General features: G+C 71.8%; 46 protein-coding genes and 5 pseudogenes (2 of these 51 only partly in view). 32 read left to right on the top strand and 19 right to left on the bottom strand.

The genetic code is table 11. The features are described from left to right. The 5 genes and pseudogenes from oleC to E4F25_RS07625 form a co-directional block, all read left to right on the top strand. Positions 1–312: the end of an olefin beta-lactone synthetase gene (oleC, locus tag E4F25_RS07645; RefSeq protein WP_140909566.1), read on the top strand. Its footprint begins 1,338 nt before the window's first position; the window shows 312 of its 1,650 coding nt (coding positions 1,339–1,650); its start codon lies beyond the left edge, outside the window; it ends in the stop codon at positions 310–312. Then, complete coding sequence (oleD, locus tag E4F25_RS07640; protein ID WP_140909565.1) at positions 309–1,328, top strand: 2-alkyl-3-oxoalkanoate reductase; 1,020 nt, start codon at positions 309–311, stop codon at positions 1,326–1,328. Before oleC ends, oleD begins: the two co-directional genes overlap by 4 nt. Continuing rightward, positions 1,325–1,975 carry a ubiquinone biosynthesis accessory factor UbiJ gene (locus tag E4F25_RS07635; protein ID WP_140909564.1) on the top strand — a complete coding sequence of 217 codons (651 nt, stop codon included), beginning with the start codon at positions 1,325–1,327 and terminating at the stop codon, positions 1,973–1,975. Before oleD ends, E4F25_RS07635 begins: the two co-directional genes overlap by 4 nt. Beyond that, positions 1,972–3,546: pseudogene (gene ubiB / locus E4F25_RS07630) on the top strand (ubiquinone biosynthesis regulatory protein kinase UbiB); the annotation flags it as partial. The gene E4F25_RS07635 and the pseudogene ubiB, both read left to right, overlap by 4 nt. Before the next feature lie 2 nt (positions 3,547–3,548). Continuing rightward, entirely contained in the window at positions 3,549–4,244 is a 696-nt protein-coding gene (locus E4F25_RS07625; protein ID WP_246069818.1) for a pseudouridine synthase, read from the top strand. Here E4F25_RS07625 and E4F25_RS07620 read toward each other — a convergent pair. Continuing rightward, a complete protein-coding gene (locus E4F25_RS07620; protein WP_140909562.1) occupies positions 4,241–6,970 on the bottom strand; it encodes a M16 family metallopeptidase in 2,730 nt (909 codons plus the stop codon). The genes E4F25_RS07625 and E4F25_RS07620 overlap by 4 nt on opposite strands. A gap of 95 nt (positions 6,971–7,065) precedes the next feature. On the opposite strand from E4F25_RS07620, the gene arfB reads away from it, so the two are divergent. Genes arfB through E4F25_RS07600 form a run of 4 tightly spaced genes read left to right on the top strand, consistent with a single transcriptional unit; the run spans position 7,066 to position 11,739 of the window. Next, positions 7,066–7,482 carry an alternative ribosome rescue aminoacyl-tRNA hydrolase ArfB gene (gene arfB, locus E4F25_RS07615; RefSeq protein WP_140909561.1) on the top strand — a complete coding sequence of 139 codons (417 nt, stop codon included), beginning with the start codon at positions 7,066–7,068 and terminating at the stop codon, positions 7,480–7,482. Positions 7,483–7,503: 21 nt separating this feature from the next. Continuing rightward, positions 7,504–8,157 carry a lysophospholipid acyltransferase family protein gene (locus E4F25_RS07610; RefSeq protein WP_140909560.1) on the top strand — a complete coding sequence of 218 codons (654 nt, stop codon included), beginning with the start codon at positions 7,504–7,506 and terminating at the stop codon, positions 8,155–8,157. Between the two features lie 39 nt (positions 8,158–8,196). Then, entirely contained in the window at positions 8,197–9,210 is a 1,014-nt protein-coding gene (locus E4F25_RS07605) for a GGDEF domain-containing protein (protein ID WP_140909559.1), read from the top strand. A 6-nt stretch (positions 9,211–9,216) separates the two neighbouring features. Then, entirely contained in the window at positions 9,217–11,739 is a 2,523-nt protein-coding gene (locus E4F25_RS07600; protein WP_140909558.1) for a putative peptide modification system cyclase, read from the top strand. Here the strand turns inward: E4F25_RS07600 and E4F25_RS07595 are convergent. Both E4F25_RS07595 and ubiK read right to left on the bottom strand, forming a co-directional pair. Next, positions 11,709–13,211, bottom strand: a complete 1,503-nt coding sequence (locus tag E4F25_RS07595) for a YifB family Mg chelatase-like AAA ATPase (protein ID WP_140909557.1) — start codon at positions 13,209–13,211, stop codon at positions 11,709–11,711. The genes E4F25_RS07600 and E4F25_RS07595 overlap by 31 nt on opposite strands. Before the next feature lie 9 nt (positions 13,212–13,220). Continuing rightward, complete coding sequence (gene ubiK / locus E4F25_RS07590) at positions 13,221–13,496, bottom strand: ubiquinone biosynthesis accessory factor UbiK (protein ID WP_140910379.1); 276 nt, start codon at positions 13,494–13,496, stop codon at positions 13,221–13,223. A 184-nt stretch (positions 13,497–13,680) separates the two neighbouring features. Here ubiK and E4F25_RS07585 point away from each other — a divergent pair, with 184 nt between their 5' ends. Beyond that, a complete protein-coding gene (locus tag E4F25_RS07585; protein WP_140909556.1) occupies positions 13,681–14,019 on the top strand; it encodes a P-II family nitrogen regulator in 339 nt (112 codons plus the stop codon). A 9-nt stretch (positions 14,020–14,028) separates the two neighbouring features. Here E4F25_RS07585 and E4F25_RS07580 read toward each other — a convergent pair whose 3' ends face one another. After that, complete coding sequence (locus E4F25_RS07580; RefSeq protein ID WP_140909555.1) at positions 14,029–15,999, bottom strand: tetratricopeptide repeat-containing diguanylate cyclase; 1,971 nt, start codon at positions 15,997–15,999, stop codon at positions 14,029–14,031. A 105-nt stretch (positions 16,000–16,104) separates the two neighbouring features. Continuing rightward, positions 16,105–16,968, bottom strand: coding sequence for a polyamine aminopropyltransferase (gene speE, locus E4F25_RS07575; protein ID WP_140909554.1), 864 nt, complete (start codon positions 16,966–16,968; stop codon positions 16,105–16,107). Between the two features lie 103 nt (positions 16,969–17,071). Here speE and speA point away from each other — a divergent pair, with 103 nt between their 5' ends. Beyond that, complete coding sequence (gene speA, locus E4F25_RS07570; RefSeq protein ID WP_140909553.1) at positions 17,072–18,967, top strand: arginine decarboxylase; 1,896 nt, start codon at positions 17,072–17,074, stop codon at positions 18,965–18,967. A 129-nt stretch (positions 18,968–19,096) separates the two neighbouring features. Here the strand turns inward: speA and E4F25_RS07565 are convergent, their stop codons facing one another. The 4 genes from E4F25_RS07565 to radC are packed head-to-tail and all read right to left on the bottom strand — an operon-like array spanning position 19,097 to position 22,977. After that, positions 19,097–19,846 (bottom strand): SDR family NAD(P)-dependent oxidoreductase, encoded by a 750-nt coding sequence (locus E4F25_RS07565; protein ID WP_140909552.1) that lies wholly within the window; start codon positions 19,844–19,846, stop codon positions 19,097–19,099. Further along, entirely contained in the window at positions 19,843–20,535 is a 693-nt protein-coding gene (locus E4F25_RS07560) for an SPOR domain-containing protein (RefSeq protein WP_140909551.1), read from the bottom strand. Before E4F25_RS07560 ends, E4F25_RS07565 begins: the two co-directional genes overlap by 4 nt. A gap of 19 nt (positions 20,536–20,554) precedes the next feature. After that, entirely contained in the window at positions 20,555–22,255 is a 1,701-nt protein-coding gene (gene argS / locus E4F25_RS07555; protein WP_140909550.1) for an arginine--tRNA ligase, read from the bottom strand. A 47-nt stretch (positions 22,256–22,302) separates the two neighbouring features. Then, on the bottom strand, positions 22,303–22,977 hold the full coding sequence (gene radC / locus E4F25_RS07550) for a RadC family protein (protein ID WP_140909549.1): 675 nt from the start codon (positions 22,975–22,977) through the stop codon (positions 22,303–22,305). Positions 22,978–23,077: 100 nt separating this feature from the next. Here radC and coaBC point away from each other — a divergent pair. The 3 genes and pseudogenes from coaBC (at position 23,078) to E4F25_RS07535 (ending at position 27,166) form a co-directional block, all read left to right on the top strand. Continuing rightward, positions 23,078–24,324, top strand: a pseudogene (gene coaBC / locus E4F25_RS07545) (bifunctional phosphopantothenoylcysteine decarboxylase/phosphopantothenate--cysteine ligase CoaBC). Then, complete coding sequence (dut, locus tag E4F25_RS07540; protein WP_140909548.1) at positions 24,324–24,782, top strand: dUTP diphosphatase; 459 nt, start codon at positions 24,324–24,326, stop codon at positions 24,780–24,782. Before coaBC ends, dut begins: the two are co-directional and overlap by 1 nt. 17 nt (positions 24,783–24,799) lie before the next feature. Then, positions 24,800–27,166, top strand: coding sequence for a phosphomannomutase/phosphoglucomutase (locus E4F25_RS07535; protein WP_140909547.1), 2,367 nt, complete (start codon positions 24,800–24,802; stop codon positions 27,164–27,166). Here E4F25_RS07535 and E4F25_RS07530 read toward each other — a convergent pair. Next, on the bottom strand, positions 27,163–27,801 hold the full coding sequence (locus E4F25_RS07530; RefSeq protein ID WP_140909546.1) for a hypothetical protein: 639 nt from the start codon (positions 27,799–27,801) through the stop codon (positions 27,163–27,165). The genes E4F25_RS07535 and E4F25_RS07530 overlap by 4 nt on opposite strands. Next, entirely contained in the window at positions 27,798–28,478 is a 681-nt protein-coding gene (gene pyrE / locus E4F25_RS07525; protein ID WP_140909545.1) for an orotate phosphoribosyltransferase, read from the bottom strand. Before pyrE ends, E4F25_RS07530 begins: the two co-directional genes overlap by 4 nt. A gap of 56 nt (positions 28,479–28,534) precedes the next feature. Here pyrE and E4F25_RS07520 point away from each other — a divergent pair, with 56 nt between their 5' ends. Genes E4F25_RS07520 through E4F25_RS07510 form a run of 3 tightly spaced genes read left to right on the top strand, consistent with a single transcriptional unit; the run spans position 28,535 to position 30,887 of the window. Next, the gene (locus tag E4F25_RS07520) at positions 28,535–29,308 is read left to right on the top strand and encodes an exodeoxyribonuclease III (protein WP_140909544.1); all 774 of its coding nucleotides are present in this window, start codon (positions 28,535–28,537) and stop codon (positions 29,306–29,308) included. Continuing rightward, entirely contained in the window at positions 29,305–30,618 is a 1,314-nt protein-coding gene (locus E4F25_RS07515; RefSeq protein WP_140909543.1) for an AmpG family muropeptide MFS transporter, read from the top strand. Before E4F25_RS07520 ends, E4F25_RS07515 begins: the two co-directional genes overlap by 4 nt. Further along, entirely contained in the window at positions 30,615–30,887 is a 273-nt protein-coding gene (locus tag E4F25_RS07510; RefSeq protein ID WP_140909542.1) for a hypothetical protein, read from the top strand. Before E4F25_RS07515 ends, E4F25_RS07510 begins: the two co-directional genes overlap by 4 nt. A gap of 119 nt (positions 30,888–31,006) precedes the next feature. Here E4F25_RS07510 and E4F25_RS07505 read toward each other — a convergent pair whose 3' ends face one another. Together E4F25_RS07505 and E4F25_RS07500 are read right to left on the bottom strand one after the other, a co-directional pair. Next, positions 31,007–32,119: an anhydro-N-acetylmuramic acid kinase gene (locus tag E4F25_RS07505; RefSeq protein WP_140909541.1), complete on the bottom strand. Its 1,113-nt coding sequence runs from the start codon at positions 32,117–32,119 to the stop codon at positions 31,007–31,009. 78 nt (positions 32,120–32,197) lie between these two features. Next, positions 32,198–33,622 (bottom strand): M23 family metallopeptidase, encoded by a 1,425-nt coding sequence (locus E4F25_RS07500; RefSeq protein ID WP_140909540.1) that lies wholly within the window; start codon positions 33,620–33,622, stop codon positions 32,198–32,200. 217 nt (positions 33,623–33,839) lie between these two features. Here E4F25_RS07500 and tyrS point away from each other — a divergent pair, with 217 nt between their 5' ends. Both tyrS and E4F25_RS07490 read left to right on the top strand, forming a co-directional pair. After that, the gene (tyrS, locus tag E4F25_RS07495; protein WP_246069813.1) at positions 33,840–35,072 is read left to right on the top strand and encodes a tyrosine--tRNA ligase; all 1,233 of its coding nucleotides are present in this window, start codon (positions 33,840–33,842) and stop codon (positions 35,070–35,072) included. Between the two features lie 44 nt (positions 35,073–35,116). Continuing rightward, positions 35,117–35,623, top strand: a complete 507-nt coding sequence (locus E4F25_RS07490; RefSeq protein ID WP_140909539.1) for an MgtC/SapB family protein — start codon at positions 35,117–35,119, stop codon at positions 35,621–35,623. Between the two features lie 16 nt (positions 35,624–35,639). Here the strand turns inward: E4F25_RS07490 and E4F25_RS07485 are convergent, their stop codons facing one another. The 3 genes and pseudogenes from E4F25_RS07485 to E4F25_RS07475 all read right to left on the bottom strand — a co-directional run bounded on the left by E4F25_RS07485 (position 35,640) and on the right by E4F25_RS07475 (position 38,506). Beyond that, entirely contained in the window at positions 35,640–36,038 is a 399-nt protein-coding gene (locus E4F25_RS07485) for an MAPEG family protein (RefSeq protein ID WP_140909538.1), read from the bottom strand. A gap of 2 nt (positions 36,039–36,040) precedes the next feature. Next, positions 36,041–37,729: pseudogene (locus E4F25_RS07480) on the bottom strand (M28 family metallopeptidase); the annotation flags it as partial. Positions 37,730–37,831: 102 nt separating this feature from the next. Further along, on the bottom strand, positions 37,832–38,506 hold the full coding sequence (locus E4F25_RS07475; protein ID WP_220433196.1) for a DUF4097 family beta strand repeat-containing protein: 675 nt from the start codon (positions 38,504–38,506) through the stop codon (positions 37,832–37,834). Positions 38,507–38,603: 97 nt separating this feature from the next. Between E4F25_RS07475 and gpmI the strand changes: the two genes are divergently transcribed. The 3 genes and pseudogenes from gpmI to E4F25_RS07460 all read left to right on the top strand — a co-directional run. After that, the gene (gene gpmI / locus E4F25_RS07470; protein ID WP_140909536.1) at positions 38,604–40,217 is read left to right on the top strand and encodes a 2,3-bisphosphoglycerate-independent phosphoglycerate mutase; all 1,614 of its coding nucleotides are present in this window, start codon (positions 38,604–38,606) and stop codon (positions 40,215–40,217) included. 2 nt (positions 40,218–40,219) lie between these two features. Next, the gene (locus E4F25_RS07465) at positions 40,220–41,476 is read left to right on the top strand and encodes a murein hydrolase activator EnvC family protein (protein WP_140909535.1); all 1,257 of its coding nucleotides are present in this window, start codon (positions 40,220–40,222) and stop codon (positions 41,474–41,476) included. 9 nt (positions 41,477–41,485) lie between these two features. After that, a pseudogene (locus tag E4F25_RS07460) lies at positions 41,486–42,888 on the top strand (S41 family peptidase); the annotation flags it as partial. A gap of 133 nt (positions 42,889–43,021) precedes the next feature. Here the strand turns inward: E4F25_RS07460 and E4F25_RS11685 are convergent. Continuing rightward, positions 43,022–43,210, bottom strand: a pseudogene (locus E4F25_RS11685) (helix-turn-helix transcriptional regulator); the annotation flags it as partial. Positions 43,211–43,351: 141 nt separating this feature from the next. On the opposite strand from E4F25_RS11685, the gene E4F25_RS07450 reads away from it, so the two are divergent. Both E4F25_RS07450 and E4F25_RS07445 read left to right on the top strand, forming a co-directional pair. Further along, the gene (locus tag E4F25_RS07450; RefSeq protein WP_140909533.1) at positions 43,352–44,044 is read left to right on the top strand and encodes a rhomboid family intramembrane serine protease; all 693 of its coding nucleotides are present in this window, start codon (positions 43,352–43,354) and stop codon (positions 44,042–44,044) included. A 137-nt stretch (positions 44,045–44,181) separates the two neighbouring features. Then, positions 44,182–45,540 carry an OmpP1/FadL family transporter gene (locus E4F25_RS07445; protein WP_140909532.1) on the top strand — a complete coding sequence of 453 codons (1,359 nt, stop codon included), beginning with the start codon at positions 44,182–44,184 and terminating at the stop codon, positions 45,538–45,540. Between the two features lie 454 nt (positions 45,541–45,994). Here the strand turns inward: E4F25_RS07445 and putA are convergent, their stop codons facing one another. Continuing rightward, complete coding sequence (gene putA / locus E4F25_RS07440) at positions 45,995–49,147, bottom strand: bifunctional proline dehydrogenase/L-glutamate gamma-semialdehyde dehydrogenase PutA (RefSeq protein WP_140909531.1); 3,153 nt, start codon at positions 49,145–49,147, stop codon at positions 45,995–45,997. Between the two features lie 267 nt (positions 49,148–49,414). Here putA and coxB point away from each other — a divergent pair, with 267 nt between their 5' ends. The 5 genes from coxB to E4F25_RS07420 are packed head-to-tail and all read left to right on the top strand — an operon-like array spanning position 49,415 to position 53,587. Then, entirely contained in the window at positions 49,415–50,260 is an 846-nt protein-coding gene (gene coxB / locus E4F25_RS07435) for a cytochrome c oxidase subunit II (protein WP_140909530.1), read from the top strand. A 21-nt stretch (positions 50,261–50,281) separates the two neighbouring features. After that, on the top strand, positions 50,282–51,922 hold the full coding sequence (ctaD, locus tag E4F25_RS07430; RefSeq protein ID WP_140909529.1) for a cytochrome c oxidase subunit I: 1,641 nt from the start codon (positions 50,282–50,284) through the stop codon (positions 51,920–51,922). 11 nt (positions 51,923–51,933) lie between these two features. After that, entirely contained in the window at positions 51,934–52,083 is a 150-nt protein-coding gene (locus E4F25_RS11475) for a hypothetical protein (RefSeq protein WP_181168238.1), read from the top strand. Beyond that, positions 52,080–52,655: a cytochrome c oxidase assembly protein gene (locus E4F25_RS07425; protein ID WP_140909528.1), complete on the top strand. Its 576-nt coding sequence runs from the start codon at positions 52,080–52,082 to the stop codon at positions 52,653–52,655. The genes E4F25_RS11475 and E4F25_RS07425 overlap by 4 nt, the downstream gene beginning before the upstream one ends. A 38-nt stretch (positions 52,656–52,693) precedes the next feature. Then, positions 52,694–53,587, top strand: coding sequence for a cytochrome c oxidase subunit 3 (locus E4F25_RS07420; protein ID WP_140909527.1), 894 nt, complete (start codon positions 52,694–52,696; stop codon positions 53,585–53,587). Positions 53,588–53,641: 54 nt separating this feature from the next. On the opposite strand, the gene E4F25_RS07415 is transcribed toward E4F25_RS07420, so the two are convergent. Beyond that, complete coding sequence (locus tag E4F25_RS07415; protein ID WP_140909526.1) at positions 53,642–53,860, bottom strand: twin transmembrane helix small protein; 219 nt, start codon at positions 53,858–53,860, stop codon at positions 53,642–53,644. A gap of 33 nt (positions 53,861–53,893) precedes the next feature. Here E4F25_RS07415 and E4F25_RS07410 point away from each other — a divergent pair, with 33 nt between their 5' ends. The 3 genes in view from E4F25_RS07410 to E4F25_RS07400 are tightly spaced (at most 1 nt apart) and all read left to right on the top strand, a layout consistent with a single transcriptional unit that may run on beyond the window. Then, positions 53,894–54,664, top strand: a complete 771-nt coding sequence (locus tag E4F25_RS07410) for an SURF1 family protein (protein ID WP_140909525.1) — start codon at positions 53,894–53,896, stop codon at positions 54,662–54,664. Then, the gene (locus E4F25_RS07405) at positions 54,661–55,248 is read left to right on the top strand and encodes a hypothetical protein (protein ID WP_140909524.1); all 588 of its coding nucleotides are present in this window, start codon (positions 54,661–54,663) and stop codon (positions 55,246–55,248) included. The genes E4F25_RS07410 and E4F25_RS07405 overlap by 4 nt, the downstream gene beginning before the upstream one ends. A 1-nt stretch (position 55,249) precedes the next feature. Continuing rightward, a protein-coding gene (locus E4F25_RS07400; protein WP_140909523.1) for a COX15/CtaA family protein crosses the window boundary here: on the top strand, positions 55,250–56,282 show its 5' portion. 131 nt of this gene lie beyond the right edge of the window; only the first 1,033 of its 1,164 coding nucleotides appear in the window; its start codon is at positions 55,250–55,252; its stop codon lies beyond the right edge, outside the window.

Genomic DNA, 56,282 nt, shown 5'->3' with positions numbered 1-56,282 from the left:
TACACCGAGCAGGTCGAGCCGGTATTCGCCGCGCACCCGGCGGTGCGCCGCGCGGCACTGGTGGGCATCGGCGACAAGGGCAGCCAGCGCCCGGTGCTAATCCTCGAACTGCGGGAGCGACGGAAGCCACGAACCCGACTACTCGAGGAGTTGAAGGCCATCGCCGCAAGCCACCCCCACACCGCCGCGATCGACACCTTCCTGTTCCATCCGCGCTTTCCCGTGGACATCCGCCACAACGCCAAGGTCGGGCGCGAGCAGCTCGCGCGCTGGGCGGCGAAGCGGCTCGCCGCCCGGGGCGGGCGGGCATGAAGGTCCTGGTCACCGGCGGCGGCGGCTTCCTCGGCCAGGCGCTGTGCCGCGGGCTGGTCGAACGCGGGCACGAGGTCGCCAGCTTCAGCCGCGGCCACTACCCGGAGCTCGACGCCATCGGCGTGCGCCAGTTTCGGGGCGACCTCGCAGACGCCGCGGCGGTGTCGGCGGCGGTGCGCGGCCACGACGCGGTGTTCCACAACGCGGCGAAGGCGGGCTCCTGGGGCAGCCGCGAAAGCTACCGCCTCGCCAACGTCGTCGGCACCGACAACGTGATCGCGGCCTGCCGCGCGCACGGCGTCGGGCGCCTGGTGCATACCTCGACCCCGAGCGTGACCCACCGTGCGACGCATCCGGTCGCCGGCGGCACCGCCGAAGACGTCCCCTACGGCGAGCACCTCAAGGCGCCCTACGCCGCCACCAAGCTGCAGGCCGAGCAGGCCGTGCTGGCGGCGAACGATGCCGCGCTGGCGACGGTCGCGCTGCGCCCGCGCCTGATCTGGGGACCGGGCGACCGCCTGCTGCTGCCCCGGATCGCGGAACGCGCGCGCGGGGGGCGCCTGCGCCTGGTGGGCGACGGCGACAACCTGGTGGACACCACCTACATCGACAACGCGGCGCAGGCGCACTTCGACGCCTTCGAGCACCTCGGACCCGGCGCCGCATGCGCCGGCCGCGCCTACTTCATCAGCAACGGCGAGCCGATGCCGATGCGCGCGATCCTCAACGCCTTGCTGGCCGCGGTCGGCGCGCCGCCGGTGGAGAGATCGTTGCCGTTCCCCGTGGCCTACGCGATCGGCGCCGCCTGCGAAGCGGCGTGGACGCTGCTGCCGCTGCGCGGCGAGCCGCCGCTCACCCGCTTCCTGGCCGAGCAGCTCGCGACCACGCACTGGTACGACATGGAGCCGGCGCGGCGTGATTTCGGCTACGTGCCGGGGGTCACCATCGCCGAAGGGTTGGAGCGGCTGGCAGCGAGCGTCGCTCCCACATCCGGGCCTCTACAATGCCGACGATGAACCAGTCCCCGTTCAACTGGAAGGTGCCCGCGGGTCGCGCGCTGGAAGCGGCGCTCAACCGCGCGCTCGCGCTGGACCCGGAGACCCGCGAGGGACTGGCCGCGCTCGACGGGCGCAGCATCGAGCTCGCGGTGGAGGCACCGCCGCTGGCGTTGCGCGTCACTGTCGCCGGCGATCGGCTCGAAGTCGGGCCGGTGGATGCCGCGCGCGAACCCGATCTCGGCGTGCGCGCCACGCTCGGAGGGCTGCTGTCGCAGCTGCCGATGCTGCGTCGCGACGACGCGCCGCCGGTCGGGCGCATGCGCGTGTCCGGCGATGCGGAGCTGGCGCGCCGGATCCAGCGTCTGGCCGAACGCTTCGATCCCGACTGGCAGCAGCCGTTCGCCGCGGTGTTCGGCGACGTGGTCGGGGTGCAGGTGGCCAACGCCGTCGCCGCCGGCCTGCGCCACGCGCGCGATGCCGCCCGCGACTTCGCCGAAGTCGCCACCGAGAACGTGACCGAGGAGTCGCGCGACGTGGTGCCGCGCGCGGAGCTCGACGCCTTCCTCGACGACGTGGACACGCTGCGCGACGACGCCGCGCGCCTGGCCGCGCGCGTAGCGCGCCTGCGCGAGGCGGCCGCGGCGCGCAGCGGGAAGGCGCCGTGAGGTCGGGCCTGCGTGCGCTGCGCATCGGCCGGGTGCTGCTGCGCTACCGGCTCGACGACCTGCTCTCCGGCACGCCCGCGGAGCGCTGGCTGCGGTTGGCGCGGCCGTTCGTGCCGCGCGCCTCGCGCGAGGTCGCGGCGATGCCGCGCGGCCAGCGCCTGCGGCTGGCGCTGCAGGAGCTGGGCCCGATCTTCGTCAAGTTCGGGCAGATCCTCTCCACGCGTCGCGACCTGCTGCCCGCGGACGTCGCCGACGAACTGACCCTGCTGCAGGACCGGGTCGCGCCGTTCCCCGGCGACGTCGCGCGCGAGATCGTCGAGCGCGAGCTCGAGCAACCGGTGGCCGAGGCGTTCGCCAGCTTCGACACCACGCCGCTGGCCTCGGCCTCGATCGCGCAGGTGCACGCGGCGACGCTGCCGGCGCGCGGCGGCGGCGCGCCGCGCGAGGTGGTGGTCAAGGTGTTGCGGCCCGGCATCGAGGCGCAGGTGGACCAGGACATCGCGCTGCTGCGCCGCGTCGCCGCGCTGGTGGACCGGACCCACCCCAGGGCCGACAGGATCCGCCCGCGTGACGTGGTGGCCGAGATCGAATCCACCCTGGCCGCCGAGCTCGACCTGCAGCGCGAGGGCGCCAACGCCAGCGTGCTGCGTCGCAACTGGCTGGGGTCGAACGACCTGTACGTGCCCGAACCGATCTGGACCCACACCACCGACCGCGTGCTCACGCTCGAGCGCGTGCGCGGCATCCCGAGCGACGACATCGCCGCGCTCGACGCCGCCGGCATCGACCGCAGGGCGCTCGCCGCCAAGGGCGTGCGCGTGTTCTACACCCAGGTGTTCCGCGACAACTTCTTCCACGCCGACGCCCACGCTGGCAACATCTGGGTGGACACCGACCCGGCGCGCAAGGCCGACCCGCGCTTCATCGCGCTCGACTTCGGGATCATGGGCCAGCTCTCCAGCGAGGACCAGTACTACCTCGCCGAGAACTTCATGGCGATCTTCAACAAGGACTACCGCCGCATCGCCGAGCTGCACGTGCAGGCGGGCTGGATGCCCTCGCACATCCGCATCGACGAGCTGGAAGCGGCCGCGCGCGCGGTGTGCGAGCCGTACTTCACGCGGCCGCTGAGCGAGATCTCGCTGGGCGAGGTGCTGCTGAAGCTGTTCCGCACCGCGCAGCGCTACGAACTGACCATCCAGCCGCAGCTGATCCTGTTGCAGAAGACCCTGCTCAGCATCGAGGGCGTGGGCCGACAGCTCGATCCGGGCATCGACATCTGGGCGGTGGCGCGCCCGGTGCTCGAGCGCATCCTGGCCGAGCGCTACAGTCCGCGCCGGCTGGCGCGCGAGTTCCGCAAGCGGCTGCCGGAGCTCGTCACCCGCGCGCCGGAAATGCCGGCGTTGCTGCACGCCTGGCTCGAGCAGCAGGTCGAGGGCCGGCACGAACTGGCGATGCGCTCGGCCGAACTCGCCGAGCTTGCCCGCGCCGTGCGCGAGGCGCAGCGGCGGCTGACGGCGGCGATCCTCGGCGTCGGTGCGCTGGTCGCCCTGGCCGTGCTCTACGCCTTGCGGTGAGCGCGCTCGACGTCCTGTACCGGGACGACTGCCTTGCCGTGGTCGACAAGCCCGCCGGGCTGATGGTGCACGACAGCGCGCTGGCGCGCGGCGAGACCGACTTCGCCGCCGACCGCCTGCGCGCCCAGTTCGGGCGGCCGGTGTTCCTGGTGCATCGGCTCGACCGCGCCACCAGCGGCTGCCTGCTGCTCGCCTTCGATCGCGAGACCGCCTCCGCACTCGGCAAGGCGTTGATGGCCGAAAGTCTTGAGAAGGATTACTGGGCGATCTGCCGCGGCTGGCCGTCCGGGCCACGCTTCACCATCGACCACCCGCTCGACGGCGGTCCCGGCAAGCCGCTGAAGAAGCCCGCGGTCACCGACTTCGAAGTGCTCGCCACCTGCGAGCTGCCGATCCCGTCGCAGGGCTTCGACACCTCGCGCTATGCGTGGCTGCGCGCCTCGCCGCGCACCGGCCGCTTCCGCCAGATCCGCCGCCACCTCAAGCACGCCTTCCACCACCTCGTCGGCGACACCAGCCACGGCGACGGCCGCCACAACCGCGCCTTCCGCGCCATGGGCATCCACCGCATGCTGCTGCACGCGCGGCGGCTCGCGTTCGAGCACCCGCGGGATGGCCGGCGCATCGAGGCCCTGGCGCCTCCGGACGCGGAGTTCACCAGGGCCCTCGCGTTGTTCCAGGCCGGGGCCTAGCCGGCGCCGTCGGGGAAGTCCCCGGCGACCACGGTGGAGATCCGCTCCGGATCGAGGTGCCGGCGGATTGCCGCGTTCACCTGCTCCACCGTGAGGTCCCGCAGCGCCTGCTCGTACTTCGCCGCGCGTTCGGTGGTGAAGCCGTAGTAGAGCTGGAACTCGAGCGAGCCGACCAGGTTGGCGTCCTCGTTGCGCGACTTGGCGCGTGCCTTCAGCAGGCCGGCCACGGCGTCGTCGAGCTCCTCCGCGGTGATGCCGTCGGCCAGCAGCCGCTCGAGTTCCTCGCGGAAAGCGGCGCCCACCCTGGGCACGTTCCCGGCCGCGGTGATGGCGTAGCCGCTGAAGTGCGCGTTGTCGTCGAGGATGCCGGCAGCGTGGCTTGCACCGGCGCCGTAGCTCAAACCCTCCTGTTGGCGCAGGCGGTCGCCCAGCCGCGACTTCAGCGCGCCGCCGCCGAAGATCCAGGTGGCGACTTCCATCGCCGGATAGTCGGGATCGTCCTGGGTCATCGGGTAGTCGGTACGGAACAGGAACACCGCGTTGGGCTTGTCCGGCGTCACCCGGCGCAGGTCCACGACCTCGCTCGGGCGGTACGGGTCCGGGATGCGCTCGTAGCCGTCGGGGGACTTCCAGTCGCCGAACAGCGACACCAGCTGCGCCTCCAGCGCCGCGGGGTCGAAGTCGCCAACGAAGCTGAATTCCGCGTGGTCGGCGCCGTAGAAGTCGCGGTGGAACTGCCGGACCTGGTCGAGCGTGACTGCCCGGTAGGCCGCGACCTGCTCGTCGAAGGTGAGGACGTGCCGCGGATGGCCCTCGGGATAATGGTCCAGGTGCAGCGCCAGCGCGCGACCCGCGACCGGGCCCGGCTCGGTCACCTGCGACTGCACGCCGGTGATCGCCTGCAGGCGGATCTGCTCGAACTCGTCCGGGTCGAACGCCGGGCGGCGCAGCATGTCGGCGACCAGTTGCATCACCTCGGGCAGGTGCTCGCGGGTGGTGTACAGGCTGACGCTCGCGCCGGTGGCGCTGCTGGAGATGCCGACCGTCGCCTTGAGCTGGTCGAGGCGGTCGGCGAGCGCCTCGCGATCGAGTTCCGTGGTCCCGCGGCGCATCAGTGCACCGACGAAGCCCGGCGCCGCGCCAGTGTGCATCAGCGTGTCCTCGTGGCCGAAGTGCAGGCTGATCCGGCCGCGCACGGTGTCGCCGCGGGTGTCCTTGGGCAGCACCGCCAGCTTCGCCCCGAACGGCAGCGTGCTGCGCGTGGTGCGCGCCTCGATGTTCCCGAGGCTGGCGTCGAAGACCTCGCCGGCGGCGACCGGCGGGCGACCCTTGTAGCCGTCGAGCAGCGTCGCAAGGTCCGGAGCCTCCGGGATCACCGCGCGCCGCGGCTCGGCGGTTGGATGGAACACGCCCGCGGTGCGGTTGCTCGCTTGCAGGTAGGCGCCGGCGACGCGGTTGACGTCGGCCGCGGAGACCGCCTCGATGCGGTCGCGGCGCAGGAAGTACAGGCGCCAGTCGCCGGCGGCGACCAGGTTCGAGATCGCCAGCCCGACCTGGTTGGCGTCGTTGAGCTGGCGCTCGATGCCCTTGAGCAGGGCGGTCTTTGCCCGCTCCACTTCGGCCTCGGTCACGGGCGTGCCGTCGAGGCCCTCGACCTGGTCCACCAGCAGCGCGGCGACCTCGTCCACGTCGCCTTCCAGCGGCAGCTGCGCGTACAGCAGCAGCAGGCCGGGATCGTGCAGTTCGAACTTCGCGGCGCCGGCACCGGTGGCCTTGCCGCCCTCCACCAGCGCCTTGTGCAGGCGCCCGGCGGGGGTGTCGCCGAGGACCTGGGCCAGCACGGCCAGCGCGGCGGTGTCCGCGTGCGCCGCGGCCGGGATGTGGTACGCCAGCGCGGCGACCTTGACGTCGCCGGTGCGGCGTACGGTGACGCGGCGCTCGCCGTCCTGCACCGGCTCGCGGGTCGGCAACGCGGGCATCGCCGCCGCGGGTCGTGGGATGCGCCCGAAGCTGTCGGCGACCAGCGCCAGCGTGGCGTCCGCGTCGAAGCGCCCGGCCACCATCAGCACGGCGTTGTCCGGGCGGTACCAGGTCCGGTAGAAGTCGCGCAGCCGCGCGATTTCGACGCCCTCGACGTCCGAGCGCGCGCCGATCGTGCTGTTGCCGTAGTTGTGCCAGAGGTAGGCAGTGCTCATCAGCCGCTGCACCAGCACCCGGACCGGGTTGTTCTCGCCCGCCTCCAACTCGTTTCGGACCACGGTCATCTCGCTGGCCAGGTCCTCGGCGAGGACTTTGGAGTTGACCATGCGGTCGGCCTCCATGCGCAGCGCCCATTCGAGCTGCGCGGGATCGGCCTGGAAGGTTTCGAAGTAGTTGGTGCGGTCGAGCGAGGTGGTCGCGTTCTTCGACATGCCCCGCTTCTTCATCTCGCCGGGGATGTCCGGATGGTCCGGCGTGCCCTTGAACAGCATGTGCTCCAGCAGGTGCGCCATCCCGGTCTCGCCGTAGCCTTCGTGGCGGGAGCCGACCCTGTAGGTGACGTTGACGGTGACCGTGGCCTTGCTCGGGTCCGGGAACAGCAGCACCTTGAGGCCGTTGTCGAGGCGGTATTCGTGGATGCCCTCGACCGAGGGGCCGGCGGTGACGCCGTCGGGCAGGCCGGCGGCGGGCGCGGGGCCCGCGGCCGGCACGAGCAGCGCGAGCAGGAGCAGCGACAGCAGACGCATGGATGTCTTCCCCGTGACACGGAACGGAACGCGTTATTGAAACACTCGCCGGCATCCGCGACCCGGCCGCTACCCGCAGTCACTACAATCCCCGCATGCTCGAGGTCGACGGCATCGCCATCCCGGAAGCGGAACTGGCCGAGCGCTTCGTGCGCGCGTCCGGTCCCGGAGGGCAGAACGTCAACAAGGTCGCGACCGCGGTCGAGTTGCGCTTCGACATCGCCACCTCGCCCTCGCTGCCCGAGGCCGTGCGTGCGCGGCTGCTGGCGAAGCGCGACCGCCGGGTGACCGCCGACGGCGTGCTGGTGCTGTCCGCGCAGCGCTTCCGCACCCAGGAACGCAACCGCGAGGACGCCCGCGAGCGGCTTGCGCGTTTCATCGCGTCGGGGCTGCGCGCACCGAAACCGCGCATCGCTACGCGGCCCACGCGCGCAGCGAAGCAGCGCCGGCTGGACGCCAAGCGCGAGCGCGGTACGATCAAGCGTGGCCGGTCCGGCCGCGACTGGGACTGACCGGACCAATCGGGGGGACGCATGGGCGCGGATTCCAATCTGGCGGATTCCAACCTGGATGCCGTCGGCGACGTCGTGCTGCCGCTGCCGCCGAACGCACCGCGCGTACGCGGCGGGCGCTTCGGACGCTGGCTCGGGCGCAGCGTGCTGCGCCTGGGGGGCTGGCGCATGGAAGGCGCCTTCCCCGACCTGCCGAAGCTGGTGCTGATCGGCGCGCCGCACTCCTCCAACTGGGACGGCATCTGGGGCATGGCCGCGAAGCTGGCGCTCGGCCTCGACATCCGCATCCTCGGCAAGCACCAGCTGTTCTGGTGGCCGCTGGGCGTGCTGATGCGGCGGCTGGGGATCATCGCGGTCAACCGCGACGCCGCGGCCGGCGTCACCGAGCAGGCCGCGGCGCTGATCGCCAACGCCGACCGCTACTGGTTCGGGCTCGCCCCGGAGGGCACGCGCAAGCACGTCGAGCGCTGGAAGCCCGGCTTCTGGAAGATCGCAAAAGGCGCCGGCGTGCCGGTGCTGCCCGCGTACTTCGACTATCCGCGCAAGGTGATCGGCATCGGCCCGCTGTTCGTGCTCGGCGAGGACATGACCGCCGACATCCACCGCATCCAGCGCTGGTACGCGCCCTGGCGGGGCCGCAACCGCGACGTCGCGCAGCCGCCCCCCGGGGCCTGAACGCGGCCGGTCCGCTGCTATCCTGCCGTTCTGCACGGCATGGGGGTCGTGGATTTGGAGACTCGGGACACCGTCGCGCCGACCGTTGCCGCGCTCACGGCGGAGGAGTACGCGCTGTTCGAGCAGGTCGGGCGACCGCGCCTGCTCGGGCCCGGCGAGACCCTGTTCCGGCGCGGCGACCTGGGCACGACCATGTACGTGGTCGTGCAGGGCGGCATCGAGCTCGACTTCGGCGGTGACCTGGCGACCCGGCGCGTCGGCCGGCACGGTTTCTTCGGCGAACTCGGCCTGCTCATCGGCGACCATGCGCGCAGCGCCGACGCCATCGCGATCGGCAGCACCGTGCTGCTCGAGCTGCGCCAGGACGGTTTCGAGGCCATCGCCGAACGCGCTCCGGTCCTGCTGGCCCACTTCCTGCGTCGCGCGATCGCGCGCGTGGTCCTGAACGAGCGTGACCTGATCGCGCGCATGCGCCACCGCAACATCGAGCTGCAGGCCGCGCTGGACCGGCTGCACGCCACCACCCGCCGCCTCGACCGCAGCGAGGCGCTGACCCGCACCGACGAGCTCACCGGGCTGGCCAACCGGCGCGGCTTCCAGCTGCACCTGGAACAGCGCCGCCGGCGCGCGCCGCTGTCCGGGCACGGCCTGCTGCTGGTGGACTGCGACCACTTCAAGCGCGTCAACGACGCGCACGGGCACCTGGCGGGCGACCGCGTGCTGCAGGGCGTCGCCAACATCCTGCGCTCGGCCGCGGGCGCGGGCGACCTGCCGTGCCGCCTCGGGGGCGACGAGTTCTGCCTGCTGGTGGGCGCGGCCGACCGCGAGGCGATCCTGCGCGTGGCGCAGTTCGTGGTGGACACCGCCCAGGCCCTGCAGGCGCTGCAGCCCGAGCAGCCGCAAATGACCACGCTGAGCATCGGCGCCAGCCCGGTGGAGGCGGACCAGGGCTGGGACGACCTGTACGCGCGCGCCGATGCCGCCCTGTACCGGGCCAAGCGCCTGGGCGGCAACCGGGTGGAGTGGCAGGACCGGGTCGCGGCGACGGCCTGACGCGCGATGACGACCGATGCGACGCCGCAGGTACGCACGCTCCTGCTCACCGACCTGTGCGACTCGACCATGGTGGTCGAGCGCCTCGGGGATGCCGCGGCGGCGGAACTGTTCCGCGACCATGACCGGCTGGTGCTCTGCCTGCAGCAGCACTGGCGCGGGCGCCTGATCGACCGCTCCGACGGCCTGCTGCTGCTGTTCGAGCGCGCCATCGACGGGCTCGGCTTCGCCCTCGACTACACCCGCGGCTTGCGCGAGATCGGCGCGCGCCACGGAGTCGCGCGCCATGGCATGGAACTCCGGGCGCGCGCCGGCCTGCACGTCGGCGAGGTGCTGACCTGGCGCAACAGCGATGCCGCGGTGACCTTCGGTGCCAAGCCGTTGGAGGTCGAGGGCCTGGCCAAGCCGACCGCGGGGCGCCTGATGACCATGGCGCGGCCGGGCCAGATCCTGCTCTCGGCCACCGCCGAGCCGCTCGCGCACCGCGCCGCGCGCGAGCTGGGCGAGCGCGGCGAGCAACTGGTGTGGAAGTCCTGGGGCCGCTGGCGTTTCAAGGGCGTACCGCAGGCGCAGGAAGTGTTCGAGGTCGGCGAGCCCGGCATCGCGCCGCTGCGCGCGCCGCGGCAGGACCGCGGCAAGGCCTGGCGCGACGTGCCGCGCTGGCGGCGCCCCTCCACGCTGGCCGCCGAACTGCTGCTGCTGGCCGGGCTCGCGGTCGGCGCCTGGTTCCTGGCCCAGCCGCAACCGGCGATCGCCTTCGCCGAGCGCGACTGGGTGGTGGTGGCCGACCTGCGCAACCTGACCGGCGACGAGCGCCTCGACGAGTCGCTGCAGCAGGCCTTCCGCATCAGCCTGGAGCAGTCGCGGCACGTCAATGTGCTCAGCGACCTCAAGGCGCGCGAGACGCTGGCGCAGATGCGCCGGCCAGGCGCGCCGCTGGACCGCATGCTGGCTTCCGAAGTCGCGTTGCGCGACGGTGCCCGCGCGGTGGTGCTGCCGACGGTGGCCGAGGTCGGCGGCCGCCTGCGCTTCAGCGCCGAGGTGGTGGACCCGCGCACCCAGGCCACGGTGCACGCCGAGTTCGCCGACGGCACCGGCGCGGCTTCCGCGCTGGGTTCGGTGGACACGGTGGCCAGGGCGCTGCGCAGCGAACTGGGCGAGGCGATGCAATCCATCGAGCGCAACACCGCATCGCTGCCCGATGCCACCACCGCCAGCCTCGACGCGCTCAAGGCCTACGCGCTGGGCCGCAAGCACGCCGATGCCGGCGAGCCGGGCGACGCCATCGCCTGGTTCGAGCGCGCGATCGCGATCGATCCGCAGTTCGCGCTGGCGATGGTCGCGGCCGGCGGCAGCTACGTGCACCAGCTCGGCGACCTGCCCGCGGCGCGCGACGCCTACGCGCGCGCGGACGGGCTGCGCAACCGCCTGTCGCTGCGCGACGGGTTGCGGCTGGACGCCAGCGTTGCCCGGCTCGGCCCGCCCGGACCCGCTCGCCGGGCCTGGAAGCAGTTGCTGGAGCTCTATCCCGACGAACTTTCCGCGCACCTGTCGCTTGGCCAGATCGAGCTGTTCGCGGTCAACGACGCGCGCGCCGCGTTGCGCCATGCCGACGCCGCGGCCGTGCCGCAGTCGGCGCGCCGTGGCGCCGCGGACTACCTGCGCGGCATGGCGCTGTTGCTCCTGGAGCACCCGCAGCAGGCGATCGAGGCGTTCGAGCGCGCACGCACCCACGGCTACCGCGGCGCCGGCTTCAGCCACGCCTTCGCCTATGCGGTGCAGGACGACTGGGAGGGGGTGGAGCGGGTCCTCGCCAGCCGGGTCCCCACCGGCGTGGACAGCGGCGAGGTGCTGCTGCCCGACCAGCAGGCGCTGCTGGCGATCGACCGCGGCGACTGGGCGCGGGCGCGCGCGCTGGCGGCCGAGGCGACCGCCGCCGCCACCAGCGCCGAACCCCTGGTGGCGGGCACGTGGCAGCGCATCCGGCAGCTGGCCGTGGACGTGGCCTCGGGGCAACTGCCGCGGGCGGAGGCCACGGCGCGGATCGCGCGCGAGATGGCGCGGGTCGAGGAGGACGCGACGCGGCTCGACGCGGCCTATCCCTCCGCGTCGTCGAACGCCGTGCAGGCGCTGGGCTACCTCGCCGCGCTGGTCGACGCGCGTGGCCCGCTGGCGCGCGCGATCGTGCGCGCGGAGCGCTTCGATGCGCTCGGGGACTACCCCCTGATGGTGCAACTGCAAGCGGTGCTCGAGGCCGAACTGGCGCGCATCGACGGCCGGCCGCGGGACGCCGTGGACCGCTTGTGTGCGGTGGCCGCCGGGGACGACGCCATGGTGGTGACCCGGTTCTCCCTGCAACGCGCGCTGGCGGCGGCCGGCGACGCCGAGGCCGCCGCGGAGCAGGCCGCGTGGCTGGCCGCGCACCGCGGGCGCGCCTACATCGAGCGCCCGGGCAACGACCTGTTGTCACCGGTCGCGGTCGCGGCCCGGCGCCTGGCCTACGTCCCGGAGGCAGCGGCGCCGCGGTAACCGAGCGCCTCGGTGAGATGGGCGGTGGCGATGGCGTCGCTGCCGTCGAGGTCGGCGATGGTGCGCGCGACGCGCAGAATGCGGTGCATCGCGCGCGCGGAGAGCTGCAGTTGCTCGATCGCGCGTTCCAGCAGCGCCTGGTCGTGTCCGGCGAGCCGGCAGTGCAGGTCGGTTTCGCGCCGGTCCAGGCGCGCGTTGGGCTTGCCGGCGCGTTGCTGCTGGCGCGCCCGCGCCGACTCGACGCGGGCGCGCACCGCGGCCGTCGGCTCCCCGGGCGGCGCGTCCGGGCGCAGCGCCGCCGGCGGTAGCCGCGCCACCTCCACGTGGATGTCGATGCGGTCGAGCAACGGACCCGACACGCGCCCGCGGTAACGGTCGATCATGTCCGGGCTGCAGCGGCAGCGTCCGTGCCGGTCGCCGGCCCAGCCGCACGGACACGGATTCATCGCCGCCACCAGCTGGAAGCGCGCCGGGTAGTCGCTCTGGCGTGCGGCGCGCGACACGCTGACGCAGCCCGACTCCAGCGGCTCGCGCAGCACCTCCAGCGCGTGCCGGCCCCACTCGGGGAGTTCGTCCAGGAACAGCACGCCGTTGTGCGCCAGCGAGACCTCGCCCGGGCGCGGATCGCTGCCGCCGCCGGCCAGCGCGACCGCGCTCGAGGTGTGGTGCGGGTTGCGGAACGGGCGCTGCTGCCAGCGCGCCGGATCGAGGCCGCGCCCGCTGACCGACGCGATCGCCGCGGTCTCCAGCGCCTCGGCCTCGCTCGCCTCGGGCAGCAGGCCCGGCAGCCGCGACGCCAGCAGGGTCTTGCCGCAACCGGGCGGCCCGACGAACAGCAGGTGGTGGGCGCCCGCGGCGGCGACCTCGAGCGCGCGTCGCGCGCGCGCCTGGCCGCGGACGTCGGCGAGGTCGGGGCCGGCCATGGGCGTGCACGGCGCGGCCTCGGCGGGCGGCAACGTGCGCCGGCCCTGCAGTCCGTCGCACACCTCCAGCAGCGTGCGTGCGGTGCACGCCTCGACGCCGCGCGCCAGCGCGGCCTCCGCGCCGTTCGCCTCCGGCACCAGCAGGCGGCGTCCCGCGTGCTTGGCCGCCAGCGCCGCGGGCAGCACGCCGTCCACCGCGCGCAACTCGCCGGTCAGCGCGAGTTCGCCGAGGCACTCGACGTCGCGCAGGGCCTCGACCGGCAGCTGCTCGCTCGCGGCGAGGATGCCGAGCGCGATCGCGAGGTCGAAGCGGCCGCCGTCCTTGCGCAGGTCGGCCGGGGCCAGGTTGACGGTGATGCGCCGCGCCGGGAACTCGAGCTGCGAGCACTGGATCGCGGCCCGCACGCGCTCGCTGGATTCGCGCACCGCGGCCTGCGGCAGTCCGACGATGGACATCCGCGGCAACCCGCCGGCAAGGTGCACCTCGACCCGCACCGCGGGTGCGTGCACGCCGGCGCGTGCACGGCTGTGCACGATCGCCAGTCCCATGGCGGGAAGTCAGCGCTTGCCGGGGTCGTCGCCGGAGGCGGCCGAGAGCAGCGCCTCGAGCTCGGAGACCGTGCGCTGCAGGGTTTCGACCTGCTCGCGCGTGCGCAGCAGCACCGCGCGCTGCACGTCGAACTCCTCGCGGGTGACCAGGTCGAGCTTGCCGAGCCCCGCCTGCAGCACCGACTTGAAGTTCTGCTGCAGCTCCTCGCGGCCCTCGCGCACCGCGGGCGGCACCAGGTTGCTGAGCCGGCGGGCGAGTTCGTCGAGCTGGCCGAGGTCGATCATCGGGTCGGGTTGGCGATTGCCGTAATGAAGGGTCGCGTTCATGGGATCTCCCGTGTCGGGCCACCAGCGTGGGCACCTGCTTCGGGAGCGGCCATCGGCGCGCGCGGCGCCGACGCGTCGGAGAATACCGCATCCGTTATGCTGGCCGCCCCAAGGGAATCGACCCGGCGGCGGAGGCAGCGCGATGAAGATGGTCATGGCGATCATCAAGCCGTTCAAGCTCGACGACGTGCGCGAGGCGCTGTCGGACGTCGGCGTGGCCGGCATCACCGCCACCGAGGTCAAGGGCTTCGGCCGCCAGAAGGGCCATACCGAGCTCTACCGCGGCGCCGAATACGTGGTCGACTTCCTGCCCAAGATCAAGCTCGAGGTCGCGGTCACCGACGACCAGGCCGACGCCGTGGTCGAGGCGATCATGCAGGCCGCCGGCACCGGCAAGATCGGCGACGGCAAGATCTTCGTCTGGGACCTGGACAAGGTCGTGCGCATCCGCACCGGCGAGCTCGACGCCGACGCGCTCTGACGCGCCCGCTCAGGTGCCGTCCACCTCGATCCGGTTGCGCCCGTTGTCCTTGGCGCGGTAGAGCGCCGCGTCCGCGCGCTGCACCAGTTCCTGCAGGCTTTCGCCGCGGCGCAGGCCGGCCATGCCGATGCTCACCGTGCACGCGAGGCCCTCGGCGAGGTCGCCGCAGTCCATCGCCTCGATCGCCGCGCGCAGCCGTTCGGCGATGACCCCGGCCTGGGCCAGCCCGGTGTCCGGCAGCAGCACCAGGAACTCCTCGCCGCCGGTGCGACCGAGCAGGTCGAAGTGGCGCAGGTCGCGGCGGAAGGTCGCGGCGATGCGCTCCAGCACCTTGTCGCCGATCAGGTGGCCGTGGCCGTCGTTGACCGACTTGAAGTGGTCCACGTCGAGCACCAGCGCGGTCAGCGGCGCGCCCGCCTCGTGTGCCCCGGCGACCGCGGCGGTGGCGCGCTGCTCGATGCTGCGGCGGTTGTCCACGCCGGTGAGCGGATCGGTGGTGGCGATCTCGTGCAAGCGCTTCATGCGCGCGAGCTGGCGCACCACCAGCGCGCCGAGCAGCAGCAGCAGGACCCCGGCCAGCGCCATCGCCACCCATTGCCAGCGGCGCGCCTGCAGCAGGGCCTGAAGCTGGCGCTCGCGCAGCGCCTGCTCGCTGGCCAGGCGGATGTTCTCCATCTGCTGGCGGTCGACGTCGAACTGCGAGCGCAGCAGTTGCGCCTGTTGCCCGCGCTCGGCGCCGGTGATCGCGTCGTGCAGGTCGATGTAGCGCTCGAGGTCGGCGAAGGCCGCGTCGTCCTGGCCGAGCGCGCGTTCGCTGCGCGCGCGCGCCCGGTACAGCAGCGCGAGGTAGCGCCGGTTGTTGCTGCGCTCCAGCGCCTCGGCCGACAGCGCGTAATAGACCATCGCCTGCTTGTGGTTGCCGAGCCCGGCGTAGGCCTGGCCGAGGCGCAGGAACACCATGTCGTCGTTGGTCTCGTCGCCCAGCGTCGCGAACTCGGTGCGCGCGCGCTGCACCAGCGCCAGCGCGCGGGCATGGTCGCCGCGCTGCATCCACGGCCAGGCCATGGCCAGGTGGGCGCTGGCGATGTCGTAGCGGCTGCCGTGGCGGCGGCCCAGCGCCAGCGCCTGTTCGTAGGCCGCGAGGGCGTCGTCCAGCCGGCCCTGGTCCTCGGCCAGGTAACCCTGCTGCAGCAGGTTGCCGATGAGCTGGCTCCAGTCGCCGATCCGGCGCGCGTGCTCGGCGTTCTGCTCGAGGTACTCGCCGGCCTTGGCCAGCTCGCCCATGCGCCGGTAGCTGACAGCGATGTCGAGCAGCAGCGACTCGGCGTCCTGGTGGCGGCCGGCCTCCTGGTACAGGCGCTGCGCCGCGAGCAGGTCCGGGATCGCGCGCGACTGCTCGCCGAGCAGCGAGTGGGTGCTGCCGCGCAGCGCCAGCCCGTCGGCGAGCATGGCGCGGTCGTCGATCCGGCGCGCGATCTCGATTCCGCGGTCGAAGTCCGGCAGCGCCTCGGTCATGCCGCTGAGCTGCTCGACCGCCCCGCCGCGGCAGTAGTGGAAGCTGGCGGCCATGGCGCCGTCGCCCAGCGCCTGCGCCGCGGCCAGTCCCTTCTCGGCATGGGCCAGCTGCTCGCGCGGGTCGCCGACGAAGCCCCAGTCGCAGCGCAGCGCGCGGAAACGCAGTTCGCGCAGGCGGTCGCCCGGCGGCAGCAGGCGGCGCAGTTCTTCCAGCCGCTGGAGCACGGCCTCCTGCGTGGGCTGGCGCCACAGTTCGCGATCGCGCAGGTGCGCCAGCAGCGCGTCGAAGGCGGCGGCATCGGGCCGGATGGCGGCGTCCGCCGACTGCGGGGCGGGGACGGCTGGCGGCGCCGGGACCGGCGCGGGCGAAGGCGATGGCGATGCCGCGGCCACGGCCATGCCCGGCTGCAACAGCAGCGCGAATACCGCGGGCCAGGTCGCTGGAGGCAGGCGCAGGTAGGACAAGCGGGATCCCCTGTGTCCCCGCGGGCTCCCGGATCCGCGGGTCGACCGATTGTTCGCCACGCCGGGGCGGCTGTCCGCCGCCGGCAGGTCACATTGCGAACAGTGTCACATTTCCAGTGCGGAAGCGACGAACGGCGGGGTCGCCAGCGCGCCGCGGTGGGTGTCCGCGCTGTAGTAGCGGGTGCCCAGGGCAGCCGCGCGGGCATCGGCTTCGCGGAACTGGAAGCCGCCCCCGCTCCCATGGGCATGCTTGCGGGCCAGGGTGCAGCTCCACCAGCCGGTCGGATAGCAGGGCTGCGGGAACGGCAGGGTCTTGAACGCGCTGAAGCCGGCCTTGGCCATCTCCGCGCGCATCTCGCGGATCAGGTCGAGCAGGGCCAGCGGCGACTCGGACTGCTGCACCAGGATGCCGTCGTCGCGCAGGGCGCGGAAGCACGAGGCGTAGAACGCGCGGTTGAACAGGCCCTCGGCGGGGCCGACCGGGTCGGTGGAGTCCACGATCACCACGTCCAGGCTGGCGGGCGCGCGGTTGGCCATCCAGGCCACTCCGTCGTCGAACAGCAGCGTCGCGCGCGGGTCGGCGTTGGATTCGCACAGCTCGGGAAAGTACTTCTCCGCCATGCGCGTGACCTGCTCGTCGATGTCGCACTGCACCGCCGTGGCGACGCCCGGGTGGCGCAGGACCTCGCGCAGCGTGCCGCAGTCGCCGCCCCCGATGATGGCCACGTCGCGCGGGTTGGCGTGGGTGAACAGCGCCGGGTGCGACATCATCTCGTGGTAGAGGAAGTTGTCGCGCGCGGTCAGCATCATCGCGCCGTCGATCAGCATCAGGTTGCCCCAGTCGGTGGACTCCCAGATCTCGATCTTCTGGAACGGCGACTGCACCTCGTCCAGCTTGCGGGTCACGCGGAAGCCGATGGACGAGCCGGTGGGCTCGAAATGCTCGTGCATCCAGGTCGGGGCGGTCATCGCGGTCTCGCAGGCTGGTGGGTCGATGGGGACCCGCAATTCTAGCGGAGCCATTGACGCCGCAGTGTCTAGAATACGCGCCGTCACCCTCCAAGGACGCGCCATGGCCGCCTGGTCGCCCGACCAAGCCCGCAAGACCTACTCGATCCCGCACTGGTCGGACGGCTACTACGACGTGGCCGGCGGCAAGGTCGTGGTGTGCCCGCGCGGCGCCGGCGGCCCGGAGATCGCGCTGCCGGACGTGGTCGACGCGGCGCTCGCCAAGGGCGCCAAGTTGCCGCTGCTGCTGCGCTTCCCCGACATCCTCGACGACCGCCTGGCGAAGCTGCAGGACGCGTTCGCGCACGCGCAGGGCGAACACGGCTATGCGGGCGGCTACACCGCGGTCTATCCGATCAAGGTCAACCAGCACGCCGGCGTGGCCGGCGTGCTCGCCGCGCACGCCGGCGACGGCTTCGGGCTCGAGGCCGGCAGCAAGCCGGAACTGATGGCGGTGCTGGCGTTGTCGCGCCCGGGCGGGCTGGTGGTGTGCAACGGCTACAAGGACCGAGAGTACATCCGCCTGGCGCTGGTCGGGCGCAAGCTCGGGCTCGAGACCTTCATCGTGGTCGAGAAGCCGTCGGAACTGCCGATGATCCTCGAGGAGGCGGAGAAGCTGGGCGTGGTGCCGGGCATCGGCGTGCGCATGCGGCTTGCCTCGATCAGCGCCGGCAAGTGGCAGAACAGCGGCGGCGACAAGGCCAAGTTCGGGCTCGGCCCGCGCCAGGTGCTGGACCTGTGGAAGACGCTGCGCGACCGCGGCATGGGCGACTGCCTGCAGCTGCTGCACTTCCACATGGGTTCGCAGATCTCCAACGTTCGCGACATCGCCAACGGCGTGCGCGAGGCGGTGCGCTACTTCGTCGAGCTGTCGAAGCTCGGCGCGAAGGTGCGCTGGATGGACGTCGGCGGCGGCCTCGGGGTGGACTACGAGGGCACGCGCTCGCGCAGCTTCAACTCGATCAACTACGGACTGCGCCAGTACGCGTCGACGATCGTGCAGCCGCTGGCCGAAGCCTGCGAGGCGAACGGGCTGCCGCAGCCGCGGCTGGTGACCGAGTGCGGGCGCGCGATGACCGCGCACCACGCGGTGCTGGTGGCCAACGTGGTCGAGGTCGAGGAGGCGCCGGAGGGCCGCGTGCCGGACGTGCACGACGACGAGCCCGCGGTGATCCGCCGCCTGCGCGAGGTCCACGGCGAGCTCGACCGCCGGCCGCCGGTGGAACTGTTCCACGAGGCCCAGCACCATCACGGCGAAGGCCTGTCGTTGTACGCGCTCGGCCAGCTCGACCTGGTCCACCGCGCGCGCCTGGACGACCTGTTCCATGCCATCGCGCACGCGGTGCGCGCGCGCCTGGACTACGCCGAGAAGAGCCACCGCGCGCTGCTCGACGAGCTCAACGAGCGGCTGGTGGACAAGTACTTCGTCAACTTCAGCGTGTTCGAGTCGATCCCGGACGTGTGGGCGATCGAGCAGGTGTTCCCGATCCTGCCGATCCACCGCCTCGACGAGCGCCCGGAACGCCGCGGCGTGATCGGCGACATGACCTGCGACTCCGACGGCAAGGTCAGCCAGTACGTGGTCAACGAGGACATCGACAGCTCGCTGCCGCTGCACCCGCCGCGCCCGGGCGAGAGCTACCGGCTGGGCATCTTCCTGGTCGGCGCGTACCAGGAGATCCTGGGCGACATCCACAACCTGTTCGGCGATACCGACGCGGTCGAGGTGCACCTGTCGGGCGACGGCTACGCGATGAGCCAGCAGCGCCGCGGCGACACCGCCGACGTCATGCTCGACTACGTCGGCTACGATCTCGAACGGCTGCGCGCCAGCTACCGCGCCATGATCGACGCCGCCGACCTCCCCTCCGACGAAGCCGCCACCCTCGCCGCCACCCTCGAAGCCGGCCTCACCGCCTACACCTACCTCGAAGACAACCCCACCGCGCTGCCGCTTTAAAAGCGTTTAGCCACAGATTTCACAGATAAAAAAGGATTGGTTCTTCTTAGCCCCGGCTTTCGCGGGCAACCCCGCTTTCAGCGAACTGAATCCTTTTCAATCTGTGGAATCTGTGGCTAGAAGAATGTGTCAGGAGCGGTGGACGTTGAAGCCGGCGAAGGACTGGGTGGTGGGCATCAGTTCGATGCGGTTGATGTTGAGGTGCGGGGGGAGATTGGCGATCCACCAGATCGTGTCGGCGATGTCCGCCGCGGTCATCGGGTCGGCGCCCGCGTAGAGCGCGTCGGAGGCGGCCTGGTCGCCGTGGGTGCGCACCAGGGTGAACTCGGTCTCGGCCATGCCCGGCTCGACCGCGGTGACGCGCACGCCGGTGCCGTGCAGGTCGGCGCGCAGGTTGAGCGAGAACTGCGAGACGAAGGCCTTGGTGCCGCCGTAGACGTTGCCGCCGGTGTAGGGGTACTTCGCCGCGGTGGAGCTGACGTTGACGATCGCCCCGCGGCGCTCGATGAGCGTCGGCAGCAGCGCGTGCGTGAGCGTCACCAGCGCGGTGACGTTGGTCTCGATCATGGTGCGCCAGTCGTCCAGCGAGGCCTCCTGCGCGGGCCGCGTGCCCAGCGCCAGCCCGGCGTTGTTGACCAGCAGGTCGATGCCGCGGAAGTCATCGGGAAGCGCGTCGAGCGCCGCGCGCATCGCGTCGGCGTCGCGGATGTCGAACGCGGCCGCGTGCACCTTGCCGGGGCCGAGCGCGTCCACCAGCGCCTGCAGCCGTTCCGCGCGCCGGCCGCAGGCGACCACGCGCCAGCCGCCGGCGACGAAGCGCTCCACCGTCGCCCGGCCGAAGCCGGAACTGGCGCCGGTGACGAGCGCGACGCGGCTCATTTCGCGCGGATCGCCATCGCCGGCAGGCCGCCGCCGGTGAGCTTGGCCTTGGCCTCGGCCAGCTCCGACGCGGTGCGGTACGGCCCCATGCGCACCCGGTAGACGGTCTGGCCGCGGACCTCGGCGGGTTCGACCCGCGCGCTCAGCCCGAGCAACGCGATGCGCGCCTTGAGAGATTCGGCGTCCGAGGCCGAGCCGAACGCGCCGGCCTGCAGCACGTAGGGGGTGTCGCCGCCGGGCTCGATCGCGGCCGTCGTGGACGTCGTGGGGGTTGGCGCCGCCGTGGCGGGCTCGGCGGCGTCCTCGTCGCGTGCGGCGGCCGCGGCGTCCTCGCGCGCGCGGCGCTCCTCCTCGGCGCGCGCGGTGGCGGCGAGCTCGGCGTCGGTCATCGCCACCTCGTCGGAGGGCAGCAGCGTGTAGAAGTCGTACTGGGTGGGCTTGGGCGCCGGCAGCGCGGCGTCGTCCCCGGCCGCCGCCTCGTCGCCGGCCTCGCTCGCCGCCGCCGGCCTGGCCTCGGGGTTGGGCGTCGGGCGCAGGAAGCGGTCGCCGTCGTTGCGGCCCTTCAGGTAGGGCAGCGCCAGCACCACCACCACGGTCAGCACGATGCCGAGCACCATCCACGCCCAACCGGGCAGTTTGCCGTTGCCGTTGTTGCGTCGCGCCTGCGACTTGCCGCGTCTTGCTGCCACTGCGTCTTCCCTCGGTTCGTTACATGCGCTCGGGCGCGGACACGCCCAGCAGCGCCAGGCCGTTCGCCAGCACCTGCCCGGTCGCCTCGGCGAGCACGAGCCGGCCGCTGCGCACGGCGTCGTCGTCCACCAGGAACTGGTGGTCGTTGTAGTAGGACTGGAACGCCTGCGCGAGATCGTGAAGATAGGCCGCGACCAGGTGCGGTTCCAGGTGCTCGCCCGCCGACGCGACCACGTCCGGCCAGCGCGACAGCGCGGTCAGCAGCGCATGCGTGGCCCCGTTGTCCAGGTCCAGCGGTTGCGCCAGGCCGGTCGCGCGGTCCCAGGCCAGCGCGCGTTCCTGCAGCTGCCGGAACAGGCCGCGGATGCGCGCGTGCGAGAGCTGCACGTAGTACACCGGGTTGTCCAGCGACTGGCTGCGCGCCAGGTCGATGTCGAAGGTGAGCTGCGAGTCCGGCTTGCGCGCCAGCAGGAACCAGCGGGTCGCGTCGCGGCCCACCTCTTCGATCAGGTCGCGCAGGGTCAGGTAGCTGCCGGCGCGCTTGGACAGCTTCACTTCCTCGCCGCCGCGCACCACGGTGACCATCTGGTGCAGCACGTACTCCGGCCAGCCCTGCGGAATGCCGGCGTCGAGCGCCTGCAGCCCGGCGCGCACGCGCGCGAGCGAGCCGTGGTGGTCGGCGCCGAGCTCGGTGATCGCGCGCTCGTAGCCGCGCTGCCACTTGCTCAGGTGGTAGGCGACGTCCGGCACGAAGTACGTGTACGTGCCGTCGGACTTGCGCATCACGCGGTCCTTGTCGTCGCCGAAGTCGGTGGTGCGCAGCCACAGCGCGCCGCCTTCCTCGTAGGTGTGGCCGTTGGCGACCAGTTCGCGCACGGTCTCCTCGACCTTGCCGTCGGCGTACAGCGAGGACTCCAGGAAATACACGTCGAAGGCGACCCCGTAGGCCGCGAGGTCCTCGTTCTGCTCGCGGCGCAGCCAGGCCACGGCGAAGCGGCGGATCGCGTCGAGGTCCTGCGGATCCGCGGCACCGGTGACGGCGTGGTCCTCGAAGGCGACGGTCTCGCCGCGCAGGTAGGCCTGCGCGACTTCCACGATGTAGTCGCCGCGGTAGCCGTCCTCCGGCCACGACGGATCGTCGGGGGTCTTGCCCAGCGCGCGCGCCTGCACCGACTTCGCGAGGTTGTCGATCTGCGCGCCGGCGTCGTTGTAGTAGTACTCGCGCCTGACGCGCCACCCGTTGGCGTCGAGCACGCGCGCGATGCAGTCGCCGATCACCGCGGCGCGGCCGTGGCCGACGTGCAGCGGCCCGGTCGGGTTGGCGGACACGTACTCGACGCCGGCCACGCGGCCCTGGCCGGAGTCGTTGCGGCCGTAGTCCGCGCCCTGCGCGAGGATGGTGCGCAGCTGGCCCTGCCAGGCGCTTTCGGACAGCCGGAAGTTGAGGAAGCCCGGGCCGGCGATCTCGACCGCGGCGATCGCGTCGCTCGGCGGCAGCGCCGCGACCAGCGCCTGCGCCAGCGCGCGCGGGTTCGACTTCGCCGGCCTGGCCAGCAGCATCGCGGCATTGCTGGAGAAGTCGCCGTGGCTGCGGTCCTTGGGACGCTCGACCACGAACTCCGGGACCTCCAGGCCGGCCGGCAGCGTGCCGTCAGCGCGCAGGGTCTCGATGCCCTGGCCGACGAGGTCGCGGACCAGGGCGCGAAGGGGGGTATTCACAGGGGAATTCGCCGTGTTCAACGGCTGCCGATTGTACGCGACGGCGCTCAGACCCACCCGCGCGCGGCGAGGGAGACGGGGACGCCGTCACCGACGACGAAGTGGTCGAGCAGGCGGATGTCCACCAGCGCCAGCGCCTGCTTCAGGCGCGCGGTCACGGCGCGGTCGGCGGCGCTGGGCTCGGCGCTGCCGCTGGGGTGGTTGTGGCCGACGATGACCGCGGCGGCGTTGTGCACCAGCGCGCGCCGGACGACCTCGCGCGGGTGCACCTCGGCGCCGTCCACCGTGCCCCGGAACAGCTCCTCGAAACCGAGCGCGCGGTGGCGGGTGTCGAGGAACAGGACCGCGAAGACCTCGTTGGGGTGGCCGCGCAGGCGCTGGGCGAAATAGCGGCCGGCGGCGGGCGGGTCGGTCAGCGCCTCGCCGCGCTCGAGCCCGGCAGCGAGGAAGCGGTCGCACAGCTCCAGCGCCGCCAGCAGCTGGCAGGCCCGTGCCTGGCCCAGGCCGGGCAGGGCCGCCAGTTCCGTCGGCGTGCGTTCCAGCAGGCGGCGCAGCGGGCCGTGCGCCGCGAGCAGGGCGCGCGCGGTACTGACCGCGTCGCGCCCGCGGGTCCCGGAGCCGAGGAAGATCGCGAGCAGCTCGGCGTCGGAGAGCACCCCGGCGCCGCGGGCGGTCATCTTCTCGCGCGGGCGCTCGTTCGCTGGCCAGTCGCTGATCTGCATGCCGGACAGGATCGGCTGGCGCCGCCGCGGCCGCCGTCGGGCCTTGCACGGGGCTTCGGGTAAGCTAGGCCGCGACTGGATGTAGGGAACTTCCGGCACCATGAACGCAGGCACCGACGGCACCGGGGACGGCTTCGCGAAGCGACGCGTGCTGCTGTGCGTGTGCGGCGGCATCGCGGCCTACAAGGCGGTCGAGCTGGTGCGCCGGCTGCGCGACGCCGGGGCCGAGGTGCAGGTGGCGATGACCGCCTCGGCGCAACGCTTCGTGGATGCCCAGAGCTTCCAGGCGGTCTCGCACCGCACGGTCCGGCATTCGCTGTGGGACGCGGCGGCGGAGGCGGCCATGGGCCATCTCGAACTGGCGCGCTGGGCCGACCTGGTCATCGTCGCGCCGGCCACCGCCAACACCATCGCCAAGCTCGCCCACGGCCTGGCCGACGACCTCGTCAGCACCGTCTGCCTGGCCACCGACGCCCCGCTGGCGGTCGCGCCGGCGATGAACCACCGCATGTGGCTGCACCCGGCGACCCAGGCGAACATCGAGACCCTGCGCGCTCGCGGCGTGCAGATCCTCGGCCCCGACACCGGCCTGCTGGCGGAGGGCGAGTGCGGCCCCGGGCGCCTGCGCGAACCGGAAGCGATCGTGGCCGACCTCGCCGGCCGGCTGGCGGCCCCGGCGCGGTGAGCACGCTGCTTGCCGGCCGCCGCGTGGTGGTCAGCGCCGGCCCGACCTTCGAGGACATCGACCCGGTGCGCTTCATCGGCAACCGCAGCAGCGGGCGCATGGGTTTCGCGGTCGCCGCGGCTGCCGCGGCCGCCGGCGCGGAAGTGGTGCTGGTGGCCGGCCCGGTGCACCTGGAGACGCCCGCCGGGGTGGAGCGCGTGGACATCCGTTCGGCGGCGCAGCTGCGCGACGCCGTGCTGGCGGCACTGCCCGCGGATGTCTATGTCGGCGCCGCCGCGGTAGCCGACTGGACCCCGCGCGACACCGCTGGCCACAAGCTCAAGAAGCAGCCGGGCGTGGAGCGCATGACGCTGGAACTGGTGCGAACACCGGACGTGCTCGCCGCGGTCGCCGCGCACCGGCTGCGCCCGCGCCTGGTGGTGGGCTTCGCCGCGGAGACCGAGGACCTGGTCGCGAACGCGCGCGCCAAGCTGGCCGCCAAGCGCGTGGACCTGGTCGCCGCCAACCGCGTCGGCGTGCCCGGAAGCGGCTTCGAAGCCGAGACCAACGCGCTCACCGTGGTCGGCGAGGGCTTCGAGCGCGCACTCGGCCCCGCCCCCAAGGCCGCGCTTGCGGATACGCTCATCGAACTGATTGCCGAACGGATCGCCGGACGCTCGTGATGCAGAAAACGCTGCAGGTCAAATTGCTCGATCCACGCTGGGGCACCGAGTGGCCGCTGCCGGAGTACGCGACCGAGGCCAGCGCCGCGCTCGACCTGCGCGCCGCGCTCGACGCCGACCTCGAGCTCGCGCCCGGCGACGCCGCCCTGGTGCCGACGGGTCTGGCGATCCACCTCGCCGACCCGGCGTTGTGCGCCCTGGTGCTGCCGCGCTCCGGCCTCGGCCACCGCCACGGCATCGTCATGGGCAATGGCACCGGCCTGATCGACGCGGACTACCAGGGCCCGCTGATGGTGAGCACCTGGAACCGCGGCAATGCGGCGTTCACCATCGCGCCCGGCGACCGCATCGCGCAGCTGCTTGTCCTGCCGATCGTGCGCGCAACGTTGCAGGTGGTGGATACTTTCCCGGAAAGCGCGCGCGGTGCCGGCGGTTTCGGCCACACCGGCGTGCGTTGATCCACGAGGACTCGGCGATGACGGCAGCAAAACCCCGACTCAAGCTCTCCGCCGCGCAGCTGCGCCCGTTGCTGCCGCTGGTCGCGGCGGTGACGCTGCTGGCTGCCGCGTGGCTGGCCTGGACCGGCTGGCAGCAGGCCCGCGACGCCGACCGCGCGCAGGCGCTCGAGCGTTCGCGCGACCTGGCCGCGCAGTCCACCGCGCGCATGCTGTCGCAGCAGCGGCAGAAGCTCGACGAGCGGCTGGCCTCCGCGGACGTGCAGGCAGCCCTCGCGGCGGGCGACACCGGAACGGCGGAAGCGCGCCTGCGCGAGGACTGGCCGCGGCTCGAGCAGGCGAGCATCCTGCCGGCCGACCTCGATCCGGCCTACGCCGGGCTCGACGAGGGCGGCTTCGGCCGCCTCGCGGTGATGGAGGCGGCGCTTGCCGAAGGTGGTGCCGCGGCGCGCGTGGTGAAGGACGACGGCCTGCACCTGGCCCTGGCGGCGCCGGCGCAGGTCGGCGAACAACTGGTCGGCGTGGCCTACCTGCTGCTGCCGCTGGACCTGGTCACGGTCGCGCTGCAGGCCTCCGACGCCGCGGGCGAGGGCTACCTCGCGCTGCGCCAGGGCAGCTACACGGTGATCGAGCGCGGCGATCCGGCGCTCGCACAGACCGCCGAGGCGATGTCGGTGACCGTCGGCGACAGCGGCCTGCGGGTGGCGGCCTCGCTGCCGGACGAGACCGCCGGCGTATTCGGGCTGGGCGCGCAGGCCTCGTTCATCGGCGCCGGCGTGCTGGCGCTGCTCGCGGTGCTGGCGATCGTGGTCGTGCGCCGCAAGCCGGCCACCGAAGAGGAAGCCGTGGAACCGGAGCAGCCGCGCACGCTGCAGGAAGCGCTGGCCCAGCCCGCGGCGGTCGACGCCCCGGCCGCGACCGCGGAAGCACCCGTAGTGCCCGGGGCCGTGGCCGCGACCGCGGCCGGCCCCGCGGAGGATGCGGCGGTGGCCACGCCCGTGGCCGGACCGAAGGTGGATCCCGGCATCTTCCGCGCCTACGACGTGCGCGGCGTGGTCGGCAAGACCCTCGACATCGGCGTCGCCGAGCTGCTCGGCCAGGCCGTCGGCACGCTGATGCACGAGCAGGGCGCCACCGACATCCTGGTCGGCCGCGACGGGCGCCTGTCCGGCCCTGACATGGTCGCCGGGCTGACCGAGGGCCTGCGCAAGGCCGGCCGCAACGTCATCGACATCGGCATGGTGCCGACGCCCGTGCTGTACTTCGGTACCTACGAACTGCGCACCGGCTGCGGCATCGCCGTCACCGGCAGCCACAACCCGCCGGACTACAACGGCTTCAAGATCATGGTCGGCGGCACCACGCTGTCGGGCGACGAGATCACCGGCCTGTACGAGCGCATCCGCGACGGCCGCCTGCACACCGCCGAAGCACGCGGCACGCTGTCGCAGCGCGACATCGCCGACGACTACGTGGCGCGCATCGCCACCGACGTGCAGCTCGACCGCCGCATCAAGGTGGTGGTGGACGCCGGCAACGGCGTCGCCGGGGAGATCGGCCCGAAGGTGCTCAAGGCGATCGGCGCCGACGTGGTCCCGCTCTACTGCGAGATCGACGGCACCTTCCCGAACCACCATCCGGACCCGAGCGAGCCGCACAACCTCCAGGACCTGATCGAGGTCGTCGCGCGCGAGGGCGCGGAACTGGGCATCGCCTTCGACGGCGACGGCGATCGCCTCGGGGTGGTGACGCCCAGCGGCGCCAACATCTTCCCCGACCGCCTGCTGATGCTGTTCGCGGCCGACGTGCTCGAGCGCAACCCGGGCGCGGTGATCGTCTACGACGTGAAGTGCAGCGGCAAGCTGCAGGGCCACATCCTGCGCCACGGCGGCAGCCCGCTGATGTGGAAGACCGGGCATTCGCTGATCAAGTCGAAGATGCGCGAGGTCGAGGCCGAACTCGCCGGCGAGATGAGCGGCCACTTCTTCTTCGCCGAGCGCTGGTACGGGTTCGACGACGGCATCTACTCGGCCGCGCGGCTGCTGGAGATCGTGGCCGGCCGCACCGAGTCGCCGGGCGAGCTGCTCGAGGCGCTGCCCGCGGGCGTGTCCACGCCGGAGATCAAGGTGGATGCCCCCGGCGGCGACCCGCACGCCTTGGTCGAGCGCTTCCGCACCGCGGCCAGCTTCGAGGGCGCGCGCGCCTCGACCATCGACGGCCTGCGCGTGGACTGGCCGGACGGCTGGGGCCTGGTGCGCGCCTCCAACACCACGCCGGTGCTGGTGATGCGCTTCGACGCGGACACGCAGGAAGCGCTGGAGCGGATCCAGGGCCAGTTCCGCGAGCAGCTGCTCGCCCTCGAGCCCTCGCTGCCGCTTCCGTTCTAGGGCGCCAGTTCCGCGGCGTCGGGATTCTTCATCGCACGGTAGCGGGCGACGGCGTCGGCCAGCTCCAGCTCGAGCGCGGCGCGCTCGGCGCGCTGGTCGGCGAGGATCCGCTGCTGCTTCTGCAGTTCGGCGTGGCGCGCGCGCAGCCCGGAGAGCAGCTTGTCCGGCACCGGCTTGCCCTCCAGTTCCAGCGCGTTGGCCTGGTCGAGCAGCGTCACCAGGCTGCGCCGCAGCGCCGCCTCGCCCAGCAGCGAGGCCTTGATGCCCTCGTCCACCAGCACGGTGCGCTCGCCGTAGGCGCGGCGCAGCTGGTCCTCGCTCGCGTACGACTCGACCATCGCCAGGTCGCGCCGCTTGCGCTCCGCCTCCGCGGCGGCCTCGGCCGCGGCAGCCGCGGCAGCCGCGTCCGCCTGCGCGCGTTCCTCCGCGGTCAGCGCGCGTTCCACCTCGGCTTCCTTGCGCCCGCTGCGCGCGTCGATCTCGGTGCGCGCGAGGTCGGTGGCGCCCGGCGGCAGCGTGTCGCCGCAGATGCGGTTGCCGTCGGCGTCGTCCCAGCAATACAGCTTCTTCTGCTGCGCCTGCGCGCCGGCGGCGAACGCCAGCAGCGACAGCGCGATCGCCATGCGCTTGATCATCCTGCAGCCCCTGTCCTGCAACCAAACCGCGCGCGGTAGTCGAGCAGCCGCTCGCGTTGGCCGACAAGTTCGCCGCTTTCGCCCGCGAACGCAAGCAGGTCGTCCAGCCCGGCGACCGCGACCACCGCGATGCCCGCGTCCTCGGCCAGCGCCTGCGTGGCCGAGCGCGGGTCGCCTTCGGCCACCGCCTCCTGGCGGTCGAGCGCGATCGCCAGCGCGGCCACGCTGCCGCCGGCGGCGGTGATGGTGGCCAGCGCCTCGCGCACCGCGGTGCCGGCGGTGACCACGTCGTCCACGACCAGCACCCGGCGCCCGGCCAGCGGCGCCCCGATCAGGCTGCCGCCCTCGCCGTGGGCCTTGGCTTCCTTGCGGTTGAACGCCACCGGCAGGTCGCGGCCGCGGCGCGCGTACTCGCAGGCCAGCGCCGTGGCCAGCGGGATGCCCTTGTAGGCGGGCCCGAACAGGAGGTCGAAGCCGATGCCGGCGGCGTCGATGGCATCGGCGTAGCAGCCGGCCAGGGTGGCCAGCGCGGCGCCCGAGTCGAAGCGGCCGGCATTGAAGAAGTACGGGCTGTTGCGGCCCGACTTCAACGTGAATTCGCCGAAGCGCAGGGCCTCGACGCGCAGGGCGAGCTCCAGGAACCGGCGGCGATGCTCGAGGGCGCTCTTGTCGGGCATGGGCGCCATTCTCCCACGCATTGCTATGATCCCCGCAACCCGGATCCGGACGTCGCATGCGCATCACCAGCTTCAACGCGAACGGCCTGCGCTCGGCCGCGAGCAAGGGCTTCTTCGACTGGTTCCGCGGGCAGGATGTCGACGTGCTCGCGGTCCAGGAGACCAAGGCGCAGGAGCACCAGCTTGCCGGTCCCGAGTTCCTTCCCGACGGGTACAAGGCCTGGTTCCGCGACGCCACGACGAAGAAGGGCTACAGCGGCGTCGCCATCTATTCGAAGCGCGAACCGGACGAGATCCGCACCGCGCTCGGCTGGGACGCGTTCGACGAGGAGGGGCGCTACATCGAGGCGCGCTTCGGCAACCTCAGCGTGGTCTCGTTCTACATCCCCTCCGGTTCCTCCGGCGAGTTGCGCCAGGGCTTCAAGTTCGAGGTCATGGAGTGGCTGCGGCCGATCCTCGACCAGTGGCTGGCCAGCGGCCGCGACTTCGTGCTCTGCGGCGACTGGAACATCGTCCGCAGCGAGCTCGACATCCGCAACTGGAAGTCGAACCAGAAGAACTCCGGCTGCCTGCCGCCCGAGCGCGAGTGGCTCAACGGCCTGTGCTTCGACACCCATGGCTGGGTGGATACGTACCGCGCGCTGAACCCCGAGGGCCAGGACTACACCTGGTGGAGCAACCGCGGCGCCGCGCGCGCCAAGAACGTCGGCTGGCGCATCGACTACCAGTTCGTGACCCCGTCGCTGCGCGAGCGCCTGCGCGGCTGCTCGATCGCGCCGACGCCGCGCTTCTCCGACCACGCGCCGTACACCGTGGACTACGCCCTGTGAGCGCGACCAACGAAGGCGCGGTGTCGTACAAGGGCTGGTCCGGGATCAAGCGCGCGTTCGCCACGCCGTCGGCGTTCACGCTGCTGGTGTTCGGGTTCGGCTCCGGCCTGCCGTTCCTGCTGATCGCCTCGATGACGCTGTCCACGCGGCTGCGCGACGTCGGCCTGGACCTGGGCAGCATCGGCCTGATCAGCCTGGCCAGCTTCTTCTACCTGCTCAAGTTCCTGTGGGCGCCGCTGATCGACCGCTTCCCGTTCCCGCTGACCGCGTTCCTCGGACGCCGGCGCTCGTGGCTGCTGGTGTCGCAGCTGCTGGTCGGCGCCAGCCTGGCTGCGCTGGCGCTCACGCGTCCGGAGATGGACGTCACCGCGCTGGTCTGCTGGGTGCTGGTGGGTTCGTTTGCCGGCGCGACCCAGGACTCGGTGGTGGACGCGTACCGCATCGAGGTCGCACCGGCCTCTGCGCAGGCGGCGCTGGCGGCGACCTACACCCTGGGTTACCGCTTCGGCCTGATCGTCGGCGGCGCCGGCGCGCTGTACATCGCCGAGTTCCAGGGCTGGCGGCCGTCCTACCTGTGGATGGCGGCACTGATGCTGATCCCGGTGGCGGCAACGCTGCTGGCCAGGGAGCCGGAGGCGCGGGCGGCGACGGTCGAGCGCCGGATCGATTTCCTCGGCGCCTTCTGGCAGCCCTTCGCCAGCTACTTCCGCAACAACGGGGTGGCGCTCGGGCTGGTGCTGCTGCTGTTCGTCGGCCTGTTCAAGTTCCCGGACCAGGTGATCGGGGTGATGGCCGGGCCGTTCTACCTCGACTCGGGCTTCAGCAAGGCCGACATCGCCACCGTGTCGAAGGTCTACGGCATCTGGATGGGCATCGCCGGCGCGTTCCTGGGTGGTGTCGCGGTGGCCGCGTTCGGCGTGCGCCGGATGCTGCTGGTCGCGGCCCTGGGCGTTGCGCTGTCCAACCTGGCGTTCCTGCTGATGGCCTGGAACCCGGGCCAGCTCTGGGCGTTCTACGCCGCGATCAGTGCCGACAACCTGTTCCTCGGCTTCGCCGGGGTGGTGCTGATCGCATTCATGTCCGCGCTGACCGACCGCAACTTCACCGCCACCCAGTTCGCGCTGCTGGTCTCGCTGGCGAACCTGCCGGGCAAGTTCGCGGGCGGCGTGTCGGGGTATTTCGTCGAGGCCACCTCCTATGCGACCTTCTTCACCCTGAGCGCGCTGACAGTGGTGCCCACCCTGCTGTTGCTGGCATGGTTGTGGGGCCGCGTCCGCGTCGACGACGCGGCGGGAGGGGAAGCACGATGACCGCAACGACGCTGGAAGGGCTGGACCCGGTGGTCGCCGGGCGCCTGCAGCGGCTGGCGCAGGTGCGCGGCCTGTCGCCGGAGCAGGTGCTGGTGGAGGCGATCGAGCGCGGACTGCTCGCGCTCGAGACCGAGTCCGCGGCCAAGCTGGAGGCCGACGAGGCCGACGTCCTCAAGGAAGCCATCGCCGCCCTCGAGCAGATCCCCGACTCCGCCTTCGCCGCCATCGGCAAGGCCGGCCCTCCTCCTCCGGGGGAAGATGACGTTTAGCCACAGATTCCACAGATTGAAAAGGATTGGCTGCGCGGAGTCTTCGCTTTCCCGCTGAAGCTCGGACGCCGCAGAACAAATCCTTTTTTATCTGTGAAATCTGTGGCTGAAAAGCTCTTTCAGGCGGGGTGGATGGCGCCGAGGATGCGGGGGCCGGTGGCGCCGGTGACGGCGGGGAGGTTGCCGGGGCGTCCGGCCAGGGTTTCGCGCGCCAGCCAGGCGAAGCCCATCGCTTCCACGAAGTCCGGGTCTACGCCGTGCGCGGCCGTGGATTCGACCTGCACGCCAGACAGGCGCGCGGCGATGCGCTGCATCAGCAGCGGGTTATGCACGCCGCCGCCGCAGGCGAGCAGGCGGCGGGTGCCGGGTTGCTGCGCCAGCAACGCCGCGGCGGCGCTGGCCGCGGTCAACTCGAGAAGCGTGCGCTGCACATCGGCGGCGGCCTCGTCGCCGGAGAGGCGTCTCGCCAGCCAGCCGAGGTGGAACTGCTCGCGGCCGCTGCTCTTGGGCGGCGGCATCGCGAACCACGGTTCATCCAGCAGGCGCCGCAGCAGCGCCTCGTCCACGCGCCCGCTCGCGGCCCAGCGGCCGTCGGCGTCGTAGCACTCGCCGGTGTGGCGCTCGCACCACGCGTCCAGCAGCGCGTTCGCGGGGCCGCAGTCGAAGCCGCGCACGCTGCCGGCGGGTGCCGGCAGCAAGGTCAGGTTGGCGATGCCGCCCAGGTTGAGCACCGCACGCGGCTCGTCGCCGTTGGCCAGCAGCGCGGCGTGCAGCGCCGGCAGCAGCGGCGCGCCGTGGCCGCCGGCGGCGATGTCGCGGCTGCGCAGGTCGGACACGGTGGTGATCCCGGTCAGTTCGGCGATGCGGCTGCCGTTGCCGATCTGCATCGTGAACGGGTACGTCGCGTGCGGGCGGTGGCGCACGGTCTGGCCGTGCGAGCCGATGGCCGCGACCCGGGACGCGGCGACGCCGGCCCCGCGCAGCAGCGCGTTGGCGGCCTCGGCGAAGGCGATGGCGACGCGCGCGTCGAGCTCGCCGAGCTCGTCCAGCGAACCGGGCTCGCCGCCCTGCCCGAGGGCGACCAGGGTCGCGCGCAGGTCGGGGTCCCAGGGGAAGGTGCGGCCGGCGAGCAGGCGGCAGCGGCTGCGGTCGGTGTCGTCCAGCTCGACCAGCGCGGCGTCTATGCCGTCGGCGCTGGTGCCCGAGATCAGCCCGAGGAAGAGGGTTGGCATGCCGGGAGGATACCCATGTGGGAGCGCGCCTTGCGCGCGATCGCGGCCAAGGGCCGCTCCCACAAGGATGGGGCGATGTCAGGCCTTGTCGGCGGGCTTTTTGGTGTCGGCCCTGGCGAAGATCACGTCCTCGACCTGGCGGATCTGCGCCAGCGCCTTGCTGGTCTGGGCGCGGAACTCTGCCAGCACCTTGCCGCGCAGCGGCTCCGGCGGCGGCATGGTCACCGCCAGCGGGTTGCGGTGCACGCCGTTGACGCGGAATTCGTAGTGCAGGTGCGGGCCGGTGGCCAGGCCGCTGGAACCGACGTAGCCGATGGTCGTGCCCTGGCTGATGCGCTGTCCGGCGCGGACCTTGGCGAAGCGCGACATGTGCGCGTACAGCGTGCTGTAGCCGCGGCCGTGGTCGAGCACCACGGTGCGCCCGTAGCCACCCTTCCAGCCGACGAAGGCGACCCGCGCGTTGCCGGCGGCCATGATCGGGGTGCCGTTGGGCGCGGCGAAGTCCACGCCCTGGTGCGCGCGGGTGCGGCCCAGCACCGGGTGCTTGCGCGCGCTGGTGAAGCGCGAGCTGATGCGGGTGTACTGCACCGGCATGCGGATGAAGGCCTTCTTCAGCGGACGGCCGTCGGCGTCGAAGTACTCGGTCTTGCCGTCGTGCTCGAAGCGGAACGCGGTGTGCGGCTTGCCGCGCACGGTGAAGGTGGCGGCCTGGATGTCGCCGGTGCGCAGCAGTTCGCCCTCGCTCCAGATCTGCTCCACGACCACGCTGAAGCGGTCGCTGGCGACGACGTCGGAGTTGAAGTCGATGTCGTACTGGAAGATCTCGTCGGTGAGCTGGTTGATGGTGCGGCCCGGCAGCCCGAGCTTGCGCGCCGACCAGAACAGCGAACGTCCGACCTCGCCGCTGACCACGATGGTGCGGGTGGTGGTCGGGCGCTCGATCACCTGCTCGTGGACCTCGTCGCCGACCAGGCTGAGCTGCACGCGGTGGGTGATGTCGCGGTCGTAGCGCAGCGCGCGCAGGGCGCCGTCGTGGGCGATGTCGAAGGCGAGCACGTCGCCCGGGCGCAGCCGCACCAGCTCGCGCCGGATCTCCGGTTTCTCGATCAGCTTGTGCATGGTGCTGGTCGGCAGGCCGAGCTGCTGGAACACGGCGCCGAGGGTCTGCCCCGATTCCACGGTGACCATCTTCCAGTCGGCCGGGGCCGCCTGCGCGGCGGCGGGGCGCTGCGGCAGCGCCGGCAGCGCCAGCGCCATGGTCGTGCGCGGCGCGTGCGAGGACGCGTGCACAAGGTCCACCGACGGTGCCGAGAAGCCGGGGACGATCGCGGCGAGCAGCACGCCGATGGTCGCGAACAGGCTGGCGTGGGCCCACTGGCGGCGGGTCCAGCGGCCGTTGAAGGCGGCGGGAATATGGCGGGCCAGCACCTTCCGGTGCAGGGCGGCTTCGCGTATTTTTTCCAGGCGGGCCCGGCGGCCGCTGCGGGTCTCGGGCGTGGTCATGCGCTCTGGCTCATCAGATCAGCTCCCCCCGGTCCGATGTGATGGACGCGTCGAGCCGGTAAAATAGAGGCGCGAGGAGGATGCGTCAAACCCCTGATACACAAGGGTTTCAGCCTTGCGTCACGGTTTAACCCGTCGTTAACGCCGATCCCGGACCGCGGTCACGGGAACGCTGGTCCCGTCCCGCCCATTCATCCATCCGATCGAGAACCGCCCCTTGGACAGCCGCGCCCCCAGCCCCGACGAGATCGAACGCCAGCTCGCGCTGATCGCGCGCGGCGCCGACGAGCTGCTCAAGCGCGAGGAACTCGCCGAGCGGCTGCGCGAGGGCCGCCCGCTGCGGGTCAAGGCCGGCTTCGATCCGACCGCGCCGGACCTGCACCTGGGCCACACGGTGCTGCTGAACAAGATGCGGCAGTTCCAGGACCTCGGGCACACCGTCATCTTCCTGATCGGCGACTTCACCGGGATGATCGGCGACCCGACCGGCAAGAGTGCCACCCGCAAGCCGCTGACCCGCGAGGACGTCGCGGCCAATGCCCGCACCTACGCCGAGCAGGTGTTCAAGGTGCTCGACCGCGAGCGCACCGAGCTGCGCTTCAACAGCGAGTGGTTCTCGAAGATGGACGCCTCGGACATGGTCCGGCTGGCGGCGCAGCACACCGTCGCGCGCATGCTCGAGCGCGACGACTTCGCCAAGCGCTACGCGGCGCAGCAGCCGATCGCCATCCACGAGTTCCTGTATCCGCTGGTGCAGGGCTACGACTCGGTGGCGCTGGAGGCCGACGTCGAGCTCGGCGGCACCGACCAGAAGTTCAACCTGCTGATGGGGCGCGGCCTGCAGGAGCACCACGGGCAGAAGCCGCAGGTGGTGCTGACCATGCCGCTGCTGGAAGGCCTGGACGGCGTGCAGAAGATGTCCAAGTCGCTGGGCAACTACATCGGCATCGACGAACCGGCGATCGACATCGTCACCAAGGCGATGAAGATCGGCGACGAGCTGATGTGGCGATGGATCGAGCTGCTCAGCTTCGACATCGGCCTGGACGAGGCGGCGGCGCTCAAGCGCGAGGTCGCGGCCGGCGCGCTCAACCCGCGCGACGTCAAGCTGCGGCTGGCGCGCGAACTGGCGGCGCGCTTCCACGGAGAGGCCGCGGCAGAACAGGCCGTGGCCGGCTGGAATGCGGCCGTGCGCGGGCAGGGCGACGTCGCCCAGGTGCCGCTGCAGGACGTCGTGGTGCCGGCGGAGGGCCTGAAGATCGCCGCGCTGCTGACCGCGGCGGGTCTCACCCCGAGCAACTCCGAGGCCAACCGCAAGCTGCGCGAGCGCGCGGTGCGCGTGGACGGCGCGGTGGTCGAGGACCCGCAGCGGGTGTTTGAACCCGGGTTCGAGGGCATGCTGGCGGTGGGCAAGCGCAACTTCGCGCGGGTCCGCCTGGTCGCCGGCTGAGGCACTGACGCGGCGCTGATGGGCGCCCATACAGGATTGGCGCCATGGACGAATGGATCGCCGGTTTCGCCCCGGACCACTGGGGCCCGCAACTCGCCGTGCTGGCCTCGACCGCCTACGCCATGCTGCTGGGCGGGGTGATCGGCTTCGAGCGCGAACTCAAGAACCGCCCCGCGGGCTTCCGCACGCACATGCTGGTGGCCGGCGCCGCGGCGCTGCTGGTCGGCCTGGGCGACCTGATCGCGACCCACTTCAGCGCCCAGTACCCGGAACAACTGCTGCGCGTGGATCCGATCCGCCTGATCGAGGCGGTCGTCACCGCGGTCGGCTTCCTCGGCGCCGGCGCGATCTTCCGCCGCGCCGGCGGCAACAGCATCTCCGGCCTGACCACGGCCGCGTCGCTGCTGATGGTGGCGACGATCGGGATCGCCGCCGGCCTGCACGCGCAGTTCCTCGCGCTCGGCGCGACCGTGCTGACGCTGGCCGTGCTCGTGGTGCTGGCCTGGGTGGAACGGCGCACCGGCACCCGCGAGGAGGGGCGCCGGCAATAGGCAGTGGCGCGCCGGCTCAGGCCGGCAGCGCCACCCGCAGGGCCGCCTGGACGAACAACGTCATCACGCAGGCGAAGCCCAGCGCCCATGCCAGGCTGCGCGCCCAGTGCTGGCCGCCCAGGTAGAACAGGCCGTGGGCGACGCGGAACACGATGAAGGCGACCGCGAGCGCCGCGACGAAGCGCGGCTCGACGCCGGCCAGCTGCGCCATCAGCACGCCCGCCGCGAACGGCGGGAAAGCCTCGAACGCGTTCTGGTGCGCGGCGTTCGCACGCTGCACCAGCGGGCTGTCCTGCTTCGCAAGCCACTGGCGCGGATCGCGGTTGTTGTAGCGCGGCCCGCCGCGCTTCGCGATCACGATCCACGCGTACGGCAACGCCGCCGCGACCAGGATGCACCAGTAGGCGATGCTCACTTGGCCAGGGCCTGGTCGCGCGTCGCCTTGAACGGGTTGCCCTCGTACCAGTTCGGCCACCGCTCGTCGTCGGCGAGCGCGCGGCCAACTGCGTACACGGCCTCCAGGTCCTCCATGGTGCCGCCCAGCTTCCAGGTCGCCGGGTCGTACTCGTCGGCCGGGGCGTGGTAGCGGTTGTCGCCGTAGTCCTTGGCCGCGGCCGCGCCGGCCGCCTTGCCGCCCTCGACCAGGTCCTCGCCGCCGTCCACGTACAGTGCCGGCACGCCGGCCTTGGCGAAGTTGAAGTGGTCGGAGCGGAAGTAGCCGCCGGCTTCCGGATGCGCCTCGGCGTGCAGCACGCGGCCCTGCGCCTCGGCCACCGGCTTCAGCAGGTCCTCGAGCTCGGAGCTGCCCATGCCGACCACGGTGATGTCGCGGCTGCGCCCGTACACGCTCATCGCGTCCACGTTGAACACGGCCACGGTCTTCTCCAGCGGCACCGACGGGTGCGCGACGTAGTATTGCGAGCCGAGCAGGCCGGATTCCTCCAGGGTGACGGCGAGGAACACGACCGAGCGCTCCGGCGGCGTCTCCTGGTTGGCGAAGGCCTCGGCGATCTCGAGGATGCCGGCGACGCCGGTGGCGTTGTCCACCGCGCCGTTGTAGATGCCGTCGCCGCCGTCGGGCATGTCGTGCTTGCCGAGGTGGTCCCAGTGCGCCATGTAGATCAGCGCCTCGTCCGGGCGCTCGCTGCCGGGCAGGATGCCGACCACGTTGCGCGAGGACTTGCTGGTGATGGTGCTGTCCATCTCCAGCGACAGGGTCGCGTCCATCGGCACCGCCTTGAAGCCGCGCTTGTTGGCGGCGGCGCGCAGCTTGTCGAGGTCGAGCCCCGCGTCGGTGAACAGCGCGCTCGCCACTTCGCCGGAAATCCAGCCCTGCGCGGGCAGGCGCGGCGCCGGGTCGCTGTCGGCCGGCAGGTCGTACTGCGCGCCGGACCAGGAATTGCGCACCACGTCCCAGCCGTAGGACGCGCCAAGGGTGTCGTGGATGATCAGCGCCGCGGCCGCGCCCTTGCGCGCTGCCTCCTCGAACTTGTAGGTCCAGCGGCCGTAGTAGGTCATCCGCTTGCCTTCGAACAAGCTCTCGTCGTTGGCGTGGAAGCCGGGGTCGTTGACCAGCATGACCACGGTCTTGCCCTTGACGTCCACGCCGGCGTAGTCGTTCCAGTCCTGCTCGGGTGCGTCCACGCCGTAGCCGACGAACACCAGCGGGCTGTCCTGGATGCTGACGTGTTGCTGGCCGGTGCGGGTGCCGATCACCATGTCGTCGCCGAACGCGAGCGTGCGCGTGTCGCCGGCGACGGCGAGCTCGATCGTGGTGGACGGATCGGCCGTGGTCTCGACCATCGGCACGTCCTGGAACCACTCGCCGTTGTTGCCCGGCTGCAGGCCGATGCGCTCCATCTGCGCGCGGATGTACTCGACCGTCTTCTCGCCGCCCGGGGTGCCGGGGGCGCGGCCCTCGAACTCGTCCGAGGCGAGGATCTCGACGTGGCGCGCGAAGTCGGCTTCGGTGATGCCGGGCTCGAACGCGGCATCGCCGGCGGTCGCGCCGTCGGCGGTGCGGTTGGCAGGATCGGCCGGCGCGTCGGCGCCCTGGCAGGCGGCCAGGGCGAGCGCGGCGAGGAGGCAGGTGGCGAGGCGTTGCATCGGGACCTTCCTTGTTCGGGAAAGGCCCGATGCTAGCCCAATCGCCCCTTGTGGGAGCGGCCCTTGGCCGCGATCGCGCGCAAGGCGCGCTCCCACAACGGTTCAGTCCTTCGGCGGCGCCGGGGTCGAGAACCGGATCGCGGTGGCGCCGGTGATCGCGCCGGTGCGGGCGCTGTCGTGCACGTACAGCACCACCTCGCGCTCGAACACCAGCGGTCCATCCACCACGGCATCCGGGCCGATCACGATGCGCGGCTTGTGGCGGCCGAAGGAGATGCCGACGTTGTCCGGCTTCTCCACGCGCAGGCTGCCCTTCACGTGCGAGCCGACGCCGACGGTGACGTCGCCGGAGACGGTTTCGATGTCGCCGGCGAGGATGGTGCCGACGAGCCCGATGTCGCCGGAGACGGTCTCGATGCTGCCGCCGACCTGGCTGCCGCGGCCGACGAAGACGTCGCCGCTCACCGACTCGAGTCCGCCGGAGACGCGCGCCTGCTGGCCGAGTCGCACGTCGCCGCTGACGCTCGACAGCGACTCGGCCTGCACGCCGTCGCCGCCCTCGATGTCGCCGCTGACGGTGCTTGCCTCCTCGAGACGGGCGCGGTCGCCGATCGAAATGTCCCCGCTGACGGTCTCGAGGTCGCCGTAGCGCTGGCCGGCCTCGGCGGTGATGTCCCCGCTGATGCGGTCGATGTCCTGCTGGGCGTGGGCCGGAAGCGCCAGGCCGGCGGCGAGGGCGGCGGCCAGGGCGGCGAGGAGGATGCGGTTACGGCTCATGGCGGGGTTCCCGTTGTTGTCGAGGTCCTGTTGTGATGCGGCGGATGGACGTTCCGTTTAGACAGTCTCGTTACAATCGTTGTCCCAGGCCATCCGGATGACCGCCTTGCCCAGCCCCGCCGCGCCGAACGCCCCCCGCAACGACGTCCCGCGCCCGGTGGTGCTGCTGATCCTGGACGGCTGGGGCCACCGCGAGGACCCCACCGACAACGCCCTGGCGATGGCCGAGCTGCCCAACTGGCGCCGGCTGTGGGCCAACTGCCCGCACACGCTGGTGCACACCGAAGGCCGCCACGTCGGCCTCCCGGACGGGCAGATGGGCAATTCCGAGGTCGGGCACATGAACCTGGGCGCCGGGCGCATCGTCTACCAGGACCTGACCCGGGTGGACGCGGCCATCGACGACGGCAGCTTCTTCGACAACGCAGCCCTGGCGGGTGCCTGCGCCGCGGTCGCCGAGGACGGCGGCACGCTGCACCTGATGGGCCTGCTGTCGCCGGGCGGCGTGCACAGCCACGAGCGCCACCTGTTCGCGATGCTGGAGCTGGCGGTGCGCATGCAGGTACCGGAGGTCGCGGTGCACGCGTTCCTCGACGGCCGCGACATGCCGCCGAAGTCGGCCGGACCGAGCCTGTCCGCGCTGCAGCAGCGCTGCGACGCGCTCGCCGAGGGCGCCACCACCCGCATCCGCATCGCCAGCGTCAGCGGCCGCTACTACGCGATGGACCGCGACAAGCGCTGGGACCGCGTGCATCGTGCCTGGGAAGCCATCGTCGAGGCGCGTTCCGACTACCGCGCGGTGGACGCCGCGGCCGCGCTCGAGGCGGCGTACGCGCGTGGCGAGACCGACGAGTTCGTCGCGCCCACCGTGGTCGCGCCGCCGCAGGGCGAACCGGCGCCGATGGCCGACGGCGACGCGGTGGTGTTCATGAACTTCCGCGCCGACCGCGCGCGCCAGCTCTCGGCGGCGTTCGTGGCGCCCGGGTTCTCCGGCTTCGAGGCGCGCCGCCCGGTGCTGGCGAGCTTCGTCACCCTGACCGAATACGACGCGACGCTGCCGGCCACCGTCGCCTTCCCGCCCGACGACCTCACCGATACCTTCGGCGAGCTGCTCGCCGAACGCGGGCTCACCCAGCTGCGCATCGCCGAGACCGAGAAGTACGCCCACGTCACCTTCTTCTTCAGCGGCGGCCGCGAGCAGCCGTACCCCGGCGAGGACCGCATCCTGGTGCCGAGCCCGCAGGTCGCGACCTACGACGCGCAGCCGGAGATGAGCTGCCCGGAGCTGACCGCGAAGCTGGTGGAGGCGATCCGCGCCGGCAAGTACGACGCCATCGTCTGCAACATCGCCAACCCGGACATGGTCGGCCACACCGGCGACCTCCAGGCCGCGATCCAGGCCGCCGAGGCGGTGGACGCGGCGCTCGGCGCGATCAGCGCCGCGGTGCACGCCGCCGGCGGGGCGCTGGTGGTCACCGCCGACCACGGCAACCTGGAAATGATGCGCGACCCGGCCACCGGCCAGCCGCACACCGCGCACACGGTCGGTCCGGTGCCGCTGCTGTACATGGGCACGCGCAGCGGCGTGGCCCTGCGCGAGGGCGGTGCGCTGCGCGACGTGGCGCCGACGCTGCTGGACCTGCTCGGCATCCCGCGCCCCGAAGCGATGACCGGGCGCAGCCTGCTGGTGCCGGCGGAGCAGGACGGCTGAGGATGGTCCGGTGCCGCGAGGGTCGCGGGCGGGTCGCGGCGCTAGCGCCGCTCCTACAGGGGCTGGCCATCGCGTCGTTCGCGCTGGCGGTCGGGTTCGGCGCGCAGGTCTGGGCGCAGGACAGCGGCGATGCGCAGCGGCGGCTGGAGCGTGCGCAGCGCGAGCTGCGCGAGGTCGCGGCCGAGCGGCGCAGGATCGAGAACGCCCGCGGCGCCGCCTCGCGCGAACTGCGCGCGATGGACGAGCGCCTGGCGAAGGCGTCGCGCGCGCTGCACGACACCGACGCGGAACTGGCGCGACAGCGCAAGGCACTCGCCGACGCGCAGGCGCGCGAGAAGCAGCTCGCGCAGAACCTGGCCGCGCAGCGCGCGCAACTGGCCGCGCTGCTGCGCGCCGCCTACACCGTCGGCAGCGAGGCGCCGCTCAAGCTGCTGCTGTCGCAGGACCGCGTCGCCGAGGCCGCGCGCGTGCTGACCCTGCACCGCTACCTGCAGCAGGACCGCACCCGGCGCATCGCCGCGCTGTCGGAGGAGTTGCGCGAACTGGAGGAGCTCGGGCTGCGCATCGCCGAGCAGGAGCGCGAACTCGAGGCCACGCGCGCGCGCCAGCGCGAGCAGCTCGCCGCGCTGCAGGCCGAGCGCAAGCGGCACGCCGAGGCGGTCGCGAAGCTCGATGCCAGCTACCAGGACAAGCGCAGCCGCGAGAAGGCGCTGGGCAGCGACGTCGCCGGCCTCAGGAAGCTGCTCGCGCAACTGCGCGCGGCGGCCGAACGCGCCGAGGCCGAGCGCCGCGCCGCCGCCGAGCGCGCCCGCCGCGCGGCCGCCGAAGCCGGTGCGCCACCGCCGAAGCCGGCCCCGGTGCCGGCGCAGCCCGCGTTGCGCGTGGGCGGCCTGGGCTGGCCGCTGTCCGGTTCCCTGATCGCCGGCTACGGCGGCAAGTTGCCCGACGGCGGCAAGAGCTCCGGCCTGATGATCGGCGCTCCGCAGGGCACCACGGTGCAGGCGGTGGCCCCGGGCAAGGTGGTGTTCGCCGACTGGATGAACGGCTACGGCCTGATCCTGATCATCGACCACGGCAACGGCTACATGAGCCTGTACGCGCGCAACGAGGCGCTGCTGCGCGACGCCGGCGACATGGTCGAGCGCGGCGACCCGGTCGCCAGCGTCGGCAGCTCCGGCGGCCCGGGCCCGCCGGCGCTGTACTTCGAGCTGCGCCGCAACGGCGACCCCGTGAACCCGGATACCTGGCTGAAGAAGTAGAGTGCCCGCATGCGCACCAAAGCCCCCCTGCTGCTTGCCGCCGCGCTGCTGTCATCGCCCCTGCACGCCCGGGACACCCAGGACGCGGCGCTGGACGAGGCGACCGCCGACGCCGCGGCGGCGTCCTCCGTGCCGCTGGACGAGATCCGCCGCTTCGTCAGCGTCTACAACGCGGTCCGCCAGGCCTACGTCGAACCGGTCAGCGACGAGGCGCTGATGCACGCCGCGGTCAAGGGCCTGCTGTTCGACCTCGACCCGCACAGCATCTACTTCGACAAGGACGACGCCGAGGCCTTCCGCGAGGAGACCAGCGGTGCCTACGGCGGCATCGGCATCGAGGTGCAGCCGCAGCCCGACGGCACCATCCTGGTGGTGGCGCCGATCGATGGCACGCCGGCGGCGCGCGCGGGCCTGAAGTCGGGCGACGTGATCGTCGCGGTGGACGGCAAGCCGCTCGAGGCCGGCGGGGACGGCCGCGGCCCGCTGCGCGGCGAGCCCGGCACGCCGGTGGTGCTGACCATCGCGCGCGAAGGCCGCGCCGCGCCGTTCGACGTCACCGTGACCCGCGAGACCATCCGCGTCGCCAGCGTGCGCAGCCGCATGCTCGAGCCCGGCTACGGCTACCTGCGCATCGCCGCGTTCCAGGCCGACACCGCCGCCGACTTCGCGCGCGAGCTGGCATCGCTGCAGAAGCAGTCAGGTGGCCTGAAGGGGCTGGTGCTCGACCTGCGCAGCAACCCCGGCGGCCTGCTGGTGTCGGCGGTGCAGATCGCCGACGACCTGCTCGAGGCCGGCGGCATCGTCAGCACCCGCGGGCGCATCGCGCTCAGCGACACCAGCTTCAACGCGACCCCGGGCGACCTGCTGCACGGCGCGCCGCTGGTGGTGCTGGTGGACGCGGGCTCGGCCAGCGCCGCCGAGGTGCTCGCCGGCGCGCTCAAGGACAACGGGCGCGCGCGCATCGTCGGCAGCCGCACCTTCGGCAAGGGCTCGGTGCAGACCCTGCTGCCGCTGGACAACGGCGACTCGGTCAAGCTGACCACCGCGCGCTACTACACGCCAGACGGGACCTCGATCCAGGCGGTCGGGATCGTGCCCGACGTGGTGCTGCAGCCCGGCAGCGACGCCGGCAATGGCACCGCGCGGCGCGTGAGCGAGGCCGAGCTGCCCGGCCACCTGCAGGGCGAGGCGGAAGCCGCTGCCGCCGACGGCGAGGTGCTCGAGGGCGAGGCGCCGGTCCGCGCCGCGCTCAACGTGCTGAAGTCGCTGCCGCGCTGAGCGGCGGCGTCACAGCAGCGCCAGCGGCTCCGACGGCAGCACGCCCGGCTCGGGCGCGGGCACGCGCGGCATCGCCAGGCGCCGGCAGTGCACGTCCGGCGTCGCCAGTTGCTGCGCCAGCTCCAGCATCACCGCGCGCGAGGTGCGCGAGGCGGCGCGGAACGCGAGCAGCAACTCGTGTTCGCTCGGGTCGATGCCGGCGTGGCCGGCGACGGGCAGCGGCACTCCAACCGCCTCCTCGTCGTCGTCCAGCGCCATCGGTCCCTTGCCGGTGGCCAGCCATTCGAAGCGCACCCGCGTCGCCGCCGCGGCGGCAAGCAGGTGGCCGATGTTGGGGCGTTTCGGGCGCCGGGCTTCCCAGTGGCTGACGGCGCTGCGGTGCACGCCGACGAGATCCGCGAGTGCGGCCTGCGACAGGCCGCCATGCCGGCGTGCAAGCCGGATGCGATCGGTCATTTCCAAGGTTCCATCCCCTTTGCATCGCACGGCAATCCGGCCGCGCATCCCGAACATAACGGCAGCCGCCGCGGCCGAGCAAGATTTTCAATCGCGACGCGGTCGGTAGCGCGGCGCGCGCGGACGTGGTAACCAGCGCCCATGTTCGTCGCCCTGCCCACCCGCCAGCGCAGCAGCATCCGCTGGGCCACCCCGTTGCTGTTCACCCTGCTGTGGGCGGCGTTCCTGTGGGCCAGCACCCGCCCGGAGGACGCGCGCCGGCTGTGGCTGATGGACTGGGGCGCGCTCACCGGCGGCGAGGCGATCGCCCAGACCTGGGGCGCGCTGTGGGCCGAGGGCCACTGGTTGCGCCTCTTCAGCGCGCTGTTCCTGCATGCCGACTGGGCCCACCTGCTGGGCAACCTGGTGTTCCTGCTGATCTTCGGGCTGCCGGCCGAGAAGGTGATGGGCGCCGGGCGCTTCCTGGTGCTGTTCCTGCTCGGGGGCGCGGTCGCCAACCTGGCCGCGGTGCTGCTGATCGGGGGCCCGGACCGGCTGGTGATCGGGGCCAGCGGCGCGGTCTCGGCGGTGATCGGGGCCTACCTGGCGCTGTTCCCCCGGGCCAAGCTGGGGGTGGTGCTGCCGCTGGGGCTGTTCCTGCAGTTCGTGCGCACCCCGGCGCCCCTGCTGATCGGGCTCTGGGCCCTGCTGCAGGTGGTGTTCGCCTACATCGGGCCGTCGTTCGGCGCGGTGGCGTGGGCGGCCCACATCGCCGGCTTCGCCTTCGGGGTGGCCTTCGCCCTGGTGGTGCGGGCGGCGGTGGCCCGGCGGATGCGGCGCCAGCGGGGGTTCTAGGCGGGGCCCGGGGGCGGGCCCGCAGGCCTTCCGGGGAAGTGACATTTTGGTTAAAACAGCGTTAGAGTCCCTACGGTGACGTACGTCCCGAAGGGCGTACCCGCATCAACGACAAGCACCCTCCCGGAGATCGTGCAATGCAGAACGCTTCCCGCTTCACCCTGACCGCCCTGGCCCTCGGCATCGCCGGGGTGATGGCCGCCGGCACCGCCGACGCGTCCGGATTCCAGATCCGCGAGAACAGCGTCCAGAACCTGGGCCGCGCCAACGCCGGCACCACGGTTGCCTGGGGCGACGCCTCGGTGGTGCTGAACAACCCGGCCGCGCTGGTCAACAACGACCGCATGCTGGTGCAGGCCGACGTGACCGTGATCGACCTCAACGCCGACTTCGACGGCTCCGGCACCAGCGCCGTGGGCACCCCGCTCACCGGCGGCAACGGCGGCGACCCGGGCGAGGCCACGCCGGTCCCGCACATGGGCTTCGTGATGCCGCTGAGCGGCGGCCTCGAGAGCGTCGTGGTCGGCGCCAGCGTCTCCGCGCCGTTCGGCCTGAAGACCGAGTACGACCCGACCTGGATGGGCCGCTACGACGCCGTCGTCTCCGACGTGAAGATCGTGGACCTGACCTTCTCGGCGGGCATCGCCTTCACCGAGCGCTTCTCGCTCGGCGCCGGCATCATCCTGCAGCGCGCCGACGTCACCCTGTCGAACGCGATCGACTTCGGCACCGCGCTGTGCGCGGCGGTGAACCCGGCCAACTGCTTCAACCCGGCCTATCCGTTCCAGCCGCAGGGCGCGGACGGCATGGTCGAGGTCAGCGGCGACGACACCGGCGTCGGCTTCGTGGTCGGCGCCCAGCTGCGCGCAGCCGACAACTTCGTGCTCGGCTACGCGCACCGCTCGGAGATCAAGCACACGCTCGACGGCACCGCCGACTTCACGATGCCGGCCGCCGTGGCCGCCACCTTCGCCGGCATGGGCATCCATGCCTACGACGACGGCCCGATCTGGGCGAACCTGACCACCCCGTCCACCGACACCTTCAGCGCGCGCTGGGACGTCACCGACCAGTTCCGCCTGCTGGGTGAAGTGCAGTGGACCGGCTGGGAGTCGCTGCAGGAAGTCGACATCCGCCGCCCGGGCGGCGCGGTGCTCGGCCAGGAGCCGTTCGAGTGGGAAGACTCGATCTTCTACTCGGTCGGCGGCGAGTTCGACTTCAGCGAGGCCTTCACCTTCCGCTTCGGCGTCGGCTACGACGAGAGCCCGACCAAGGACGAGACCCGTACCCCGCGCCTGCCCGACCAGGAGCGCATGGTCTACACCCTGGGCGCGACCTGGAACGTGTCGCCGCAGCTGAGCATCGATGCGGCGTACATGCGGGTCGAGATCGACTCCCCGTACGTCAACACCGAGTCGGCCAGCGGTTCGAACCTGGTGGGCATGTTCAGCGGCAACGCCGACCTGCTCGGCATCGCCGCGCGCTACCGCTTCTGATCCACGCGGCACGCGCAACGAAAGAGCCCCGCTTCGGCGGGGCTTTTTCTTCAGCGCGAGCAGCAGAACGGTGAGAGCAAAGTCGGCGGGAAGGCAGCCGTAGTGACGAGGCTCGGCAGGGAGACACAGGTAGCCTTCGATTCAAGTGTGAGCTGAAGCCATGAGAAGCACAAACGCCGCAAAGGTTGCTTATCTGCTGTTAGCGCTAAGCGGACTAATAGGCATTCTCTGGTTGAATAGAACACTGCTCGCAAACCTGAACATGTACATCATGTTCGCAACTGATATAGGGCTACTTTTCGTTGTCAGGTATGGCGCTTATCGGCTTGCAGAGGGCTTAAGACTATCGGTGCTCCGCAAGAAGGGTCGGGACAAATAGCGTGGCTTCTGCATTCGGCACCGCCATGCAGCGGTGCAATAGGATCGCAGGGTATTCTCGATCGACTTCAGTCGATTAGTCATCCAGCGTCAGCAACGACGCATTCCCCCCGGCCGCCGTCGTATTCACCGTCACCGTCTTCTCTGTCGCGAAGCGCGGCAGGTAGTGCGGGCCGCCGGCCTTGGGGCCGGTGCCGGAGAGGCCCTGGCCGCCGAACGGCTGCACGCCGACCACGGCGCCGATCTGGTTGCGGTTGACGTAGACGTTGCCGACCTTCGCCCGGGCGACGATGCGCTCGATGGTCTCGTCGATGCGCGAGTGCACGCCGAGGGTGAGGCCGTAGCCGGTGGCGTTGATCGCATCCACCACGGCGTCGAGTTCGCTGGCCTTCCAGCGGATCACGTGCAGCGCGGGGCCGAAGTTCTCGCGGGTGAGCTGCGACAGCGACCGGAGCTCCCAGGCGCTGGGCGCGAAGAAGGTGCCGTGCGCGGTGGCCTCAGGATCGAGGGTGGCGCGGGCGATCAGCTTGCCTTCGCCCTGCATGCGGCCGGCGTGCTCGTCGAGCATGCACAGCGCGTCCTTGTCGATCACCGGGCCGACGTCGGTGGACAGCAGCATCGGGTCGCCGACCTTGAGCTCGGCCATGGCGCCGGCGAGCATGCCGATGACCTTGTCGGCGATGTCCTCCTGCACGAACAGCGCGCGCGCGGCCGAGCAGCGCTGGCCGGCCGAGGTGAAGGCCGAGGCGAGCGCGTCCTTGACGAGCTGCTCGGGCAGCGCCGAGGAGTCGGCGATCAGCGCGTTCTGGCCGCCGGTCTCGGCGATCAGCACCGCGATCGGGCCGGCCTCGCGCCCGGCGAGCGCGCGGTTGATGGCGCGCGCGGTCTCGGTGGAGCCGGTGAAGGCGACCCCGGCCACGCGCGGGTCGGAGGTGAGCGCGGCGCCGACGGTGGCGCCGTCGCCGGGCAGGAACTGCAACACGTCTGCGGGGATGCCGGCCTCGTGCAGCAGCTGCACGGCGTAGTAGCCGACCAGGTTGGTCTGCTCGGCCGGCTTGGCGATCACCGCGTTGCCGGCGGCCAGCGCCGCGGCGACCTGGCCGGCGAAGATCGCCAGCGGGAAGTTCCACGGGCTGATGCAGACGAACACGCCGCGCCCGCCCAGGGCCAGGGTGTTGGACTCGCCGGTCGGGCCGGGCATGGCCTGCGGCGCGCCGAACAGCTCGCGCGCCTGCGCGGCGTAGTAGCGCAGGAAGTCCACCGCCTCGCGCACTTCGGCGACGCCGTCGGGGATGGTCTTGCCGGCTTCCTTCGTGCACAGCGCCATGAAGCGTGGCATGCGCTCTTCCAGCAGGTCGGCGGCGCGCTCGAGCACTACCGCGCGCGAGGCGGCCGGCAGCGCGTCCCAGCCCGGCTGCGCGGCGACCGCGTTCTGCAGCGCACGCTCGACGGTCGCGGCATCGGCCGGCTGCCACTGGCCCACGACCTGGCGGCGGTCGGCGGGATTGGTGACGTCGAGGAACTCGCCCGAGGGCGTCGCGCCCGGCACCAGCGGGGTGGCGCGCCAGCTCTCGCTGAGTGCGGATTCCATGCGCCCGGCAAGCGCGCGCAGCTGGTCGTCGTTGGCGAGGTTGATGCCCATGGAGTTGTCTCGTTCGTAGCCGGCGGCGCGATAGACCTGGCGCGGCAGCGGGATGCGGGGATGGGGAATGCTGTCGAAGCCGGACACGACCTCCACCGGGTCGCGCACCAGCTCCTCCACCGGGATCGCCTCGTCGGTGATCCGGTTGACGAAGCTGGAGTTGGCGCCGTTCTCGAGCAGGCGCCGCACGAGGTACGGCAGCAGGTCCTCGTGCGAACCAACCGGCGCGTACACGCGGCAGGGCACGCCGAGGCGGTCGGCCGGGATCACCTCGGCGTAGAGGTCGTCGCCCATGCCGTGCAGCTTCTGGAACTCGAAGTGTCGACCGCCGGCCATGCGGTGCACCGCGGCGATGGTCTGTGCGTTGTGGGTCGCGAACATCGGGTAGACCGCATCGCCGGCATCGAGCAGGCGGCGGGCGTTGGCCAGGTAGCTGACGTCGGTGTTGGGCTTGCGCGTGAACACCGGGTAGCCGGGCAGGCCGTCCACCTGCGCGCGCTTGACCTCGCTGTCCCAGTAGGCGCCCTTCACCAGGCGCACCGGGATGCGGCGGCCGTGCTGGCGGGCGAGCGCGGCGATCCAGTCGATCACGAACGGCGCGCGCTTCTGGTAGGCCTGCACGACGATGCCGAAGCCGTCCCAGCCGGCCAGCGACGGATCGGTCCAGGCGGCCTCGATCACGTCCAGCGAAAGCTCGAGGCGGTCGGCCTCCTCGGCGTCGATGGTCATGCCGATGCCGTGGCGCTTGGCGCGCTGGGCCAGGTCGAGCACGCGCGGTGCCAGCTCGGCCAGCACGCGGGTGCGCTTGGCGTGCTCGTAGCGCGGGTGCAGCGCCGAGAGCTTGACCGAGATCGACGGCGCGACGATGGCGTCCTCGAAGCGGCCGCTGCCGCCAATCGCGTCGATCGCGCTGCGGTAGGCCTCGAGGTAGCGGTCGGCGTCGGCCTGGGTCAGCGCGGCCTCGCCGAGCATGTCGAACGAATAGCGGTAGTTGGCGTTGGCGCCCTTGCGCGAGCGCGCCAGCGCCTCGGAGATCGTGCGCCCCATCACGAACTGGTGGCCCATGATCTTCATCGCCTGGCGCACCGCCAGCCGGATCACCGGCTCGCCGACGCGCCCGACCAGGCGCTTGAAGGCGCCGTGCACGTCGCGCCGGGTCTCGTCGGCCAGGTCCACCAGGCGGCCGGTGAGCATCAGGCCCCAGGTCGAGGCGTTCACCAGCACCGAGTCCGACTGGCCCATGTGCCGCTTCCAGTCGGCCTCGCCGAGCTTGTCGCGGATCAGCTTGTCGGTGGTGTCCGCGTCGGGGATGCGCAGCAGCGCCTCGGCCACGCACATCAGCAGCACGCCTTCCTCGCTGCCGAGGTCGTACTGGCGCATGAAGGCCTCGATCGCGCCCTGGTCGGCGGCGCGGGCGCGCACCCGCCGCACCAGGTCCGCGGCGGTCGCCTGCACCGCGGCCTGGTCGGCCGCCGGCTGGCGCGCGGCGGCGAGCAGTTCGCGCACGGCATCGGTCTCGTCGCGGACCCATGCGGCGGTGATCGCGGCCCGCAGGCCGGCGCTGTCGGTTGGCATGTCTGGGGTCATCGCCCGGTGGGGAGCGGGGGTAAGCGGGTCATTTTAGCTGGCGCAGGCCCGCTTCGGGGTGCCGTGCAGCTTGCCCCCGGCGCTGGCGCAGGCCTATCATTTCGACGTTTCCGCGACCGCGATGGCGCGGTCCGCGGCCGATTGCTCCGATCGATCGTCTCCGGTCAGCCTGCGGGAGGCGCCGGCCAGCGGCTGCGACCGCGACCGGGGCCGAAGGGGGCGCGCCTGCCGCGACAACACCAAATCATGCATGTGGGGCTCGAACTGATGAAAGCCGGATTCAAGCATTGGCTCACGGGTATCGCCGCGATGGCGCTGCCGGCACTGGCCTGGGCGCAGCAGGCGCCCGCCGCCGCAGACCTGGAGCCCGCCGCGCCGGAGCGGTGGCAGCTCAACATGCACCCGGGGGTCACCCAGACCTCCCAGTTCGCCTACGACGCGCACATGTTCGCGGTCTGGGTCTGCGTGGTCATCGGCGTGATCGTGTTCGCCGCCATGGCGATCGCGATCGTCAAGTTCCGCAAGTCCAAGGGCGTGACCCCGGCGACCTGGAGCCACAACACCACCGCCGAGGTGATCTGGACGATCGTGCCGGTGATCCTGCTGATCGCGATGATCTGGCCGGCGACCACCAAGCTGATCGCCCAGTACGACACCCGCGACGCCGAGATGACCGTCAAGGTCACCGGCTACCAGTGGATGTGGGGCTACGAGTACCTCGGCGAGGACGTCGCCTTCACCAGCCGCCTCGACCGCGAGAGCAACGCCCTGCGCCAGAGCGGCCATACGCCGACGCTCGAGGCGAACCCGAACTACCTGCTCGACGTCGACCAGCCGCTGGTGCTGCCGACCGACACCAAGATCCGCTTCGTGATCACCGCCGACGACGTCATCCACTCCTGGTGGGTGCCCGCGCTCGGCTGGAAGCAGGACGCGATCCCGGGCATCGTCAACGAGGCCTGGACCGACATCAAGGTGCCCGGCACCTATCGCGGCCAGTGCGCCGAGCTGTGCGGCAAGGACCACGGCTTCATGCCGATCGTGGTCAAGGCCGTGCCGCGCGCCGAATTCCGCAAGTGGCTCGCCGCGCAGCGCGCCACCACCACGAACTAAGCATTCCGTCGAGGTCCACCCATGTCCGCCAACTACGAAGCCGTCGCCGATACCCACGCTGGCCACGACGCGCACGCCCACAAGCAGGGGTTCATCGACCGCTGGTTCTTCTCGACGAACCACAAGGACATCGGCACGCTGTACCTGCTCTTCAGCTTCATCATGGCGATCATCGGCGCGGCGCTGTCGGTCGGCATCCGCTCCGAGCTGGCGATCCCGGGCCTGCAGCTGGTCGAGCCCTACTTCTTCAACCAGCTGACCACGATGCACGCGCTGGTGATGATCTTCGGCGCGATCATGCCGGCGTTCGTCGGCCTGGCGAACTGGATGATCCCGCTGCAGATCGGCGCGCCGGACATGGCGCTGCCGCGCATGAACAACTGGTCGTTCTGGATCCTGCCGTTCGCGTTCCTGCTGCTGCTGTCCACCTTCTTCGTGCCCGGCGGCGCGCCGGCCGGCGGCTGGACCATGTACCCGCCGCTGATGCTGCAGGGCGGCGCCAACGTCGCCATGTCCATCTTCGCGGTGCACATGATGGGCATCAGCTCGATCATGGGCGCGATCAACATCATCGCCACCGTGCTCAACATGCGCGCGCCGGGCGTCGACCTGATGAAGATGCCGCTGTTCAGCTGGTCGTGGCTGATCACCGCGTTCCTGCTGCTGGGCGTGATGCCGGTGCTGGCCGGCGCGGTCACCATGCTGCTGACCGACAAGTTCTTCATGACCTCGTTCTTCAACGCCGCCGGCGGCGGCGACCCGGTGATGTACCAGCACATCTTCTGGTTCTTCGGGCACCCCGAGGTCTACATCATGATCCTGCCGGCGTTCGGCATCGTCAGCGAGATCATCCCGACGTTCTCGCGCAAGCCGCTGTTCGGCTACCAGGCGATGGTGTACGCGATCGCGGCGATCGCCTTCCTGTCGTTCATCGTGTGGGCGCACCACATGTTCACGGTGGGCATGCCGCTGGGCGGCGAGATCTACTTCATGTTCGCCACCATGCTGATCTCGGTGCCGACCGGGGTGAAGGTGTTCAACTGGGTCAGCACCATGTGGGGCGGCTCGATGACCTTCGAGACGCCGATGCTGTGGTCGATCGCGTTCGTGATCCTGTTCACCATCGGCGGCTTCTCCGGCCTGATGCTGGCGATCGTGCCGGCCGACTTCCAGTACCACGACACCTACTTCGTGGTCGCGCACTTCCACTACGTGCTGGTGACCGGCGCGCTGTTCGCGATCATCGCCGCGATCTACTACTGGTGGCCGAAGTGGACCGGGCGCATGTACAACGAGAAGCTCGGCAAGTTCCACTTCTGGTGGACCATGGTGTTCTCGAACCTGCTGTTCTTCCCGCAACACTTCCTCGGCCTGGCCGGCATGCCGCGCCGCATCCCCGACTACAACGTGGTGTTCGCCGACTGGAACCTGGTCAGTTCGATCGGCGCCTTCGGCATGTTCATCACGCCGTTCCTGATGTTCTACATCCTGTGGAGCTCCAAGCGGAACGGCCCGCCGGCCGCCGCGCGCGCCTGGGAAGGCGCCGTGGGCCTGGAGTGGACGGTGCCGTCGCCGGCCCCGCACCACACCTTCACCACGCCGCCGGTGATCCGCGACGGCGACCTGGCGCACGGCGACTTCGTCAAGAAGGACTACGAGTAAGGCTGCGACGGATGAGCGAACGCCCGCCAACGATGACTCCCGAGCAGGCAGCGGCCAGGCGCCGCGGCGTGCGCCGGACGGTGCTCGTGCTGGCGGTCGTGGCGCTGCTGATCTACCTGTTCGCGCTCAACGGCGGCACGTTGCCCGGGGTGACGGGATGAGCGGCGGCGGCAACCGAGGCCTGATGAAGATGCTGGCGGTGGCGCTGGCCGCGTTCGCGTTCACCTTCGCGCTGGTGCCGCTGTACCGGATCGCCTGCGAGAAGGTGTTCGGCGTGCGCCTGGAGAAGGGCCCGGTCGCCGGCGTGTCCGAGTCCGCCACCGCGGCCGAGCGCTGGGTGACAGTGCAGTTCGACGGCGGGGTGAACTCGAAGCTTCCGTGGTCCTTCGAGCCCGAGCAGCTCACCATGCGCGTGCAGCCGGGCAAGCAGTACGAGGCCATGTACTTCGCGAAGAACCTCGGCGACCGCGCAATCGTCGGCAACGCGGTGCCCTCGGTGGCGCCGGCGCGCGCCTCCGGCTACTTCGCCAAGACCGAATGCTTCTGCTTCACCGCGCAGACGTTGCAGCCCGGCGAGGCGCGCGACATGCCGGTACGCTTCATCGTCGACCCGAACCTGCCGACGAACATCAACACGCTGACCCTGTCCTACACCTTCTTCAAGAACGAGACGCAGACCGCGCAGGCGAACGCGCCTGCCGCGTCCGCGGACCTGCCGCGCGCCGCGCCCTGACCGCACGACCACGACATTCCACCCGGAAGACGCAGACCATGGCCCAATCCCACAGCACCGACGCCCACGCCCACGACGCGAACGTGTACTTCGTGCCGCACGGCAGCCGTTGGCCGATCTTCGCCTCGGTGGGCCTGTTCATCCTGTTCGTCGGCTTCTCCGGCTGGCTGAACGAGACGAGCTGGGGCAAGACCACCTTCTTCGTCGGCGTCGCCCTGCTGGTCGCGATCCTGTTCAAGTGGTTCGCCGACGTCATCACCGAGTCCGTGCGCGGCTACTACAACAAGCAGGTGGACGGCTCGTTCCGCATGGGGATGATCTGGTTCATCTTCTCCGAGGTGATGTTCTTCGCCGCGTTCTTCGGCGCGCTGTTCTACGCCCGCCAGTTCGCGTTGCCCTGGCTCAGCGGCGAGGGCGACGGCGTGATGACCAACGCGCTACTGTGGCCGGAGTTCGCCGGCGGCTGGCCTTACAACGGCCCGGCCGCGGTCGGCGGCACCTTCCAGACCATCCCGGCCTGGGGCCTGCCGCTGGTCAACACCCTGATCCTGCTGACCTCGGGCGTCACCGTGACCATCGCGCACCACGCGCTGAAGGCCGGCCGCCGCGGGCAGCTGCTGGCGTTCCTCGGCGCGACCGTGCTGCTGGGCGCGATCTTCCTGTTCTTCCAGGCGGAGGAGTACATCCACGCCTACCGCGAGCTCAACCTGACCCTGGGCTCGGGCATCTACGGCTCCACCTTCTTCATGCTCACCGGCTTCCACGGTGCGCACGTCACCCTCGGCACGATCATGCTGGCGGTGATCTGGTTCCGCTGCCTCAAGGGCCACTTCACCGGCGAGGACCACTTCGCGTTCGAGGCGGTCGCCTGGTACTGGCACTTCGTGGACGTGGTGTGGCTGGGGCTGTTCCTGTTCGTGTACGTGCTGTAACGCCAAAGGCGGGAACAGGGAACAGGGAACGGGGAACGGTAGCAGCCGGCGCCCCTAGCCGCCGACGCCGTGGGGCGTGATCCAGCCCATGTAGATGGCGAGTCCGACCAGCAGGATCAGGGCCACGGACAGGGCGATGCGCTTGGTCAGCGCGTTCACGGTGCGCTTGGTCGTACCCTTGTCGACCAGCATGTAGTACAGCCCGGCGCCGAGGTTCCACAGGATGACCACCAGGAAAGCGACGATGAGCAGCGTCTTGAGCGAGTCGTTCATGCGGGGAGGGTCGTCGGCGCGCCGGACTGGCGCATGCGGTGGATTATCGCAGGCACAGGCCCTTCCGGCGTGACCATCCGCCGCAACGGGGTGCTCGGCTGGCTGCTCGCCCTGCTGGCGATCGCGCTGTTCGCGCGCCTCGGGGCCTGGCAGCTCGAGCGCCGCGACGAGAAGCAGGCGATGGTGGACGCGGTCGCGCGTGTACTGGAAGCGCGCGACCCGCGGCCGCTTGCGGTCGCGGCCGACGACGGGCGCGCCCGCGGCTACGACTGGGCCGCCGGCAGCGGACGCTTCGACGACGCGCCGGCGGTCATCCTCGACAACCAGGGCCGCGACGAGCGCCCCGGCGTGCGCGTGTACCGCGCGTTCCTGCCCGACGCGGGTGCGCCGCTGCTGGTGGAACTGGGCTGGAAGCCGCTGCCCGGCGACCGCACCATGCCGGTGGTGCCGCGCCCCGACGCGACCCGTGTCGAGGGCCTGCTGCTGCCGCCGCCTTCGCCGGGGCTGGCGCTCGGCACGCCGGTGGCGCAGGCCGACGGCAGCCTGCTCGCGATCGCCCTCGACCTGCCGACGCTGCGCGACGCGCTCGGCCTGCCCGACCTGGCCCCGCGCGTGCTCAAGCCAGACCCCGAGGGCGGCCTCGCCGGCGTGCCCGGCTACGCGCGCGACCTCGAGATCCTGCCGAACACGCTGCCGCCCGAACGCCACCTCGGTTACGCGGTGCAGTGGTTCGCCCTTGCCGCCGCGGTGCTGGTCATCGCGCTGGTGCTGACCTTCCGCAAGACACGCCGACAGCAGCCATGACCGACGACGCCACCTCCCGCGACCGCCGCAACCGCACCGCTCTGATCGCGATCGCCGCGCTGTTCTTCGGCAGCATGCTGGTCGCCGGCGTGCTGCGCTTCTCCGGCTGGCAGCCGCAGGGCAGCAAGAGCCACGGCACCCTGCTCGATCCACCGGTGGACCTGCGCGAGCAGCCGCCCGCGCTGCTGGACGGCCAGCCGTACGCCTGGAACCCGGATGCACGCACCTGGCGCATCCTGCTCGCGCCGCCCGCCGCTTGCGGCGAGGCCTGCGCGCAGGCGTCGGTGGACTACGACAAGGTGTGGCGGCTGATGGGCCGCAACGCGGACCGGCTGGACGTGCTGTGGCTGTGCACGGATGCCGCCTGCGAAGTGCCGCCGCCGCTGGCGCAGGACCGCTCGCTGCGCCGGCTGGCGCCGGATCCGTCGCTGCGCGCGCGCCTGCCGGACGTCGACGACGCGGATGCCGGTGGCTTCCCGGTCTACCTGGTGGATCCGAACGGCTTCCTGATGATGCGTTACCCTCCCGGCGCCGATGTCGCAGGCGTGCGCGCCGACATCGCCAAACTGCTGAAACTGATCTGAGATGAGCACCAGGCCCACGAGAACCGCACGCAAGCACTTCCATCGCATCGCCTGGCTGGCCGTCGCGCTGGCGCTGGGCGTGATCGTGTTCGGCGCGTTCGTGCGCCTGTCCAACGCCGGCCTGAGCTGCCCGGACTGGCCGACCTGCTACGGCCAGGCCACCTGGCCCACCGCGCCCGCGGACGCCGCAGACCACGCCGCGAGCGAGATCCGCCCGTTCGACGACACCCGCGCCTGGCGCGAGCAGGTGCACCGCATGCTGGCCGGCTCGCTCGGCGTGCTGGTGCTGGTGCTCGCGCTGGTCGCCGCCGCGCGCAAGCGCTTCGGCGTCGCCCAGGTGCTGGCGGCCTCGGCGCTGGTGGCGTGCTCGATCCCGCTGTACATGCGCGGCATGCACGTGCAGGCCGCGTTGCTGGCCGGCGTCGGCGAACTGTTGCTGCTGTTCGCGGCCTTGCGCTGGTGGCGCGACCGGGGCGGTCCACTGCCGCCGCTCGCGGCGCTCACGCTTGCGGTGATCGTGTTCCAGGCCCTGCTCGGCATGTGGACCGTGACCTGGCTGCTGAAGCCGATCGTGGTGATGGCGCACCTGCTCGGCGGCCTGGCCACGTTCGCGCTGCTGTCGTGGATGGCCTGGCTGGCGACCGACCGTCCGGTGCGGGTGCCGGATGCGCGCGTGCTGCGGCGGCTGCTGTGGATCGGGCTGGCGCTGCTGGTCGTGCAGATCGCACTCGGCGGCTGGACCAGCGCCAACTACGCGGCGCTGTCCTGCGGCACCGACTTCCCCAGGTGCGTCGGCCTGTGGTGGCCGCCGCACGACTTCGGCGAGGCCTTCGTGCTGTGGCGCGGGATCGGCGTGGACTACGAGGGCGGGATCCTCGACGGCGCCGCGCGCATCGCGATCCACATGAGCCACCGGATGATGGCGGTGGTGGTGTTCGCGTACCTGCTGTGGCTGGCGGTCAAGCTGATGCGCTCGCCGGGCCTGCGCGGCTTCGGCGGGCTGCTCGCGGCGCTGCTGCTGGCGCAGGTGTCGC

The organism is Cognatiluteimonas lumbrici, assembly GCF_006476065.1.
In the GTDB taxonomy this organism is placed as follows: Bacteria; Pseudomonadota; Gammaproteobacteria; order Xanthomonadales; family Xanthomonadaceae; genus Cognatiluteimonas; species Cognatiluteimonas lumbrici.
Note: the sequence above shows the minus strand (reverse complement) of the source record. Positions and strands in the feature narration are given on the sequence as shown.

What these genes read in the sequence shown, in the direction of transcription:
- oleD (WP_140909565.1), top strand. Translation starts at nt 309, where the DNA reads ATGAAGGTCCTGGTCACCGGCGGCGGCGGCTTCCTCGGCCAGGCGCTG.
- E4F25_RS07635 (WP_140909564.1), top strand. Translation starts at nt 1,325, where the DNA reads ATGAACCAGTCCCCGTTCAACTGGAAGGTGCCCGCGGGTCGCGCGCTG.
- E4F25_RS07620 (WP_140909562.1), bottom strand. Translation starts at nt 6,970, where the DNA reads ATGCGTCTGCTGTCGCTGCTCCTGCTCGCGCTGCTCGTGCCGGCCGCG.
- arfB (WP_140909561.1), top strand. Translation starts at nt 7,066, where the DNA reads ATGCTCGAGGTCGACGGCATCGCCATCCCGGAAGCGGAACTGGCCGAG.
- E4F25_RS07610 (WP_140909560.1), top strand. Translation starts at nt 7,504, where the DNA reads ATGGGCGCGGATTCCAATCTGGCGGATTCCAACCTGGATGCCGTCGGC.
- E4F25_RS07605 (WP_140909559.1), top strand. Translation starts at nt 8,197, where the DNA reads ATGGGGGTCGTGGATTTGGAGACTCGGGACACCGTCGCGCCGACCGTT.
- E4F25_RS07600 (WP_140909558.1), top strand. Translation starts at nt 9,217, where the DNA reads ATGACGACCGATGCGACGCCGCAGGTACGCACGCTCCTGCTCACCGAC.
- E4F25_RS07595 (WP_140909557.1), bottom strand. Translation starts at nt 13,211, where the DNA reads ATGGGACTGGCGATCGTGCACAGCCGTGCACGCGCCGGCGTGCACGCA.
- ubiK (WP_140910379.1), bottom strand. Translation starts at nt 13,496, where the DNA reads ATGATCGACCTCGGCCAGCTCGACGAACTCGCCCGCCGGCTCAGCAAC.
- E4F25_RS07585 (WP_140909556.1), top strand. Translation starts at nt 13,681, where the DNA reads ATGAAGATGGTCATGGCGATCATCAAGCCGTTCAAGCTCGACGACGTG.
- speE (WP_140909554.1), bottom strand. Translation starts at nt 16,968, where the DNA reads ATGACCGCCCCGACCTGGATGCACGAGCATTTCGAGCCCACCGGCTCG.
- speA (WP_140909553.1), top strand. Translation starts at nt 17,072, where the DNA reads ATGGCCGCCTGGTCGCCCGACCAAGCCCGCAAGACCTACTCGATCCCG.
- E4F25_RS07565 (WP_140909552.1), bottom strand. Translation starts at nt 19,846, where the DNA reads ATGAGCCGCGTCGCGCTCGTCACCGGCGCCAGTTCCGGCTTCGGCCGG.
- radC (WP_140909549.1), bottom strand. Translation starts at nt 22,977, where the DNA reads ATGCAGATCAGCGACTGGCCAGCGAACGAGCGCCCGCGCGAGAAGATG.
- dut (WP_140909548.1), top strand. Translation starts at nt 24,324, where the DNA reads ATGCAGAAAACGCTGCAGGTCAAATTGCTCGATCCACGCTGGGGCACC.
- E4F25_RS07535 (WP_140909547.1), top strand. Translation starts at nt 24,800, where the DNA reads ATGACGGCAGCAAAACCCCGACTCAAGCTCTCCGCCGCGCAGCTGCGC.
- E4F25_RS07530 (WP_140909546.1), bottom strand. Translation starts at nt 27,801, where the DNA reads ATGATCAAGCGCATGGCGATCGCGCTGTCGCTGCTGGCGTTCGCCGCC.
- pyrE (WP_140909545.1), bottom strand. Translation starts at nt 28,478, where the DNA reads ATGCCCGACAAGAGCGCCCTCGAGCATCGCCGCCGGTTCCTGGAGCTC.
- E4F25_RS07520 (WP_140909544.1), top strand. Translation starts at nt 28,535, where the DNA reads ATGCGCATCACCAGCTTCAACGCGAACGGCCTGCGCTCGGCCGCGAGC.
- E4F25_RS07510 (WP_140909542.1), top strand. Translation starts at nt 30,615, where the DNA reads ATGACCGCAACGACGCTGGAAGGGCTGGACCCGGTGGTCGCCGGGCGC.
- E4F25_RS07505 (WP_140909541.1), bottom strand. Translation starts at nt 32,119, where the DNA reads ATGCCAACCCTCTTCCTCGGGCTGATCTCGGGCACCAGCGCCGACGGC.
- E4F25_RS07500 (WP_140909540.1), bottom strand. Translation starts at nt 33,622, where the DNA reads ATGACCACGCCCGAGACCCGCAGCGGCCGCCGGGCCCGCCTGGAAAAA.
- E4F25_RS07490 (WP_140909539.1), top strand. Translation starts at nt 35,117, where the DNA reads ATGGACGAATGGATCGCCGGTTTCGCCCCGGACCACTGGGGCCCGCAA.
- E4F25_RS07475 (WP_220433196.1), bottom strand. Translation starts at nt 38,506, where the DNA reads ATGAGCCGTAACCGCATCCTCCTCGCCGCCCTGGCCGCCGCCCTCGCC.
- gpmI (WP_140909536.1), top strand. Translation starts at nt 38,604, where the DNA reads ATGACCGCCTTGCCCAGCCCCGCCGCGCCGAACGCCCCCCGCAACGAC.
- E4F25_RS07465 (WP_140909535.1), top strand. Translation starts at nt 40,220, where the DNA reads ATGGTCCGGTGCCGCGAGGGTCGCGGGCGGGTCGCGGCGCTAGCGCCG.
- E4F25_RS07450 (WP_140909533.1), top strand. Translation starts at nt 43,352, where the DNA reads ATGTTCGTCGCCCTGCCCACCCGCCAGCGCAGCAGCATCCGCTGGGCC.
- E4F25_RS07445 (WP_140909532.1), top strand. Translation starts at nt 44,182, where the DNA reads ATGCAGAACGCTTCCCGCTTCACCCTGACCGCCCTGGCCCTCGGCATC.
- putA (WP_140909531.1), bottom strand. Translation starts at nt 49,147, where the DNA reads ATGACCCCAGACATGCCAACCGACAGCGCCGGCCTGCGGGCCGCGATC.
- coxB (WP_140909530.1), top strand. Translation starts at nt 49,415, where the DNA reads ATGAAAGCCGGATTCAAGCATTGGCTCACGGGTATCGCCGCGATGGCG.
- ctaD (WP_140909529.1), top strand. Translation starts at nt 50,282, where the DNA reads ATGTCCGCCAACTACGAAGCCGTCGCCGATACCCACGCTGGCCACGAC.
- E4F25_RS11475 (WP_181168238.1), top strand. Translation starts at nt 51,934, where the DNA reads ATGAGCGAACGCCCGCCAACGATGACTCCCGAGCAGGCAGCGGCCAGG.
- E4F25_RS07425 (WP_140909528.1), top strand. Translation starts at nt 52,080, where the DNA reads ATGAGCGGCGGCGGCAACCGAGGCCTGATGAAGATGCTGGCGGTGGCG.
- E4F25_RS07420 (WP_140909527.1), top strand. Translation starts at nt 52,694, where the DNA reads ATGGCCCAATCCCACAGCACCGACGCCCACGCCCACGACGCGAACGTG.
- E4F25_RS07415 (WP_140909526.1), bottom strand. Translation starts at nt 53,860, where the DNA reads ATGAACGACTCGCTCAAGACGCTGCTCATCGTCGCTTTCCTGGTGGTC.
- E4F25_RS07410 (WP_140909525.1), top strand. Translation starts at nt 53,894, where the DNA reads ATGCGGTGGATTATCGCAGGCACAGGCCCTTCCGGCGTGACCATCCGC.
- E4F25_RS07405 (WP_140909524.1), top strand. Translation starts at nt 54,661, where the DNA reads ATGACCGACGACGCCACCTCCCGCGACCGCCGCAACCGCACCGCTCTG.